Source organism: Brevundimonas sp. (assembly GCF_965227765.1).
Taxonomy (GTDB): domain Bacteria; phylum Pseudomonadota; class Alphaproteobacteria; order Caulobacterales; family Caulobacteraceae; genus Brevundimonas.
This window is the reverse complement of the sequence record NZ_OZ245778.1, coordinates 395,105-450,175: the sequence shown is the minus strand read 5'-3', so window position 1 is coordinate 450,175 and position 55,071 is coordinate 395,105. Positions and strand designations below refer to the sequence as shown.

At 66.9% G+C, this 55,071-nt stretch carries 55 protein-coding genes, 2 tRNA genes and 1 pseudogene (2 of these 58 only partly in view); 20 read left to right on the top strand and 38 right to left on the bottom strand.

Annotation, left to right across the window (positions count from 1 at the left end):
* The 3 genes from hisC to ACO05L_RS02175 form a co-directional block, all read left to right on the top strand.
* Nucleotides 1-562 carry the 3' portion of a histidinol-phosphate transaminase gene (gene hisC, locus ACO05L_RS02185; RefSeq protein ID WP_421730546.1) on the top strand. 530 nt of this gene lie to the left of the window's left edge, so only the last 562 of its 1,092 coding nucleotides appear in the window; its start codon lies beyond the left edge, outside the window; it ends in the stop codon at nt 560-562.
* A gap of 145 nt (nt 563-707) precedes the next feature.
* Nucleotides 708-1,955 carry a multidrug effflux MFS transporter gene (locus tag ACO05L_RS02180; protein WP_421730545.1) on the top strand — a complete coding sequence of 416 codons (1,248 nt, stop codon included), beginning with the start codon at nt 708-710 and terminating at the stop codon, nt 1,953-1,955.
* 83 nt (nt 1,956-2,038) lie between these two features.
* A complete protein-coding gene (locus tag ACO05L_RS02175) occupies nt 2,039-4,024 on the top strand; it encodes a M1 family metallopeptidase (protein ID WP_421730544.1) in 1,986 nt (661 codons plus the stop codon).
* Here the strand turns inward: ACO05L_RS02175 and ACO05L_RS02170 are convergent.
* Entirely contained in the window at nt 4,021-4,569 is a 549-nt protein-coding gene (locus tag ACO05L_RS02170) for a DUF488 family protein (protein WP_421730543.1), read from the bottom strand. The genes ACO05L_RS02175 and ACO05L_RS02170 overlap by 4 nt on opposite strands.
* On the opposite strand from ACO05L_RS02170, the gene ACO05L_RS02165 reads away from it, so the two are divergent.
* A complete protein-coding gene (locus tag ACO05L_RS02165; protein ID WP_421730542.1) occupies nt 4,568-6,238 on the top strand; it encodes an amidohydrolase in 1,671 nt (556 codons plus the stop codon). The genes ACO05L_RS02170 and ACO05L_RS02165 overlap by 2 nt on opposite strands.
* Before the next feature lie 4 nt (nt 6,239-6,242).
* On the opposite strand, the gene ACO05L_RS02160 is transcribed toward ACO05L_RS02165, so the two are convergent.
* Entirely contained in the window at nt 6,243-6,812 is a 570-nt protein-coding gene (locus ACO05L_RS02160; protein ID WP_421730541.1) for a YqgE/AlgH family protein, read from the bottom strand.
* 138 nt (nt 6,813-6,950) lie between these two features.
* Here ACO05L_RS02160 and ACO05L_RS02155 point away from each other — a divergent pair, with 138 nt between their 5' ends.
* Both ACO05L_RS02155 and ACO05L_RS02150 read left to right on the top strand, forming a co-directional pair.
* Entirely contained in the window at nt 6,951-7,433 is a 483-nt protein-coding gene (locus tag ACO05L_RS02155) for a peroxiredoxin (protein WP_421730540.1), read from the top strand.
* A gap of 93 nt (nt 7,434-7,526) precedes the next feature.
* On the top strand, nt 7,527-8,036 hold the full coding sequence (locus tag ACO05L_RS02150) for a very short patch repair endonuclease (protein ID WP_421730539.1): 510 nt from the start codon (nt 7,527-7,529) through the stop codon (nt 8,034-8,036).
* Here the strand turns inward: ACO05L_RS02150 and ACO05L_RS02145 are convergent.
* The 5 genes from ACO05L_RS02145 to ACO05L_RS02125 all read right to left on the bottom strand — a co-directional run bounded on the left by ACO05L_RS02145 (nt 7,931) and on the right by ACO05L_RS02125 (nt 12,590).
* On the bottom strand, nt 7,931-9,856 hold the full coding sequence (locus ACO05L_RS02145) for an ATP-binding protein (protein WP_421730538.1): 1,926 nt from the start codon (nt 9,854-9,856) through the stop codon (nt 7,931-7,933). The two genes, ACO05L_RS02150 and ACO05L_RS02145, sit on opposite strands and share 106 nt — an antisense overlap.
* A gap of 62 nt (nt 9,857-9,918) precedes the next feature.
* Nucleotides 9,919-10,953, bottom strand: a complete 1,035-nt coding sequence (locus ACO05L_RS02140; RefSeq protein ID WP_421730537.1) for a quinone-dependent dihydroorotate dehydrogenase — start codon at nt 10,951-10,953, stop codon at nt 9,919-9,921.
* A 2-nt stretch (nt 10,954-10,955) separates the two neighbouring features.
* A complete protein-coding gene (locus ACO05L_RS02135; RefSeq protein ID WP_421730536.1) occupies nt 10,956-11,291 on the bottom strand; it encodes a DUF952 domain-containing protein in 336 nt (111 codons plus the stop codon).
* A complete protein-coding gene (locus ACO05L_RS02130; RefSeq protein WP_421730535.1) occupies nt 11,288-11,800 on the bottom strand; it encodes a SixA phosphatase family protein in 513 nt (170 codons plus the stop codon). Before ACO05L_RS02130 ends, ACO05L_RS02135 begins: the two co-directional genes overlap by 4 nt.
* A gap of 10 nt (nt 11,801-11,810) precedes the next feature.
* A complete protein-coding gene (locus tag ACO05L_RS02125; protein ID WP_421730534.1) occupies nt 11,811-12,590 on the bottom strand; it encodes a methyltransferase domain-containing protein in 780 nt (259 codons plus the stop codon).
* Nucleotides 12,591-12,657: 67 nt separating this feature from the next.
* Between ACO05L_RS02125 and gloB the strand changes: the two genes are divergently transcribed.
* Nucleotides 12,658-13,386 carry a hydroxyacylglutathione hydrolase gene (gene gloB, locus ACO05L_RS02120; protein WP_421730533.1) on the top strand — a complete coding sequence of 243 codons (729 nt, stop codon included), beginning with the start codon at nt 12,658-12,660 and terminating at the stop codon, nt 13,384-13,386.
* Between the two features lie 7 nt (nt 13,387-13,393).
* On the opposite strand, the gene ACO05L_RS02115 is transcribed toward gloB, so the two are convergent.
* The 19 genes and pseudogenes from ACO05L_RS02115 to coxB form a co-directional block, all read right to left on the bottom strand.
* A complete protein-coding gene (locus ACO05L_RS02115) occupies nt 13,394-14,218 on the bottom strand; it encodes a DUF4908 domain-containing protein (protein ID WP_421730532.1) in 825 nt (274 codons plus the stop codon).
* Between the two features lie 49 nt (nt 14,219-14,267).
* The gene (gene phbB / locus ACO05L_RS02110; RefSeq protein WP_421730531.1) at nt 14,268-14,993 is read right to left on the bottom strand and encodes an acetoacetyl-CoA reductase; all 726 of its coding nucleotides are present in this window, start codon (nt 14,991-14,993) and stop codon (nt 14,268-14,270) included.
* Between the two features lie 112 nt (nt 14,994-15,105).
* Nucleotides 15,106-16,176, bottom strand: a complete 1,071-nt coding sequence (locus ACO05L_RS02105) for an NAD(P)-dependent alcohol dehydrogenase (RefSeq protein ID WP_421730530.1) — start codon at nt 16,174-16,176, stop codon at nt 15,106-15,108.
* Between the two features lie 121 nt (nt 16,177-16,297).
* On the bottom strand, nt 16,298-17,050 hold the full coding sequence (locus tag ACO05L_RS02100) for a DUF72 domain-containing protein (protein ID WP_421730529.1): 753 nt from the start codon (nt 17,048-17,050) through the stop codon (nt 16,298-16,300).
* The gene (locus tag ACO05L_RS02095) at nt 16,980-17,609 is read right to left on the bottom strand and encodes an Imm26 family immunity protein (RefSeq protein ID WP_421730528.1); all 630 of its coding nucleotides are present in this window, start codon (nt 17,607-17,609) and stop codon (nt 16,980-16,982) included. The genes ACO05L_RS02100 and ACO05L_RS02095 overlap by 71 nt, the downstream gene beginning before the upstream one ends.
* A gap of 52 nt (nt 17,610-17,661) precedes the next feature.
* Nucleotides 17,662-17,790 (bottom strand): annotated as a pseudogene (locus ACO05L_RS02090) (DUF72 domain-containing protein); the annotation flags it as partial.
* Nucleotides 17,787-18,107 carry a type II toxin-antitoxin system RelE/ParE family toxin gene (locus ACO05L_RS02085; RefSeq protein WP_421730527.1) on the bottom strand — a complete coding sequence of 107 codons (321 nt, stop codon included), beginning with the start codon at nt 18,105-18,107 and terminating at the stop codon, nt 17,787-17,789. The gene ACO05L_RS02085 and the pseudogene ACO05L_RS02090, both read right to left, overlap by 4 nt.
* Nucleotides 18,104-18,358, bottom strand: a complete 255-nt coding sequence (locus tag ACO05L_RS02080) for a type II toxin-antitoxin system ParD family antitoxin (RefSeq protein ID WP_421730526.1) — start codon at nt 18,356-18,358, stop codon at nt 18,104-18,106. The genes ACO05L_RS02085 and ACO05L_RS02080 overlap by 4 nt, the downstream gene beginning before the upstream one ends.
* A gap of 44 nt (nt 18,359-18,402) precedes the next feature.
* Nucleotides 18,403-20,073, bottom strand: a complete 1,671-nt coding sequence (locus ACO05L_RS02075; RefSeq protein WP_421730525.1) for a putative bifunctional diguanylate cyclase/phosphodiesterase — start codon at nt 20,071-20,073, stop codon at nt 18,403-18,405.
* Nucleotides 20,074-20,091: 18 nt separating this feature from the next.
* On the bottom strand, nt 20,092-20,703 hold the full coding sequence (locus tag ACO05L_RS02070; protein WP_421730524.1) for a GNAT family N-acetyltransferase: 612 nt from the start codon (nt 20,701-20,703) through the stop codon (nt 20,092-20,094).
* 70 nt (nt 20,704-20,773) lie between these two features.
* Nucleotides 20,774-21,985: a M16 family metallopeptidase gene (locus tag ACO05L_RS02065; protein WP_421730523.1), complete on the bottom strand. Its 1,212-nt coding sequence runs from the start codon at nt 21,983-21,985 to the stop codon at nt 20,774-20,776.
* A 47-nt stretch (nt 21,986-22,032) separates the two neighbouring features.
* Entirely contained in the window at nt 22,033-22,755 is a 723-nt protein-coding gene (locus ACO05L_RS02060) for an SURF1 family protein (protein WP_421730522.1), read from the bottom strand.
* Entirely contained in the window at nt 22,752-23,066 is a 315-nt protein-coding gene (locus tag ACO05L_RS02055; protein WP_421730521.1) for a DUF983 domain-containing protein, read from the bottom strand. Before ACO05L_RS02055 ends, ACO05L_RS02060 begins: the two co-directional genes overlap by 4 nt.
* Before the next feature lie 128 nt (nt 23,067-23,194).
* Nucleotides 23,195-24,073 (bottom strand): cytochrome c oxidase subunit 3, encoded by an 879-nt coding sequence (locus ACO05L_RS02050; RefSeq protein WP_421730520.1) that lies wholly within the window; start codon nt 24,071-24,073, stop codon nt 23,195-23,197.
* Between the two features lie 52 nt (nt 24,074-24,125).
* A complete protein-coding gene (locus tag ACO05L_RS02045) occupies nt 24,126-24,677 on the bottom strand; it encodes a cytochrome c oxidase assembly protein (protein WP_421730519.1) in 552 nt (183 codons plus the stop codon).
* Nucleotides 24,674-24,916, bottom strand: coding sequence for a hypothetical protein (locus ACO05L_RS02040; RefSeq protein WP_421730518.1), 243 nt, complete (start codon nt 24,914-24,916; stop codon nt 24,674-24,676). The genes ACO05L_RS02045 and ACO05L_RS02040 overlap by 4 nt, the downstream gene beginning before the upstream one ends.
* Nucleotides 24,917-24,921: 5 nt before the next feature.
* Nucleotides 24,922-25,899, bottom strand: a complete 978-nt coding sequence (gene cyoE, locus ACO05L_RS02035) for a heme o synthase (protein ID WP_421730517.1) — start codon at nt 25,897-25,899, stop codon at nt 24,922-24,924.
* 185 nt (nt 25,900-26,084) lie between these two features.
* Complete coding sequence (gene ctaD, locus ACO05L_RS02030; protein WP_421730516.1) at nt 26,085-27,746, bottom strand: cytochrome c oxidase subunit I; 1,662 nt, start codon at nt 27,744-27,746, stop codon at nt 26,085-26,087.
* Nucleotides 27,747-27,769: 23 nt separating this feature from the next.
* Nucleotides 27,770-28,786, bottom strand: a complete 1,017-nt coding sequence (gene coxB / locus ACO05L_RS02025; RefSeq protein ID WP_421730515.1) for a cytochrome c oxidase subunit II — start codon at nt 28,784-28,786, stop codon at nt 27,770-27,772.
* A 249-nt stretch (nt 28,787-29,035) separates the two neighbouring features.
* On the opposite strand from coxB, the gene ACO05L_RS02020 reads away from it, so the two are divergent.
* The 5 genes from ACO05L_RS02020 to ACO05L_RS02000 all read left to right on the top strand — a co-directional run bounded on the left by ACO05L_RS02020 (nt 29,036) and on the right by ACO05L_RS02000 (nt 34,533).
* Nucleotides 29,036-29,413 carry a PadR family transcriptional regulator gene (locus ACO05L_RS02020; protein ID WP_421730514.1) on the top strand — a complete coding sequence of 126 codons (378 nt, stop codon included), beginning with the start codon at nt 29,036-29,038 and terminating at the stop codon, nt 29,411-29,413.
* Nucleotides 29,410-30,003 carry a DUF1700 domain-containing protein gene (locus ACO05L_RS02015; protein WP_421730513.1) on the top strand — a complete coding sequence of 198 codons (594 nt, stop codon included), beginning with the start codon at nt 29,410-29,412 and terminating at the stop codon, nt 30,001-30,003. Before ACO05L_RS02020 ends, ACO05L_RS02015 begins: the two co-directional genes overlap by 4 nt.
* On the top strand, nt 30,000-30,782 hold the full coding sequence (locus tag ACO05L_RS02010) for a GIN domain-containing protein (protein ID WP_421730512.1): 783 nt from the start codon (nt 30,000-30,002) through the stop codon (nt 30,780-30,782). The genes ACO05L_RS02015 and ACO05L_RS02010 overlap by 4 nt, the downstream gene beginning before the upstream one ends.
* Before the next feature lie 94 nt (nt 30,783-30,876).
* Nucleotides 30,877-32,307: a metalloprotease TldD gene (gene tldD, locus ACO05L_RS02005; RefSeq protein WP_421730511.1), complete on the top strand. Its 1,431-nt coding sequence runs from the start codon at nt 30,877-30,879 to the stop codon at nt 32,305-32,307.
* Nucleotides 32,308-32,463: 156 nt separating this feature from the next.
* Nucleotides 32,464-34,533 carry a TonB-dependent receptor plug domain-containing protein gene (locus ACO05L_RS02000; protein ID WP_421730510.1) on the top strand — a complete coding sequence of 690 codons (2,070 nt, stop codon included), beginning with the start codon at nt 32,464-32,466 and terminating at the stop codon, nt 34,531-34,533.
* An 87-nt stretch (nt 34,534-34,620) separates the two neighbouring features.
* Here ACO05L_RS02000 and ACO05L_RS01995 read toward each other — a convergent pair whose 3' ends face one another.
* The 4 genes from ACO05L_RS01995 to ACO05L_RS01980 all read right to left on the bottom strand — a co-directional run bounded on the left by ACO05L_RS01995 (nt 34,621) and on the right by ACO05L_RS01980 (nt 42,385).
* Entirely contained in the window at nt 34,621-36,561 is a 1,941-nt protein-coding gene (locus ACO05L_RS01995; RefSeq protein ID WP_421730509.1) for a peptide MFS transporter, read from the bottom strand.
* Between the two features lie 196 nt (nt 36,562-36,757).
* Nucleotides 36,758-40,090, bottom strand: coding sequence for an error-prone DNA polymerase (locus ACO05L_RS01990; protein WP_421730508.1), 3,333 nt, complete (start codon nt 40,088-40,090; stop codon nt 36,758-36,760).
* Complete coding sequence (locus ACO05L_RS01985; RefSeq protein WP_421730507.1) at nt 40,087-41,799, bottom strand: Y-family DNA polymerase; 1,713 nt, start codon at nt 41,797-41,799, stop codon at nt 40,087-40,089. The genes ACO05L_RS01990 and ACO05L_RS01985 overlap by 4 nt, the downstream gene beginning before the upstream one ends.
* Nucleotides 41,714-42,385, bottom strand: coding sequence for an ImuA family protein (locus ACO05L_RS01980; RefSeq protein WP_421730506.1), 672 nt, complete (start codon nt 42,383-42,385; stop codon nt 41,714-41,716). The genes ACO05L_RS01985 and ACO05L_RS01980 overlap by 86 nt, the downstream gene beginning before the upstream one ends.
* A 184-nt stretch (nt 42,386-42,569) precedes the next feature.
* Between ACO05L_RS01980 and ACO05L_RS01975 the strand changes: the two genes are divergently transcribed.
* On the top strand, nt 42,570-43,712 hold the full coding sequence (locus ACO05L_RS01975; protein WP_421730505.1) for an N-acetyltransferase: 1,143 nt from the start codon (nt 42,570-42,572) through the stop codon (nt 43,710-43,712).
* A 3-nt stretch (nt 43,713-43,715) separates the two neighbouring features.
* Here the strand turns inward: ACO05L_RS01975 and mscL are convergent, their stop codons facing one another.
* From mscL to aroA, 5 genes are all read right to left on the bottom strand, one after another.
* Nucleotides 43,716-44,135 (bottom strand): large-conductance mechanosensitive channel protein MscL, encoded by a 420-nt coding sequence (gene mscL / locus ACO05L_RS01970; protein ID WP_421730504.1) that lies wholly within the window; start codon nt 44,133-44,135, stop codon nt 43,716-43,718.
* A gap of 58 nt (nt 44,136-44,193) precedes the next feature.
* On the bottom strand, nt 44,194-44,484 hold the full coding sequence (locus ACO05L_RS01965) for an integration host factor subunit beta (RefSeq protein WP_421730503.1): 291 nt from the start codon (nt 44,482-44,484) through the stop codon (nt 44,194-44,196).
* Nucleotides 44,485-44,736: 252 nt separating this feature from the next.
* Complete coding sequence (rpsA, locus tag ACO05L_RS01960) at nt 44,737-46,440, bottom strand: 30S ribosomal protein S1 (RefSeq protein ID WP_421730502.1); 1,704 nt, start codon at nt 46,438-46,440, stop codon at nt 44,737-44,739.
* A 157-nt stretch (nt 46,441-46,597) separates the two neighbouring features.
* A complete protein-coding gene (cmk, locus tag ACO05L_RS01955) occupies nt 46,598-47,254 on the bottom strand; it encodes a (d)CMP kinase (RefSeq protein WP_421730501.1) in 657 nt (218 codons plus the stop codon).
* Nucleotides 47,255-47,573: 319 nt separating this feature from the next.
* Nucleotides 47,574-48,809 (bottom strand): 3-phosphoshikimate 1-carboxyvinyltransferase, encoded by a 1,236-nt coding sequence (aroA, locus tag ACO05L_RS01950; protein ID WP_421731719.1) that lies wholly within the window; start codon nt 48,807-48,809, stop codon nt 47,574-47,576.
* A gap of 210 nt (nt 48,810-49,019) precedes the next feature.
* Here aroA and ACO05L_RS01945 point away from each other — a divergent pair, with 210 nt between their 5' ends.
* Both ACO05L_RS01945 and ACO05L_RS01940 read left to right on the top strand, forming a co-directional pair.
* Entirely contained in the window at nt 49,020-49,484 is a 465-nt protein-coding gene (locus ACO05L_RS01945; RefSeq protein WP_421730500.1) for a TIGR02300 family protein, read from the top strand.
* Between the two features lie 202 nt (nt 49,485-49,686).
* Nucleotides 49,687-49,762 (top strand) — tRNA-Ala (locus ACO05L_RS01940).
* A gap of 159 nt (nt 49,763-49,921) precedes the next feature.
* On the opposite strand, the gene ACO05L_RS01935 is transcribed toward ACO05L_RS01940, so the two are convergent.
* A tRNA-Arg gene (locus tag ACO05L_RS01935) sits at nt 49,922-49,998 on the bottom strand.
* A 160-nt stretch (nt 49,999-50,158) separates the two neighbouring features.
* Between ACO05L_RS01935 and ACO05L_RS01930 the strand changes: the two genes are divergently transcribed.
* The 4 genes from ACO05L_RS01930 (at nt 50,159) to ACO05L_RS01915 (ending at nt 53,283) form a co-directional block, all read left to right on the top strand.
* Nucleotides 50,159-51,490 carry a hypothetical protein gene (locus tag ACO05L_RS01930; RefSeq protein ID WP_421730499.1) on the top strand — a complete coding sequence of 444 codons (1,332 nt, stop codon included), beginning with the start codon at nt 50,159-50,161 and terminating at the stop codon, nt 51,488-51,490.
* Between the two features lie 53 nt (nt 51,491-51,543).
* The gene (gene lspA, locus ACO05L_RS01925; protein WP_421730498.1) at nt 51,544-52,071 is read left to right on the top strand and encodes a signal peptidase II; all 528 of its coding nucleotides are present in this window, start codon (nt 51,544-51,546) and stop codon (nt 52,069-52,071) included.
* Nucleotides 52,072-52,144: 73 nt separating this feature from the next.
* Entirely contained in the window at nt 52,145-52,711 is a 567-nt protein-coding gene (locus tag ACO05L_RS01920) for a DUF3035 domain-containing protein (RefSeq protein WP_421730497.1), read from the top strand.
* Between the two features lie 110 nt (nt 52,712-52,821).
* Nucleotides 52,822-53,283, top strand: a complete 462-nt coding sequence (locus ACO05L_RS01915) for a PaaI family thioesterase (RefSeq protein WP_421730496.1) — start codon at nt 52,822-52,824, stop codon at nt 53,281-53,283.
* A gap of 109 nt (nt 53,284-53,392) precedes the next feature.
* Here ACO05L_RS01915 and ACO05L_RS01910 read toward each other — a convergent pair whose 3' ends face one another.
* Together ACO05L_RS01910 and ACO05L_RS01905 are read right to left on the bottom strand one after the other, a co-directional pair.
* Nucleotides 53,393-54,175, bottom strand: a complete 783-nt coding sequence (locus tag ACO05L_RS01910; protein WP_421730495.1) for an SDR family oxidoreductase — start codon at nt 54,173-54,175, stop codon at nt 53,393-53,395.
* Nucleotides 54,175-54,477 carry a 4a-hydroxytetrahydrobiopterin dehydratase gene (locus ACO05L_RS01905; protein WP_421730494.1) on the bottom strand — a complete coding sequence of 101 codons (303 nt, stop codon included), beginning with the start codon at nt 54,475-54,477 and terminating at the stop codon, nt 54,175-54,177. The genes ACO05L_RS01910 and ACO05L_RS01905 overlap by 1 nt, the downstream gene beginning before the upstream one ends.
* Before the next feature lie 145 nt (nt 54,478-54,622).
* Between ACO05L_RS01905 and ACO05L_RS01900 the strand changes: the two genes are divergently transcribed.
* Nucleotides 54,623-55,071: the 5' portion of a Crp/Fnr family transcriptional regulator gene (locus ACO05L_RS01900; RefSeq protein WP_421730493.1), read on the top strand. The gene runs 259 nt beyond the window's last position; the window shows 449 of its 708 coding nt (coding positions 1-449); the start codon lies at nt 54,623-54,625; its stop codon lies beyond the right edge, outside the window.

Below are 55,071 nucleotides of genomic sequence, written 5' to 3'. Positions count from 1 at the left end.
GGGACTTCCCGCCAACGTCATCCTGGTCATCGACGAGGCCTATGCCGAGTTCGTCACCGAGACCGACTGGGAGACCGCCTTCCCGCTGGCCCGCGACGCGTCGAACATCGTCGTCACCCGCACCTTTTCCAAGATCCACGGCCTGGGCGGCCTGCGCATCGGCTTTGGCTATGCGCCGCTGGCCATCTGCGAGGCCATCGACCGCATCCGACTGCCGTTCAACGTCTCGGTCGCAGGCCTGGACACCGCCGTCGCCGCCCTGGCCGACGAGGCGCACCAGACGGCGTCTCGCGATCTGGTGCTGCAATGGCGTCCGCGCCTGACTCAGGCCATCCGGGGCTTTGGCTTCGAGGTCCTGCCCAGCGTCGGCAATTTCGTGCTGGTCCTGTTCCCCGAGACCGGCCGCACCGCCAGCGCCGCCAACGACTATCTGAACGCCAAGGGCATCATCGTTCGCCAGGTCGGCGGTTATGGCCTGCCCCAAGGTCTGCGCATCACCATCGGTACGGAAGACCAAAACCGCGCCGTCATCGACGCCCTGAGCGAATTCGCGGCCAGCTAGACCGGCTCGCTCGGCAGGCTCCGCATCCCTCGGCCTTGCGCCGGGATGCGGGCCGACCTGTCCAGGCCACGAAATCCTTGGGGCAAGCCGTCATTCCCGAGCGTGAACCCGTTGCGCCAAGGCGATACCGGGTCCATCTGGAGCGATGACCTCGACCACACTACCGCCGGCCAAGGGGCCGGGCTTTGCAGAGTTCGTCTGTCTCATCGCCCTGCTCATGGCGCTGAACGCCCTGGCCATCGACGCCATGCTGCCCGCCCTGCCCGCCATAGGCGATGATCTAGGCGTGGCGTCGCAGAACAGCCGCCAATGGATCATCACCGCCTATCTGCTTGGCTTCGGCGGAGCTCAGATCATCTATGGCCCGCTGGCCGACCGCTTCGGGCGCAAGCCGATCCTGCTGATCGGGATCGGCGTCTATATCGTCTTCAGCCTGACCGCCGCCCTGGCGCCTTCGTTCGAGACCCTCATCATGGCCCGTGTCGGACAGGGGCTGGGGTCCGCTGCGACGCGGGTCCTGGCCGTGTCCATCGTGCGCGATCGCTACAGCGGCCGGACCATGGCGCGGGTCATGTCTCTGAGCTTTCTTGTCTTCCTCGGCGTGCCGATCATCGCCCCGACCGTGGGCCAGTTGATCCTGCTGGCCGGACCGTGGCGGATGATCTTCGACGTTCTGGGCCTGATCGGGGTCGGCATGATGCTGTGGGTCGTGGTGCGCCTGCCCGAGACCCTGCACCCGGAGGACCGGCTGCCGATCCAGGCCGGCCGCATCGCCCGCGCTTTCTGGGAGGCGGTCACCCACCGCCAGTCCATCGGCTATACCCTGGCCATGACGGCCATCACCGGCGCCCTGTTCGGCTTCATCAACTCGTCGCAGCAGATCTTCTATGACGTGTTCCAAGAGCCCGTGCTGTTTCCCGCGGTCTTCGCCGCCATCGCCGGCGGCATCGCCATCGCCTCGATTCTGAATGCTCGCCTGGTTGTGAAGCTGGGCTCGCGTCTGATCAGCCACTGGGCGTTGATCGGCTTCATCGCCATGAGCGTCATCCATCTGATGGTGGCGCTCAGCGGGCACGAGACCATCTGGACCTTTGCCGTGCTCCAGGCCCTGACCATGTTCTGCTTTGGTCTGATCGCGGGCAATTTCGGCTCGATGGCCATGGAGCCCATGGGCCATATCGCCGGCACGGCCTCCTCGGCTCAGGGCTTCATCTCGACCATCTTCGGCTCCCTGGCCGGCTTCGGCATCGGTCAGATGTTCAACGGCTCCACCGTGCCGATGACAATCGGTTTTGTTGTCTGCGGCGGGCTGGCTCTGGTCGCGGTGCTGCTCGCCGAAAGGGGCCGCCTGTTCGTGTCACGCAACGCGCCTGTCGTTCAACCGGCGGGCTGAAGGCGCGCTCCGAGGGGGCCGCCCCTTGATCTTTGCGCCCTGACGGGTCTGTGTCGCGACCGTAATCACAAACGGAGCGTTCGATGACCCGCAGACCTTCCCGAGCCGACCTTTGCCGGATGGCCTCGGCGCTGGCCCTGGCTGCCGCACTGGGATCGACAGCCGCCTGTGGCGTGACCGCACAGACCGGCTCAGTCGGCGGCGTCTCTGATATGCCGCCCCTGCCCGCCTCGGCGACCGCGCCGGTCGTCTATCCGCACGACGTTCACTCCTACGCCGCGCCTCAGGTGGCCCGCGTCAAGCACGTCGACCTGAACCTGGACGCCGACTTCGCGGCCAAGACCCTGAGCGGCGTCGCCACCCTGGACGTGACCGGCGAGGTCGGCGCCACGACCCTGATCCTCGATGTGCGCGACATGGATATTCGCGGCGTTCGCAACGCCTCCGGCCCCCTGGCCTTCGTGCTGGGCGCCTCGGACCCGATCATGGGCCAATCCCTGACCATCACGACCCCCGCCTTCGTCGCCGGCCAGACCCAGAAGATCATGGTCGATTATGCGACACGGCCCGAGGCCGCCGCCCTGCAATGGCTTACCCCGGCCCAGACCTCCGGCGGCAAACAGCCCTTCCTGTTCAGCCAGGGCCAGGCCATCCTGACCCGCACCTGGGCGCCGACCCAGGACAGCCCCGGCATCCGCCAGACCTATTCCGCCACCATCACCGTGCCGAACACGCTCAAGGCCCTGATGAGCGCCGAGAGCCTGACGCCCGAAGGCCTTCCGGCGGGCGAGGGTCGCCACAGCTACAGCTTCCGCATGACCAACCCGGTGCCCCCCTATCTGATCGCCCTGGCGGTCGGGGACCTGGCGTTCGAGGCCGAGGACGGACGCACCGGCGTCTGGACCGAGCCCGACCGGCTGGACGCCGCCCACACCGAGTTCTCCGAGGTCGGCAAGATGGTCGATGCGGCCGAGGGCCTGTACGGCCCCTATGCCTGGGGCCGCTACGACCTCTTGATCCTGCCGCCCTCCTTCCCGTTCGGCGGGATGGAGAACCCGCGCCTGACCTTCGCCACCCCGACCGTGGTCGCGGGCGACAAGTCGCTGGTGTCCCTGGTCGCGCACGAACTGGCGCACTCTTGGTCGGGCAATCTGGTGACCAACGCCGTCTGGGCCGACTTCTGGCTCAACGAGGGCTTCACCACCTATTTCCAGAACCGCATCATGGAGGCGGTCTATGGCAATGACCGCGCCCAGCTGGAGCGGGTCCTGGGCTGGGATTCGCTGCAGGCCCAACTGCGCGACCTGCCCGCCGACGACACCAAGCTGCACCTGAACCTGGACGGTCGCGACCCCGACGACGGCATGACCGACATCGCCTACGAGAAGGGCGCCAACTTCCTGGAGACCATCGAGCGCATCGTCGGGCGCGAAAAGTTCGATGTGTGGCTGAAGGGCTATTTCGAACGGAACGCCTTTAGGCCCATGACGTCGGAGCTGTTCCTGGAAGACATCCGCGCCCATCTGGTCACCACCGCCGCGCTGGAATCAGAGCTGCAGATGGATCAGTGGATCTATCAGCCCGGTCTGCCGTCCAATGCGGTGGCGCCGACATCTGACGCCTTCATCCCCGTGGATGCGGCGGCCCAGGCCTTCTTCGTCGCCCACGGCCCGGCCTCGGCCATTCCGTGGAGCGGCTGGAACACCCAGCAGCGCCAGCGTTTCCTGCAATGGCGGCCCGCCAACCCGACCACGGACTGGCTGACGCCGGCCCAGCTGGCCGAGCTGAGCCAGACCCTGAACCTGGCGACCGAAGGCAATGCCGAGATCGCCTTCGCCTGGTTGCAGATCGCGGTGGCCCATCGCTACGAGCCGGCCGTGCCTCAGTTGCAGACCTTCCTGACCTCGATCGGGCGGCGCAAATTCGTCATGCCCCTGTTCACCAGCCTGTGGGCCGAGGGCGACTGGGGTCGGCCGATCGCCACGCGCATCTACGCCCTGGCGCGACCCGGCTATCACCCGGTGACGGTCTCTTCGGTGGACGCCCTGGTCGGCCGTCCCGCCGCCTAGAGGTTCACGACCGCAAATCCGTCCTCGTCGGCCAGTTGCTCGGCGAGGACGGCGCGGTGACAGCCCGCGTGGTCTGCCTCGAAGCACAGCATGGCGACCCGCTTGCGGCCCGCCAGTTCCTTGAGCTCGGCCCGCTGAAGCTGCGATGCCGGTTCCTCCAGATGGTCGGCGAAGATGGCGCGCATCTCGCCGACGCGACCCTTGCGCGCCGCTTCCCGCCCGGCCTTGGGCGTGCCAAGGGCGCGCAGGTGGACATAGTCGATGCCCTCCGCCCGCAGGCTTTGCGACAGCAGGGTCTTGGAAAAGCCGGCCCGGCGCGAGGCCGCGATGGCCCGCACGTCGACCAGTGTCTCGACGCCCGCCGCCTTCAGCCGGCCGATGACATCCGCCTGGGTCGCGCCCTCATAGCCGATGGTGAACAGGGTCTTGGTCGAGGTCTGCATGACCGGGATATGGGAAGGCCCGGCGCTTGACGCCACGTCCTGGGCGGTCTCACCTGCCCCACCTCGCAACACCCCCACACGCCACGACAAGAGACCCGCCATGACGCCGACCCGACTTCTGCTGGCGACCACCGCCCTCAGCCTGATGGCATCGGCCAGCACGGCTATGGCCCAGGATCTCTATATCCACGGCGGGACCATCTACACCGGCGACGCGGCTGCTCCCACGGCCCAGGCGGTCGTGGTGCGGAACGGGCGGATCGAACACGTCGGGGCGGCGATGGCCGATATCGGCGACATGCCGCAGATCGACCTGGCGGGGGCGACCCTGTTTCCCGGCTTCACCGACGGCCATGCCCATCTGGACGGCATCGGCTGGCGCGAGCTGACGCTGAACCTGGAAGGCTCGGCCTCGGTCGTGGACGCCATGTCCAAGCTGACGGCGTGGGCCCAAGCGCATCCCCAGGGCGTCATCGTCGGCCGGGGCTGGATCGAGACCCGCTGGCCGGAATCGGCGAACGGCGCCCGCTTCCTGACCGCCGCCGACCTCGACGCCGCCGCGCCCGGACGCCTGGTGATCCTGGAGCGAGCCGACGGCCACGCCCTGACCGCCTCCACCCCCGCCCTAGCCGCCGCCGGGATCGACGCCACCACCCAGGCGCCGTCGGGCGGAGAGATCGCCCTGGGCGCGGACGGCCAGCCGACCGGCTTCATCGTCGACGCCGCCATGGCCCTGGTCGCGCCCCTGATGCCGACCAGCGATCCCGCCGCCACCCGAGCCGCCTATCAGGCCGGTTTCCGTGTCGAGGCCGCCTATGGCTGGACCGGCGTGCATTTCATGAGCGCGCCCTTTGCCGACATCCCCCTGCTGGAGCAGATGGCCGAAGCGGGCGAGGCGCCCTTGCGGGTCTATAACGCCATCACCCCGGACGGCGCAGAAGCTCTGTTCGCCTCCGGCCCCCGCAGCGTCGCCGACGGGCGGGTCATCACCCGGGCGGTGAAACTCTATGCCGACGGGGCGCTGGGGTCGCGCGGCGCCGCTCTGTTCGAACCCTATTCCGACGCACCCCACACGCGCGGGCTGATGCAGACCACCGAGGCCGAGATCGAGCCCATCTACGAACAGGCTCTGCGATCCGGCATCCAGGTCGCCACCCACGCCATCGGCGACCGGGGCAATTCGGAGGTGCTGCACTGGTACGAAAAGGCCATGGCCGACGTGCCCGCCGCGGACCGCAAGATCGCCCAACCGCGCTGGCGCATCGAACACGCCCAGATCCTGCGGCCTGCCGAGGAGCCCCTGTTCAGAGGCATGGGCGTCATCGCCTCGATGCAGCCCAGCCACGCCATCGGCGACCTGCATTTCGCACCCGCGCGCCTGGGCGACGCCCGGCTGGACGGCGCCTATGCCTGGGAAAGCCTGGTCGATCTGGGCGTGGTCGTGGTCGGCGGATCGGATGCGCCGGTCGAGCGGGGCGATCCGCTGATCGAATTCTACGCCGCCGTGGCCCGTCGCGACCTCGATGGATTCCAGGGGCCCGACTGGCGCCCCAACGAGGCCGTGTCGCGTGAGACGGCGCTGAAGATGTTCACCTCGGCCCCGGCCTACGCCTCGTTCCGCGAGGACGAACTGGGCACGATCGCGGTCGGAAAGCGGGCCGACTTCACCGCTTTCGACATCGACCTGATGACCGTGCCCGAGGCCGAGATTCCCAAGGGCCACGCCGTCCTGACCATCGTCGACGGCCAGGTGGTCTATCGGCGGGAATAGCCCTCTAGGCGCGACCGGCCTGGCCCGACAGCATGGCGCCGTCGATGCCCAAACCCTTCAGCGCCCGGCTCCATTTGGTCGCATGGTCGGCGTCGAAAATGACTTCCAGGTCTGCGTCGGCGACCAGCCAGACGTTCTCGCCCAGTTCGTCCTCCAACTGACCCTCGTCCCAGCCGGCATAACCCAGCAGCAGCCTGGACCGGCGCGGCCCCGCCGTTGGATCTGTCATGGCGGCCAGGGCCTCGCGCGTGGCCGTCATGGCCAGTCCATCGTGAAAGGACAGGCTGGCGTCCGGGGACATCCAATCGTCGGTGTGCAGTACAAAGCCGCGCTCCTTTTCCACCGGCCCGCCGATCAGGACGGGGGCGCCGATGGTGCTGTCGGGCGCGACCATATCCAGCTTCGACAGGACGGATTGCAGATCGATCATGGGCGCGGGCCGGTCGAGCCGCAGACCCATGGCGTGCCCCGGCTCGTGGACGCAGACCAGGATCACGGCCTGCTCGAAGCGCGGGTCGCCGATGCCCGGCATCGCCACCAGAAGTCGTCCCGTCAGGGATTCGAAGTCAGCCATGTTCTGATGATCGGCGCCCGACGATGATTGCGCAAGGCTTGGGCGCTTGGCGCGCGGCCATGACGCGCCTATCTGGACAGGCGGGGTCGATGATCGCCCCCTCGCATCACAATCAGAACAGCCACGGCGGAGACCCCCATGACCATCCAGATCGGCGACAAGATCCCCGCCGCCACCCTGACGACCCCGACCGGCGACGGCCCCAAGCCGATCACCACCGACGACATCTTCAAGGGCAAGACGGTCGCCATCTTCGCCGTGCCGGGCGCCTTTACTCCCACCTGCTCGGCCCGCCACCTGCCGGGCTTCATCGACAACGGCGCGGACTTCAAGGCCAAGGGCGTGGACACCATCGCCTGCATCTCGGTCAATGACGCCTTCGTCATGGGCGCCTGGGCCCAGGCCACCAGCGGCGCCGAGGACATCCTGTTCCTGGCCGACGGTTCGGGCGACTTCACGCGCGACCTGGGCCTGGTGCTGGACGCCCGCGGCTTTGGCATGGGCGAGCGCTCGCAGCGCTATTCCATGCTGGTCAAGGACGGCGTCGTCGCCGAGCTGAACATCGAAAGCGGCGGCGAGTTCAAGGTGTCCTCGGCTGAGCACCTGCTGGCGCAGCTCTGATCTAGGGCGCTATCGGTCGGCGCGCGGCGCCTGCCTGCTTGAGCGCGATCATTGCGCTCAAGCAGGGGCCGAATGCGCCAAGGCTAAGGCCCCGTGACAGACGTCTTCACCCCTGAGAAACGCAGCGCCGTGATGCGGCAGGTCAAGGGTCGCGACACGGCGCCCGAGCTGGCCGTGCGGCGCATCCTGCGTCAGGCGGGCATAGGCTATCGGTTGGGCGGTTGCGGCCTGGCCGGACGTCCCGACGTGGTGATGAAGGGGCGGCGTGTCGCCCTGTTCGTGCACGGCTGTTTCTGGCACGGCCACGACTGCGCCCGCGGCGCACGTCAGCCCAAGTCCAACGCCGACTACTGGATCGCCAAGATCGGCCGCAATCGGGCGCGCGACGCCCGAAACCTGGAAATCTTGAGCGCCCAGGGCTGGACCCCGGTCACGGTCTGGGAATGCGAGATGAAATCGCCGGGGTTCGCCAGCGATCTGGTCGCCCGCATCCGGGATCAGGCGGCGGCGATCTCGGCCGGTTCTCCGGTCGCCTCGCCCGCAAGCACCGCGTTCAGCGCCCCCAGGAGGGCGGCGGGCGTCAGGGGCTTGGAGACGAAATAGTTCATCCCGGCCGCATGACAGGCCGCGACATCGTCCGGTCCCGTATCGGCGGTGACGGCGATGACGGGCGCATCGGCGTTATAGCCGCCGCCCGCGCGCAGCCGACGGGTGGTCTCGCGGCCGTCCAGCTCGGGCATCCGCACATCCATGAAGATAACGTCGAAGGCCTTGAACTCGCACAGTCGCAGGGCCGCCAGTCCGTCGGCGGCCGTGGCGATCTCGCAGCCCAGGGGCGCCAGGATCAGTTCGATGGCGCGGCGATTGATCTCGTGGTCGTCGACGACGAGGACCCTCAGGGGCCGGGAATCCTCGTCCTGCGGCTCTTCGGCGGACACCTCGATCTGAGGCTCGGGATCGGGCTCGAGTTCATCCACCACCGGAGGCAGGACTGACGAAGCCACGGGTATGGCGATGTGAACGCCCGTCTGAACGCCCAGGGCGCGGACAATGTCGCCGCGACCCTCGCCGACGATGGGCTGAAGCGGCGCCTTGGCGTAGAGCGCCTCGGCCAGATCGAGGGAGACGGTGAAGATGGCGCCCTCGCCGGGCTGGCTGCGCGCCGTCAGCCGGCCGCCCATCAGTTCGACCAGGTCACGGCTGATCGCCAGGCCCAGTCCGGTGCCGCCATGACGGGCGCTGATGCCGTCCGCCGTCTGATCAAAGGGGGTGAACAGGCGCACGATCTGTTCGCGGCTCATGCCCGGCCCGGTGTCGGACACCTCGATCAGCAGGGCATGGCCCGCCGGTTCCTGCGGCCAGCTTTTGACGGTGATGGTGATGCCGCCGGCCTGAGTGAATTTCACAGCGTTGGAGATCAGGTTGTTCAGCACCTGGCGCAGCCGCATCGCGTCGCCGCGGACCATCGCCGGGGCCTGGTTCGCGCCCTGGAACCGCAGGGTCAGCCCCTTGGCCCGCACCGGGGCGCGCCACAGATAGACGGTCTGGGCCAGGAGGGCGCGCAGGTTCAGGTCGGTCTCGTCCACCGTCATCCGGCCGGCGCCGAGCTTGGTGTGATCCAGCAGGTCGTCGAGCATGGCCTTCATCATCAGACCGGCGTCGGTGATCAGGGTGGCATGGGCGCGCGACGGCGAGCGATCCGACAGACGCTCCAGCTCCGACGCGCCTGTCAGGATGGCGCTGATGGGCGTGCGCAGGTCGTGGGCGACCGCCGCCAGAAAGGCCGAGCGATCCGCCATCCCGCGTTCCGCGTCGATCCGGGCGTTTTCGGCCGTGATGCGAGCGGTGAACTCCGTCTGCGACACCTTGGCCATCCGCTGCCAGGCGACCAGCGTGTAGCCGCCGAAAATGACAAGGGCGGCGCCGACAGTGCTGGCATAGCCCGTCGGCGCGCCAGCCTGCACCATCATGGCCGGCGTCAGGCTGAGATAGAGGAAATGCGGCGCGATCGTCGCCCCCAGCACCCGCACCGATGAAGGGGCGTTGATCATGGAATAGAGGACCGCCGCCGACAGCATGATGACGGCGCACAACCCCCCCATCGCTCCGCCCTGCTGCCACAACCACACGCTGGGAAGGCCATAGATGAGGGTGTTCAAGGTCAGAGAGGCGCAGCCGGCGACGGTGCGGGCAAGCCCCATCCGTTCGGTTCGCCCGGTGTTGATGGGGCGGAAAGCCAGAAGTTCCAGCGCCTGAGCGAGGACATAGGCCGCCAGCCACGGCCCACACAGGCTCCAGCCGAGCACGGGGCTGAGGACCATGCCGGTGGCCAGGCCGACGCACAGACGCTGGGTGAACGCCGAACGCCGCTGGCGGATCGCCACGGCCCAACCGTTGATCTTGATGGCAGGCGCCTGAGCCATGCGTCTCCTGGACGGACCCGTGTCCGAGCCGGCACCCTAGGCCACGCGCCCCTAACGCTCCGTCAACGCAGAGTTCGCGACGCCTCGAAAACACTGGAAAACCCGTCGGCCTTCAACCGGTCGGCCAGATCGCGCTTGATCCGCCCGATCAGGCCCGGCCCCTCATAGATCAGGGCGGAATAGATCTGGATGGCGCAGGCCCCGGCCCGTATGCGCACATAGGCGTCCTCTCCCGAGGCGATGCCCCCCACGCCGATCAAGGGCAGACGGCCCTGAGACGCCGAAGCCGCATCCCGAAGCACCGCCAGCGCCCGCTCGCGCAAGGGCGCGCCCGACAGACCCCCGGCCTCGCCCGCATACTGGGATTTCAGCGACGCGGGACGGTCCAGGGTGGTGTTGGACACGATCAGGGCGTCGATGCGGTGGGCCAGGGCCGCCTCGACGATCATCTCGACCTCGGCCCCCGTCAGGTCGGGCGCGACCTTCAGGAAGACGGGAGCAGGCCCCGATCGCGCTTCGGCCACACGCCCCAGCAGGTCGTCCAGGGCGTCGCGGCCCTGCAAGGCGCGCAGGCCCGGCGTATTGGGCGAGGAGATATTGACGGTGAAATAGTCGGCCAGCCCGGCCAGCCGCCTCAGGCCGGTGACATAGTCGGCGGCGCGGTCCTCGGTGTCCTTGTTAGCCCCCAGGTTGGCGCCGATGGCCACCGACGACGGGCGCGTCTTCAGCCGGGCGGCGAAGGGCTCCAACCCCTCATTGTTGAACCCCATCCGGTTGATGATGGCCCGGTCCTCGGTCAGGCGGAACAGCCGGGGCTTGGGGTTGCCGGGCTGAGGACGTGGGGTGACGGAGCCGCATTCGACGAAGCCGAAGCCTAGCCGCGACAGGCCGGAAAGCGCCTCGCCATTCTTGTCCAGCCCGGCGGCCAGCCCCACGGGATTGCTCAGGGCCAGCGACCCGATCCGGGTCGCCAAAACAGGGTCGTCGCTGCCCGAAGACGGCAGGGGCGACCATTGCAGGGCGCGGATGGCCAGGCCGTGGGCGACCTCGGGGTCCAGGTTCCTGAGAATGGCGGCGCCGAGATCGGGAAAGGGCATGATCAGGCCTCGGAAGCGACTTTGGGAGCATCGAACGGTGCGGCCTGGATCACCGCACTGACGGGCAGGCCGGCATAGAGATGCGGAAACATCGCCCCGCCGCGCGAGGGCTCCCAGACCAGGTCCGCGCCGAGCCTGCCCAGATCGACGGTCAGCAGGACCAGGCCGGCGCGCCCGGCGTAGTGTTTCGTCGCCGTCTCGCTCAACTGGTCAGCGGTCGACATATGGATATAGCCGTCCGCCAGATCGACGGCGGATCCGGCATAGGCGCCGGCGGCCTGGGCCGCACCCCACTCGGTGGCGTCGATGATCTTGTAGGCGAAGGTCGGCGTGGTCATTCGTCCGCGCCGCCGCCAAAGGCCTTGGGCGTCAGGAAGCCGTCGTAGGCGCAGCGACCGGCGACATCGACTTCGAACACCGCGACCGCCGCCGTCGGGAAACCTCCCGCCATCCGATCGAGAATGCTGGGCGAGGCGGCGCTTTCGATCAGATACTCATGAGCCAGGATATGGACGCCCGGATTGTGGGCCAGAACCAGCAGGCAACCGGCCTCTTCCTCGGCCGCCTCGACGTGGCGGCGCAGGACGTCGGCGCTGGCGTTATAGAGCGCCGGCTCCATCCGCACCTCGGCGTCGCCCAGGCCTTCCTGAACCCATTCCCAGGTCTGGCTGGTACGCGCGGCGGTAGAAACCAGGGCGATGTCGGGCCGCAAACCCTTCTCCTTGAGGATACGGCCCATCAGGATGGCGTCCTCTCGCCCGCGCGGCGTCAGGGATCGGTCGCGGTCGCGGCCGGACGGAGCGGCGCGTTCGGCCTCGGCGTGTCGCATCAGGATAAGACGGTGCATAGGCTGGCCTTTAGGGCGCTTCGCCCGATCCATCCAGACCGGCCATGGGATTGCTGTCGACCAGAGGACCGCGATTTGCGGGTCTGGGCGCCAGTTCCGGGGCGGCGACACGGATGCGAGAGACCGCGCCGCCCGGCCGAACCCGGGCATAGGCCTGGCGCGACGCTTCCAGCAGGATGACGCCGGCCGCGCCTGGCAGCAGGGTCTTGCCGAACTGCTCGATCCCGTCGGCCATGCCCAGCAGGGGTTTCCACGGCGGGGTATAAAGGGTCTGGGACCGGGCGGTGGGCTCCAGCCCCGCCTCGCGGACCAGGCGTTCCAGTTGGCCTCGCGTGAACGGACGTCCGTGGCCAAAGGGGGTCGATTCCGCCTGGGCCCAGAGGCCGCCACGCGCCGCCGCCGCCAGGATGATCCGCCCGGCCGGAGCCATGGCCCGGACCGCCTCGGCCAACAGAGCGGCCGGATCGTCGGCCTCCTCCAGCGCATGGATCAGCAAGACCCGGTCAAACGATCCGGCGGCGAAAGGCAGGCTGCGGTCGTCCACCAGAAGCGTGCGGTTGCGCCCGACCTGCGGCCAGGCCTCGACACCCTGCCCCGAAGGCATGGCCGCGACAACGCGCCGCGCGCCGACGAAGGCGTCGAGCCAGGGCGTGGCATAGCCGATACCGAGCACATCGCAGTTCGCCGCCTCGCCCCAGGCGTCGTCCAGACGGCGCGCCACCAGACGGCGCACCAGGGCCCCGGTCGGCTCGCCATAGAAGGCGCGGAGATCGTCGATGCTGCGGCGCATGGGGATCACTATATGATCTTCGACAGCGCCCGTCGCTCGCGAACAGCCTTAATGCCGGAACCCGATCATGTCCCTGACCGTCCATCTGTTCGCCTGCCTCAGCGACAACTACGGATTTCTGGTCCGCGACGACGCGAGCGGGGCTGTGGCCTGTATCGACACGCCGGACGGGGACGCCATCTTGAAGGCTCTGGACGATCTGGGCTGGGGGCGGATCGACCTGATCCTGAACACCCACTGGCACCCGGATCACACCCAGGGCAACGCTGTGGTCCAGGCCGCGACCGGATGCGAGATCGTCGGCCCGGAAGAGGTCCGCCGCGCCGCGCCCCTGGACCGGGTCGTCGCGGGCGGAGACGTCGTCATGCTGGGCCAGACCCGGTTCGAGGTCACCGACACGCCAGGCCACACCCTGGGTCACGTCGTGTTCCGCGCCAGTGACGAGGCCATCGCCTTCGTCGGTGACACCCTGTTCCCCCTGGGCTGCGGACGGCTGTTCGAGGGCACGCCGGAACAGATGTGGGACAGTCTTCAAGCCATCGCCGCCTGGCCCGACGAGACGGTGCTTTACGGCGCCCACGAATATACGGCGGCCAACGCCCGGTTCGCCCTGACCTTGGATGACCGGCCCGAGATGGCCGAGCACGCCCGGTCCATCTTCGCCAAGCGCGAGCGGGATGAGCCGACCGAGCCCACGACACTGGCCATCGAAAAGACCTTCAATCCCTTCCTGCGCGCTGCGGACGCCGGCGAATTCGCCGCCCGGCGCGCCGCCAAGGACGGGTTCAAGGGCTAGGCGGCCGCTAGGGTCTGGCGATGGTGCGGATAATGCGCGCCGAGGACGGACGCCCTTCGGCTCCGTCTGCCGGGTTGGTCACCACGGTCAGGACGCCATTGGCGTAGGTCGCGCCTGGACGCGTGCCTTCGACCACATTGATGCGCCGGATCCCGGCGGCGTGGCTGCGGGTGGTGGACGACCGGGCCAGACGCAGCACGGCCTCGCAGATCACCGACACGGTTTCGGCGACCGCCGCCTCATGGCCCGGACGTTCCAGATCGAGGGTGACATAGACCAGATGGCCGACCGCCTCGCTCATCCGGTCGCTCTGCTGGATCGAGAAACGGAACAGCTGGGCCGGCGTGACAGCAGGCGGGGCGAGGCCAGGCGCAGGACCCGTCATCGAGGCCGGCGTGCCATTGGGCGCTCGCACCGTATAGAGGGTGACCCCCCCGTCCGGCGTGACCCGCAAAATCTGATCCCCTGCGTCGTTGCGATAGATGATGTCACCGCGCGGGGCAGGGCTGGCGCGCAGCACCCAGGTCTCGTTGCGGCTTTCGAACCGGAACAGCGGCCGGGCCCCGGAGCGATCGAACACGAACCGTTCGCCGTTCTCAGAGACATATCGCCCGGTGGACGGCAGGGTGCGACCGGGGCGCGGGGGCGGACGGGTGGCCCGTTCCTGCTGGGCCTGGGCGTTGGCCTGGACCTGAGCCGCAGATGCCGGCAGGGCGGCGAGGGTCAGGCTTGCAAAGGTGAGGGAGCCGACAACGAGTCGAACGACACTGGCGACCGCCATTGTCGCCAGGACAGGCTTCTGCGCCGTCGTGACCCGGTTGCTCCAACTCATGCCGTCAGACGTGCATCCCCACCCCGGCGGATTTTGGGCAGATCGGTGTTCAGCCGACGAGATACTGTCCGCCGTTCAGCGACAGGGTACATCCTGTGACATATCCAGCACGCTCGCCGCTCAGCCAGGACACCATGTCGGCGATCTCCTCGCCCTTGCCCAGACGGCCGACCGGGATCTGGGCGATGATGGAATCCAGCACCTTCTGATCCATGGCGCCGACCATTTCGGTGTCGATATAGCCGGGCGCGATACAGTTGACCGTCACGCCTTTGCGAGCGTTTTCAAGCGCCAGCGCCTTGGTGAAGCCGATCATCCCGGCCTTGGCGGCGGAATAGTTGGTCTGGCCGACCTGGCCCTTCTGGCCATTGATCGAGGAGATGTTGACGATGCGGCCGAAGTTGCGGTCTCGCATCCCGGTGATCACCTGCCGTGTCATGTTGAACACGGAGTCCATATTCACCCGGATGACGTCGGACCATTGTTCCGAGCTCATCTTGTGAAAGAAGCCGTCGCGGGTGATGCCGGCGTTGTTGACCAGAATGTCGATCGGACCCAGCTCGGCCTCCACGTCGGCGACGGCGCGGGCGCAGTCCTCGAACGAGCCGACATTGCCCTTCACCACCATGACGCCCAGCTCGCGCGCTGTGGCCTCGGCCGCCGCGTCATTGCCCGAATAGCCAGCGGCGACGGCGATGCCGTCCTCCTTCAGCCTCTGAACGATCGCCTTGCCGATGCCCCGGGTCCCGCCCGTGACCAAAGCCACTCTCGTCATGCTCGCATTCCTGGTCCGTTCGGCTGCGTCTGGTGCGCAGCCTTGTCAGGAAAAACCTTAGCGTGGCGCGCGTTAGGCGCAAGACGGCATTCACGCCGTCGAGGCGCTGTAGCTAGGCCGCCTGGTCCAGCTTCGAGATGTCGATGACGAACCGATAACGGACGTCGGATTTCTCGAGCCGCGCATAGGCTTCGTTGATCTGCGACGGGGCGATGACCTCGATGTCCGAGGCCAGACCATGCTCTGCACAGAAATCGAGCATCTCCTGGGTCTCGCGGATGCCGCCGATTAGCGAGCCGGCGACCGAACGACGGCGCCACAGAAGCGGCACGGCGAACACCGGCAGGGCTTCCGTCGTCAGGCCCAACATGACCATGGTCCCGTCGTGGGCCAGCAGCTGCAGGTGGCTGGCGATCTCGTGCGTCGCCGAGACCGTGTTGATGATCAGGTCGAACTTCTCGGCGGCGGCCTTCATCGCATCCTTGTCGGAGTTGATGAGGAAGTGCTTGGAGCACATCCGCTCGGCGTCGGCCTTCTTGCGGTCCGAGGTCGACAGGACGGTGACCTCCGCCCCCATGGCCACGGCCTGCTTGACGGCCATATGACCCAGGCCGCCCAGACCCACGACCGCCACCTTCGAGCCCGGCTTGATGTTCCAGTGCTTCAGCGGCGAATAGGTGGTGATCCCCGCGCAGAGCAGAGGCGCCGCAGCGTCCAGCGGAATGGAATCGGGGATGTTCAGGACATAGGCCTGGTCCACCACGATCACATCGGCATAGCCGCCCTGGGTGATGGCTTCGCCGGACTGGGCGCTGTGCTTGTCGGCATTGCCGTAGGTGCCGGTGAAACCGGGCACGCAGTACTGTTCCTCGCCGGCCTTGCAGGGCGCGCAGACCCGGCAGCTATCGACCATGCAACCCACGCCGACGCGGTCGCCGATCTTGAATTTCGTCACATCCGCGCCGACCGCGGTCACCAGACCTGCGATCTCGTGTCCCGGCACCAGCGGATAGCGTGCATTGCCCATGTCGTTGTTTACGGCGTGGAGATCTGAGTGACATATCCCGGCGAACTTGATGTCGATGACCACATCGTCGCGTCCCGGATCGCGCCGCGTAAAGCTGTAGGGCTCGAGCGGCGCTTTGGCGCTGGTCGCAGCGAAGGCGCGGGTGGCGATGGGCATGACGATGTCCTTGGAAGGGCGCGAAGCCTGGAAAGCGGCCAGGCCTGATTGTCTTTTAATAGAATGTGGTCTCGACCATCTGACCGCAAGGCGGCCACGCGCGTCATCGTGGCGGGCGGACCTACGATTTCAGCCGCGCGATCAACGCCTGCGCCGCCGCCGGGTTTCGGACCTTCGCCCCGGCGATGAAATAGGCGAAGACATCGCCGCGTTCGGCCCAGGCCCGTGTCTGATCCGCGATCCCGGCCAACTCATCGCCCGTCATGCCCGTGGGCTCGTCCTCGCGGCTCGACATCAGCCGCGCATAGGTAAAGTCCGCCGTCTGCTGGTCGATCCGGGGCCAGGTCGGAGATTCGTCGTCGACGGCATAGACGATGGCGGCCTCATACTTCCGGGCCAGATCATAGAATTGTTCGGTCTCGAAGGTCGGGCTGCGCACCTCCAAGGCGTGACGCAGGCGCACGCCGTCCTTTTCCTTGGGCAGCAGTTTCAGGAAGCCCTCGAAATCGACGGGATCGAACTTCTTGGTCGCCATGAACTGCCAGTTGATCGGCCCCAGCTTGTCGCCCAGCGCCGTCAGCCCCTGATCCAGGAAGCGACCAACGCTCTCGGCCGCGTCCGCCAGCACCTTGCGATTGGTGCAGAACCGGCTGGCCTTGACCGAAAAGACGAAGTCATCGGGCGTCTCGTTCAGCCACTTCATCCAGGTGTCGATCTTGAACCCGGAATAATAGGTGCCGTTGATCTCGATGCTGCTGAGTTTCGAGCTGGCGTACTCCAGCTCGCGCTTCTGGCTTAGCTTTTCAGGATAGAAGACGCCGCGCCAGGGTTCGAAGGTCCAGCCGCCGATGCCCACTCTGATAGTTCCGGTCATCGACCTTCTCCTGTCTTGTCTCGTCCGAACGCCGGGTCATCCGCGCCCGCGCATATTCGGGTAGCAGCTTATCGAAATGGCTTTTCCACTCACCAATCCCGTTCAAAGCCATCAAAGCGTCCTGATAGATCGACGGAGAGCTGCTGAACTGATTGTCGAGCAGGGCAATCTCGTCAGGTCGACTCGGTCCTATGACCTTGCCTTGAAAATCGGTGGTCTGAAGGACGCCCGCCACATTGACCCTGAAGTTGGGGAACGGAACATCCCGTGGTGGGCCGTTGTCGGTCCCAATGATCGTCCAGCGACCGTGGTAGATCAGTGAATCCATTGTCCATCCGACAAGGGCGATCTCATCGGAGTCTAAATCGGGAAGAGGAGGTCGTTTCTCGTGGAGGGTCTTGAGGATGACAACATAGGGAACGCCGCCGCCAACAATGATAATCCCGTAGCCCCGTCGGCCGTCTGGAACGGGCATTTCAAAAACGGCGCCTGCTTTAACGGCGATCCGCTTTCCTTTGAGCTTGGGGTCACGCGGTGTTTTCGGCTCCGAGCTACCCATAAGCGACGTCCGAGGTCGGCGATTGGGAAAGTGTAGGGCCGTATAGTAGAGTTTCGATCGAGGTCAGGGCCCGCGACGCATATTCCAGCTCGCGTTTCTGCGTCAGATCGGACGGATAGAAGACCCCGCGCCAAGGCTCGTAGGTCCAGCCGCCGATGCCTGTGTAGATTCTTCCTGTCATGAGTGGTCCTCTGCCGCGCTCCGGTTGTCCAGGTCGCCCTGCCAATCGTCGTGCCCGTGGCGCACGCGCACAATGACTATCCCGTTCGGCTCCTCATCATAAAGGATGACGTGACTGCCGTATGCAAATACGCGGATCGGCGGATGAAACTCCATCCTCAGCCGAACCCGTTGCGGATGCTCGGCCAAGCCTTGAAACGTGGCTTCAAGGCCATCCTGATAGCGATCCGCCTGGCTTTTTCCGAACCGATCATGACCTCGGATATAGGCGGCGATCAGGTCCTCATCCGCCTCATTGGTCGTGCGAAAGCGGCTCAAGCCGCGGCTTCGCGCGATGCGATACGCGCCAGGGCCTCGTCCCGGATGTCGGCCATGCTGCGGGTGCTGATCCCCGACGCCCGCCCCTCATCAATCAGCCTCTGCATACTGGCGATCTTGTCCGCCTTCATCTGCTCGCGGCGGATCAGATCGCGGACATAGTCGCTGGAGTTCGAGTAACGGCCATCCGCCGTCTGAGCCTCGACCCAGGCCTTCATCTGATCGGGCAGAGAGATGTTCATCGTCGCCATGGGGACAGGGTCCGCCCGATGGCAATCTTTGTCAAATTGAGCGTTCAGGCCGACCGCTGCTTGATCGGCGCGGCGCCGTCGGACAGGCTTTCGTTCAGATAGACCTCGGTCTCCTGGGCCGGCAGGGCGGGCGCATAGCCGAAACCCTGGCCATAGTGGCACTGGGCGTCGAGCAGCAGCTTGGCCAGAGTGGCGTTCTCGACCCCCTCGGCGACGACTTCGAGGGACAGGTCGCGACCCAGGTTGACGACCGATTTGACGATCTTGGCCGAGCCCTCGTCCGTATCCATGGTCAGCACGAAATAACGGTCGATCTTCAGCGTATCGAACGGCAGGCGCGCCAGATAGGACAGGGACGAGAAGCCGGTGCCGAAGTCGTCCAGCGCCAGCGAGGCGCCGACATCCTTGAGCCGTTGCAGGATCACCGCGGCCTTGGCCGTGTCGCGCATGATGTCGCCCTCGGTCACCTCCAGCTTCAGGGCGCCCTTGGGCAGGCCCGTCTCCTTGATGATGCGCTCGACGTCCTCGACCAGGTTGGCGCGCTCGATCTCGCCGACCGACAGATTGACGCTGCAGAACAGCTTGCCGGCGCGGGGGTGGCGTCGCAGCCAGTCGGCCAGTTGCCGCGCCGACTGGGTCATCATCATCAGGCCCAGGTCGTTCATCAGGCCCATCTCGTCCGTCAGGCCCAGGAATTCGTCGGGCGGCACCAGACCGCGCTTGGGGTGACGCCAGCGGGCCAGGGCCTCGAACCCGGCGACGGCGCCGGTGTTGAGGTTGACGATGGGCTGATAGAAGGGCTCGATCTCGCCGCGCACGAAGGCGTTCCTGAGGTCGGCCTCCAGCGCCAGGCGGCTGAGGCTGTCGCTCTCCAGCGATCGGCCATAGGCGGCGGCGCCTGAGCGACCGGCGCCCTTGGCCTGACCCACGGCCAGTTCGACCCGGCGCAGCAGTTCGGCGGCGTCCGGCGCATCGGGTCCGCCCTCGCAGGTGACCGAACCGATCGAGACGGTGGGATAGATGTCGAATCCCGCGACCCGCAGCGGCTGCTCCATGGCCTCGCGCACCCGCTCCGCGATGTTCGAGCCGGTGCGGGAAGCCAGGATGGCGAACTCGTCTTCGCCGATCCGGGCCGGGGACGCGTCGGCCGAGAAGGCGGCGGCCAGGCGCGAGCCCAGCGACGACAGCACCAGATCCGTGCGCTCGTGGCCCAACGCCTCGTTCAGGCGGCGCAGGCGGTCGACGTCGGCGACGACCAGATCGTATTCGCCCGGCCGGGTCAGGGTGTCGGCGGCGCGCGACAGGAAGGCCCGGCGGTCCAGCAGGCCCGTCAGAGCATCCTTGCCCGCCCCGGCGAACTTTGTTTCCAGCGCCACCACGCCCGCCGCGCGCAGGCCGTCCTCCAGCCAGACCCCGCGCCACAGGCAGGTCTCGGAGCCGCGCATTCGCAGGCGCACGGCGATCTCGGAACCCTCCTCGCGCGGCTTCAGCAGGCTTTCGGCCAGGGAGCGATCCTGCGGCAGGGCCACGGCGATGAAGGCGGCGCCGGTGCAATCGGGCGCCAGCGGACCCAGACCCAGGGGGCGGGTAGCGCCGGTAAAGCGAATCTGATCCTCGGCAGGCGTCCATATCCACAGCGCCGTGTCGGCCGCGGCCAGGGCCTCGATCGCCGTCGTCGCGTCCCACGCCAGGGATCTGGATCGCGTCGTGGTCACGGGGAGGACAGTACCCTTCTACGGCTTGCCAGTCTCGACGTCCGCAGGGTTGCGAACCTCGCCTGCCAGGAGGCCGAACAGCAGATGATCTGCCCATACGCCGTTAATTTTAAGATAAGCCCGAGCCTCGCCTTCCAGCCGGAAGCCGGTTTTTTCCAGAACCCGACGCGAGCCGTGGTTGGTCGGCAGGCAGGACGCCTCAAGCCGATGCAGTTTGACCTTGTGAAAGGCGTGATTGGCCATGGCCGTCACGGCCGCCGTCCCGTGGCCTTCTCCGGCATAGGGCTGGCCGATCCAGTAGCCCAGGGTCCCCGTCTCGGCGACGCCACGGCGGATGTTGGACAGGGTGATGGCGCCCATCAGGGTCCGGCCGCTCTGGTCGAAGATGAAGAAGGGCCAGGCGTTGCCCAGGTCCATTTCACGCGCATAGACAGACAGGCGTCGGCGATATGCGGCCCGGCTCAGGTCGTCTTCCGGCCAGGCCGGCTCCCACGGCTGAAGATAGTCCCGCGACGCCTCGCGCAGATCGGCCCAGTCGGCATAGTCGGATGCGCGCGGCGGCCTGAGGCGCACGCCGCGACCCTCGACCGTCAACCCGGTCGCATCCGCCATCCAGTCGAGAAGGGCCATGGCTGGGAAGTCTAGCGCGCTGAACGGGCCGTTGGCGAGATCGGAAATCAGACCTCAAGTCCTGACCGATCTAGGCATACAGCCGGGCTGTGAAGGCCGCCCCGGCCCCGTGGGCCGCCCTGGGCCCCAGAACCGCCGTCGCCGCCAGGCCGGGCGCCAGGACGCGCTGGCCCACGGCGCGCAGGTCTTCGGCGGTGACCGCTTCCAGCCGGGCCACGCTGACATCGGACGCCACGGGAGCGCCGTGGATCAGGGTCTGGGCGGCGTTGCGGCCCGCACGGCTGGCGGGGCTTTCGTCCGACATCCAGACGCTGCCCCTCAGCACCGCCTTCGCGCGCGACAGCTCGGCCGGCGTGGGGCCATCCTGGGCCAGGGCGCGAATCTCGGCGGCGCAGACCTGAGCCAGTTCCACCGCCCGGTCGGCTGCCGCCCCAGCGTAGACGCCCAGAAAGCCCGTATCCTCATAGGCTTCGTCGTAGGAATCGATGGCATAGGCCAGGCCGCGCTGCTCGCGCGCGCTCTGGAACAGGCGCGAGGCCATCCCGCCGCCCAGTATCTCGGAGAACAGCCGCATGGCCGGAGCCATGGGGTCCGTGGCGCTGAGCGAGGGCAGCTGAAACACGACATTGGCCTGTTCGATCTTGCGCGACAGGGTGGCGGCGCCGCCCACGAACCGGGCCTGTTGCGGCGCCTCGACCGGCTGGGCCTTCGCCTGGCCGAACCAGCGCTGGGCCAGGGCCAGCAGTTCGGCCTCGTTCACGGCGCCCGAAACCGAGACCACCATCCGGTCGGGGGAATAGAGTCTGGCGCGCCAGTCCGAAATGGTCTCGCGCGTGACCGGCTTGAGGCTGTCGATCGATCCCAGGATAGGCCGGCCCATCGACTGTCCGGCGAAGGCGCGGGTCTGGGCCATCTCGAAGACATGGTCGTCAGGCGTGTCGAAGGCCTCTGCGATCTCCTGGCCGACGACGTCCTTCTCGCGCTCGATCTCTGCGGGGTCGAGCGTGGGGCGGAACACCAGATCCGAGACCACCTGCATGGCGAGTGGAAGAGAACCGTCCAGGGCCCGGACCTCGAAACTGGTGCGCTCATAGCCCGTGGCGGCGTTGATGGACCCGCCTTCGGCCTCGATCCGCTCGACGATGTCGCGTGCGCCCATGTCACCCGCGCCCTTGAACACCAGATGCTCAAGCAAATGCGACCAGCCGGACTGGGCCTCGCTTTCCCAACGCGCGCCGCCGCGAACGGCCACGGTCAGGGCCAGGGTGCGCAGGCCGGGCATGGGGTCGCAGACGACGCGGACTCCGTTGGACAGGGTGTGCAGAGTGGTCAGGATGGATCTTTCGAAGACATTTGGTCTTTCGCGGTCATCTGGCGCCGCGCCAGGGCCAGGTAGAAGCCGACCAGGGCGATGGCCAGCCCGAACCAGGTCAGGGCATAGCCGAAATGGTTGTTGGCGAAGGCTGCGGGCGGCGCCGAAGCAGTCAGGGCGCCGAACTCAGGGTTGGTCGAGGCCAGGGCGAACAGGGTGAACTCCGACACCCGCTCGGCGCCCAGGGCGCGGCCGATGGCGACGCTGTCGCGGGCGTAGAAACGATTGGCGCTGGCCGCCGGGGTCATGCCGCCCCCGGCCTTGGGCGTGCGCCTCAGTTCGACCAGCAGCGACAGCGGCAAGGTCGAGGCGGCCGTGCGAGGTCGCGCAGACACCGTGTCGGCGACGAAGCCCCTGTCGATCAGGAAGGGGGTGTCCACGCCAGGCGCGCGACACAGGGAGATCAGGCGCGAGCCGGCCTGGCCGTCATGGATAGACTGCAACTCCACGAAGGCCGCCGTGGGCAGACCAGGACAGACGATCAACGCCTTGCGGAACTCCGGATCTGTCTCGGCCAGCACCGACTGGATAGGCGCAGGCGGCGCCGTCGCGGCCAGCTCAGCCTGGTCGATCAGGCCTTCCTTCCAGTGCATCCTCTGCACCTGCCAGACGCCCAGACCGATCAGGAAGGCCAGGGCCGGGACCGTGAACAAGGTCAGCAGCCAAGGAAAGCGTTTCATCGGGAGCCCTCGACCGAACGGTACTGAAGCGCCGTCATCAGCCCCTTACCCGGCCGCATCAAGCCCAGCGACAGGCCGAGCACCAGCGGCAGGGTGACCACCAGCAGAAGCCAGATCGGGGGACGATAGGCGATGTAGACATAGAGGGCGCTGAACACGACGATGCCGCCGGCGATCTGCATGATGAAGGTGGCCGGGCCGTCGCCGGTCTCGATCCGGCCCAGGTCATAGCCACAGACCTGGCAGGTCGGGCATACCTTGAGGAAGCCGCTGAACAGCCGGCCCTGACCGCAATGGGGACAGCGGCCCATAAGGCCAGCCCTGACCGGATGGATCCGAACGGCGCTCGCCCCCTCCCCCTTCAAAGCAGAAGAGGCCCGGGAGGAAACCTCCCGGGCCGTTTCAGACGTATTCGAAGGTTGGTCTTGGTCCAATGGCCTCAGCCGAAGGCCACATAGACGAAGGCGAACAGGAACAGCCAGACCACGTCGACGAAGTGCCAGTACCAGGCAGCGGCCTCGAAGCCGAAATGCTGCTTGGGCGTGAAGGCGCCGTTCAGCAGGCGGATCAGGCAGACGGCGAGGAAGATGGTGCCGATCAGGACGTGGAAGCCGTGGAAACCCGTGGCCATGAAGAAGATCGACCCATAGAGGCCCGAGTTCACCGCTTCCTCGCTGAAGAAGAGGTTCTCGTGCAGGATCTCGAAATATTCGTAGGCCTGGATGGCGGTGAAGAAGATGCCCAGGGCGATGGTGATGAACAGGGCGATCTTGGCGCCCTTGCGATCGCCGACCTGCAGCGCGTGGTGCGCCCAGGTGACGGTGCAGCCGGACAGCAGCAGGGTCACGGTGTTCAGCAGCGGCAGGTGCCAGGCGCTCAGCACCTCGACGCCCTTGGGCGGCCAGGTCGACCAGGCCTTGGCGGTATCGGCCCAGGTGGCGACTTCAGGGATATGGGCGCGGGCCTCGTTGAAGATGGCCATCTCGAAGAACATCCAGAAGAAGGCCGCGAAGAACATGATCTCGGATGCAATGAACAGCACCATGCCGTAACGCAGGCCGATGGCCACGACCGGGGTGTGGTCGCCGGCGTTGGCCTCCTTGACCACATCGGCCCACCACAGACCCATGCCCAGCAGGGTGCCGGTCAGGCCCGTGAAGAAGAGCCAGTGGGTGCCTTCCGGCAGGCCGAAGACGCCCTTCATCCACGCCACGGCGCCCACCATCATGACCACGCAGGTCGCCGAGCAGAACAGCGGCCAGGGGCTGGGGTCTACCAGGTGATAATCGTGTTGCGGAGCAGCGTGGTGGTCGGCCATCGGGGTCGGTCTCTGTGCGGCGTCGAGAAGTCGGTGTTGGCTATAGCGTCGGCTAGGTCGCTGCGCCAGAGGCCGAAGCGGCGTCTTTCGCGGGATAGAAGGTGTAGCTGAGCGTGATTTCGGTCGCGCCCTTGGCTTCCCGGTCGGTGGCAAGCTCCGGAGCGACGAAATACTGGACCGGGAACTTCATGGTCTCGCCGGCCGGGATGGTCTGTTCGTCGAAGCAGAAGCACTGCAGCTTCTGGAAATACGGCCCTGTATATTCCGGCACCACATTGTACGAGGCCACGGCCTTGAGCGGCTTGTCCGAGGTGTTGGTGACGTCGAAATAGGCGATGCCGGTCTCGCCGATCCGGACCCGCTGGGTCGTCTGCTCGGCGCGGAAAGTCAAAGGCAGGTCGCGGACATTGGTGTCGAAGCGGATGGTCACCATCCGGTCCAGCACCTGGTCGGCCGAAGGGGCGACCTCGGCCTTGCGGACCGTGCCGTCGAAACCCGTGACCTGACAGAACATCCGATACAGAGGCACGGCGGCGAAGGCGGCGCCCGTCATGGCCATGACGCCCAGGGCGCAGATCAGGGCGATCAGGTTGGAGCGGCTCATGGCGCGACCTCCAGAGCCGGGGCCTGGGTCGGCGCCGGTGCGGGAACCTGGGGGGCCACGGCGACAATGGCGGCATTAGCCTCGCGCGCGGCCTTCTGGTTCTGCATCATCCGCAGGAACGTCGTGGTGAACAGCAGGACCATAAAGGCCACCAGGCCCAGGGCGATCCACAGGTTGCGCCGCTTGCGCGTCGCCAGCTCGGTAGGGGTCAGGCGGTGGAAATCAGGTGTCTGGGTCATGAGGGTCAGAAACTCGCGGTGATCGGAGCCACGCCCGACAGGGTCTCGACCAGGAGGGCCGAGAACAGGGCCATCAGATAAAGGATCGAGAACATGAACAGGTTGCGGGCCGGTTTGGCCTGCGCCTTCACGTCATACAATGCGGCCTCTCGCCCCACGGTGTCCTTGTCGCTCTCGTCGCCGGCGCGCGAGCGCCACAGACGGAAGGCCAGGCCCAGGAAGCCCAGACCGCCCACGCCCGCGACCGCCAGATAGATCCAGCCCGCCATGCCGATCAGGGCCGGGGCGACGGCCACGGGCACGAAGATCAGGGAATAGATCAGGATCTGCAGCCGGGTGGATTTCGCGCCTCGGGCCACGGGCATCATCGGGATGCCCGCCTTGGCGTAGTCGCCGGCCGAATACAGGGCCAAGGCCCAGGAGTGGGGCGGGGTCCACAGGAAGATGATGAGAAACAGCACCCAGGCCTGCCAGGGCGCAGAGCCGGTCGCCGCCGCCCAGCCGATCACGGGCGGCAGGGCGCCCGCCGCCCCGCCGATGACGATATTCTGTGGCGTCCGGCGCTTCAGCATCAGGGTGTAGAAGCCGGCGTAATAGACAATGGTCAGGGCCAGCAGACCGGCCGCGAACCAGCTCGTGTTCATGCCCAGCAGCATCACCGAGAACAGCGACAGCACGATGCCGAAGGCCATGGCGTCGTTCTTCTTGACCCGGCCGGCGGCGACGGGGCGCCCGCGGGTGCGCCGCATCAGGGCGTCGGTCTCGCCCTCCAGCGCCATGTTCAGCGCGCCCGCAGCGCCAGCGCCGACGGCGATGCACAGGATGGCGATGGCGGCGACGAAGGGATTGATCGATCCCGGCGCCACGACCAGGCCGGTCGCGCCGGTGAACACCACAAGCGACATGACGCGCGGCTTCAGCAGCTGGAAATAGTCTTCCGGCTGGGCGGTGGTCAGGAGGGTGTCGGCAGTGGTCTTTGTCATCTCGATTTCGGACGAGCCGTTAGCACATTGCACCGGGCTCAAGTAGCGGGCGACCGCGTCGCAAGCGGTAGCGCGGGAGATTGCCTCAAGTCGCGGGCGACCGCGCCGGAAGCGTTAACCCCAAAGACCAGAGGCCGCCCCTTCGATGTCGAAAGAGCGGCCCCCGTTTGGTGTCGTTAGTCGGACTAGTGTTCGTCGCCCTTGACCACCGGCAGCTCGTTGAACTGGTGGTGCGGCGGCGGCGAGGACAGGGTCCACTCCAGGGTCGTGGCGCCTTCGCCCCACGGGTTGGCTTCACCCGGGCGACGACGGATGGCCGCCTCGATCAGCATGATGAGGAAGACCAGGACGCCGATGATGGTGATCACATAGCCGATCGACGAGACGTGGTTCCAGAAGGTGAAGGCGTCCGGATAGTCGATGTAGCGACGCGGCATGCCCTGCAGACCCAGGAAGTGCTGCGGGAAGAAGATGATGTTCACGCCGATGAACATGATCCAGAAGTGCGCCGCACCCAGGAACTCGTTGTACTTCACGCCGAACATCTTCTCGAACCAGTAGTAGAAGCCGGCGAAGATCGCGAACACGGCGCCCAGCGACAGGACGTAGTGGAAGTGGGCCACGACGTAATAGGTGTCGTGCAGGCTGTAATCGATGCCCGCGTTGGACAGGACCACGCCGGTCACGCCGCCGACCGTGAACAGGAAGATGAAGCCGATGGCCCAGAGCATGGGCGTCTTGAAGGTGATCGAACCGCCCCACATGGTGGCGATCCAGCTGAAGATCTTCACCCCCGTCGGCACCGCGATGATCATGGTCGCGGCGATGAAGTAGGCGCGCAGGTTCACGCTCATGCCGACCGTGTACATGTGGTGCGCCCACACGATGAAGCCGACGAAGCCGATCGCGACCATGGCGTAGGCCATCGCCAGGTAACCGAAGATGGGCTTGCGCGAGAAGGTCGAGACGATGTGCGAGATGATGCCGAAGCCTGGCAGGATCAGGATGTAGACCTCGGGGTGACCGAAGAACCAGAACAGGTGCTGGAACATGACGGGATCGCCGCCGCCGGCCGGGTCGAAGAAGGAGGTGCCGAAGTTGCGGTCGGCCAGCAGCATGGTGATGGCGCCGGCCAGGACGGGCAGGCTCAGCAGCAGCAGGAAGGCGGTGATCAGAACCGACCAGGCGAACAGCGGCATGCGGTGCAGGGTCATGCCCGGCGCGCGCATGTTGAAGATAGTGGTGATGAAGTTGACCGCGCCCAGGATCGAGGAGGCGCCGGCGATGTGCAGCGAGAAGATCGCCAGGTCCATGGCCGGTCCCGTGTGGCCCTTGGTCGAGAGCGGCGGATAGATGGTCCAGCCGCCGCCGAAGCCTTTGCCCGGTCCGCCGTCGACGAACAGCGACATGATCAGCAGCACCCAGGCCGCGACCAGCAGCCAGAACGACACGTTGTTCATGCGCGGGAAGGCCATGTCGGGCGCGCCGATCATGATGGGCACGAACCAGTTGCCGAAGCCGCCGATCATGGCCGGCATGACCATGAAGAAGATCATGACCAGGGCGTGACCCGTGACGACCACGTTATAGCCGTGCTTGGACTGCTCAACGAGGCCGAGCAGATAGACGCCCGAACCTTCCTTGAAGATCTGGATGCCCGGCTCGGCCAGTTCCCAGCGGATCAGGCCGGACATGGCGCCGCCAACGATGCCCGCCATGATGGCGAACAGCAGGTACAGGGTGCCGATGTCCTTGTGATTGGTGGACAGGAACCAGCGGGTGAAGAAACCCGGCTTGTGGTCATGATCCGCGTGAGCGGCGTGATCTGCGGTGATGTCGGTGGCCATGTCTGAGCGCGCTCTTCGTAGCTTTACTGTGCTGCCGGGGCGGCGGCGGGAGCCGTCGTCGGCGCAGATGTCGGGGTCGTCGCCGTCTGGGCGGTCGGGATGGCGCCGGGCGCAGCGGCTGCAGCGGCGTCAACGGCCGTCGCGGCGCCGTCGGTTCCGGCTGCGACCTGGGCCGCCGTTCCACCCGGAGCCTGTTCAGGCGACTTCGGCGTCATGGTCCCGCCCTTGGAGGCGACCCAGGTTGCGAACTGGGCCTCGGTCACGACGTGGATCTCGATGGGCATGAAGGCGTGGTCGACGCCGCACAGCTCGGAGCACTGGCCGTAGAAGACGCCCGTGCGGTCGGCGCGGAACCAGGTCTCGTTGACCCGGCCGGGGACGGCGTCGGTCTTCAGACCAAAGGCCGGCAGGGCGAAGGCGTGGATGACGTCGGAGGCGGTGACCAGAACGCGGACGGTCTTGCCGACCGGCACGACGATCGGCTCGTCGGCGGCCAGGCGATACGGCACGTTACGGGCCTTGGCCTCGTCCTCGGGCAGCATGTTGGAGATGTATTCGCTGATACCCTGGTCCGGGTATTCGTAGCCCCAGTTCCACTGGTTGCCCGTGGCCTTAACCGTCAGGTCCGGCGTCGGCATGTCGTGATAAGCGAACAGCAGGCGGAACGAGAACAGCGAGATGCCGACCAGGATCAGCACCGGCATCACGGTCCAGATCACCTCGATCAGGGTGTTGTGGCTCCAGCGGGCCGGCGTCGGGTTGGACTTCTTGTTGTAGCGGATGACGATCCAGCCCAGCAGGCCGAGCACCAGAAGGCTGATGCCGATGCACATGGGCAGCAGGATCACGTTGTGGAACCAGATCGCCTCGTACTTGAGCGGCGATGCTGCGGGCTGCAGATCGATGCCGCCCGGAGTCGGCTGGCCCATCAGGTCCTGAGCCCAGGACGGAGTCGCGGCGAACACGCCCAGCGACACAGCGAGAACGGACGAGGCGGCTGCGCCTCTGGCGGTCCTCAGGGCATTGGAGCCCAGTTCCATGCGGAAAATCCTCTTAAACCCATCTGCAACAGGCATTTGCGAGCGAGTCGCAAGCCCCGCCGACATCTCTCGACGTGGCGTTTCTGGGGCGGTCCATATCGGCTCGATAGCCACTTGCCAAGCGATCAAGGACGCCAAGAAGCCGCACGGGCGTCAGGGACATCGATTAAATCGCTGTCATGTTTCGACAGCTACCTTGCACCAACCAGTACCTTGCGATACCGATCCGATATCACAGGAGACGCAATCGTGCCCGAAACCATCGAGATACAGCTGAAGAAAGGCGTGCTGGGACTGTGTGTTCTGGCGCTGCTGGCGAGAGCCGACAGCTACGCCTACGAGATCGCCAGCCGCCTGTCGGACGCGATCGACATGGGCGAAGGCACCATCTACCCGCTGATGCGGCGGATGCAGTCCGACGGCCTGGTCGAGACCTATCTGGTCGAATCGACCGCCGGCCCCTCGCGTAAATATTATCGCCTGACCGACGACGGCCGAACCGCACTGGCGGTCCAGACCGCCGACTGGGCGCATTTCACCCAGGCCGTGGACGCCATTCTGGATGCCCCCGCGCCCCTGGCCGCCCCAGACGTCACGCCCACCCTGCAAACCGGAGACGCCCAATGACGCGCGCCGATTTCCTCGCCCGGCTCAAGAAGGGGCTGGTCGGCATGCCGGTCGCCTCGGCCGCCGAGATCGTCAACGACTATGAAGCCCACTTCGACGACGGCGTCGCCGCCGGCCGGTCCGAATCGGATGTCGCCCAGGCCCTGGGCGATCCCGAGCGCCTGGCCCGCGAGCTGAAGGCGGAGGCCGGCGTCAAACGCTGGCGCCAGGAACAGACGCCTTCGGCCGCAGCGGGCGCCGTCTTTGCGGTGCTGGGGCTGGGCGCGATCGACCTGATCATCCTGCTGCCCATCCTGATGGGGGTGATCGGCACCCTGTTCGGCTTCCTCATCGCCGTGATCGCCCTGTTCGTCTCGGGCGGCGCAGTCATGGTGGCCGGGCCCTTCTCGGGCTTCCCAGGCGGCGGCTTCGCGGCCTTCCTGGGCGGCCTGGGCCTGATGGCGCTGAGCGTGGCCTTTGCGGCCCTGCTGGCGGTCGTCACCAAGCTCTTGATCGACGCCCTGATCTGGTTCGCCCGGCTCCACTACCGGCTGCTGAAGCCGGCCCTCGACCCTCAACCCGCCAACTCGACTTCGGGAGACCCGGCATGATCCGCACGCTTCTCATCATCACCGGGGCCGCCCTGGTCCTGGCCGTCGTCACCCTGGGCGGGGCTGCGGCCCTGGGCGGGCGCGACATGGCCCGCCACGGCTGGGCCTGGACCTTCAAGGACGACGACGGGTCGTCCGTCTCGATCCACCGCGCCGACGACCGCCGCATCGAGGAAACCACCAAGACCCTGGCCTGGACCGGCGGCGACAGCCTGATCGTCGAGATGTCCGCCGACGTCGAATACGTCCAGGGTGCAACCCCGGGCGTGGTCATCACGGGCGCCGCCGACCTGGTCAACCGCATCCGGCTGGACGGCAATCGCCTGACCATGCTGAACGCGGAAGGCCCTAACAACGAGCGGATCGTCTTTGGACGCAACGCCGACGGGCGCGGCGTCTGGGTGGACAGCGAACAGGTGCGCGTGGTCGTCACCGCCCCGACCATCCACACCTTCGACCTGCGCGGATCCTCGGACCTGACCCTGCGCGACTATGACCAGGACAGCCTGACCATCGACCAGTCCGGATCGGGCGACGTCGAGGGCGCGGGCCGGGTCCGGGCGCTGAAGCTCAGCATCACGGGCTCCGGCGACGCCGATCTCGACGACCTGGCGGCGGTCGACGCCGATGTCACCCTGTCGGGCAGCGGCGACGCCCGGATCGCCCCGACCGGCTCGGCCAAGGTCTCGATCTCCGGCTCGGGCGATGTCGAACTGGCGACCCGCCCCGCCACGCTGAGCCAGAGCCTGACCGGCTCGGGCGGGGTTCGCCAGAACTGAGGATAGCCGCGCCCCGCACACGAACCCCTCTCCCCCGCCACATCGGCGGGGGAGAGATCGTGACGAACGGCGATCAAGTCCCTATCTAACGGTCATGACCGTTCACACCGCCACCCCGCCCATCCTGCAGACCGCAGGAGTCGATCCTTCTGAGGCCCTGACCATCCTCCAGACCGCGCTCGTCGGGGCGGATGACGGCGAACTCTTCCTGGAGCGCTCGGAATCCGAGGCCCTGGTGTTCGACGACGGTCGGTTGAAGTCCGCCGCCTATGACGCCTCCGAAGGCTTCGGCCTGCGGGTCGTCGCCGGTGAGACCGCCGGATACGCCCACGCCAACGAGATTTCCGCCGCCGCGATCCGCCGCGCCGCCGACAGCGCCGCCCTGGCCAAGCGCGGCCATGCGGGCGTGACGGCAGAAGGGCCGCGCGCCACAAACCAGAAGCTCTATGACGCCGTCGATCCCCTGGCGGCGCCCGCCTTCTCGGACAAGATCGCCCTGCTGAGCGAGATCGACGCCTGGGCCCGCGCCCGCGACCCGCGCGTCGTTCAGGTCTCGGCCTCCATCGTCGGCGAGCGCCGCCAGATCGAGATCCTGCGCGCCGACGGCCTTAGCGTGAACGACATCCGGCCCCTGGTGCGGCTGAACGTCTCCATCACCGTCGAGCAGAACGGCCGTCGCGAAAGCGCCTCGACCGGCGCCGGCGGCCGGGCGTCGTTCGACACCTGGATCCAGCCCGAGCGCTGGCAGGCCCAGGTGGACGAGGCCCTGCGCACCGCCCTGGTCAATCTGGACGCCGTCGACTGTCCCGCAGGCGAGATGGACGTGGTCCTGGGCGCCGGCTGGCCCGGCGTGCTGCTGCACGAGGCCATCGGCCACGGCTTCGAGGGCGACTTCCACCGAAAGGGCTCGTCGGTCTTCACCGGCATGATGGGCAAGCGGGTCGCCGCTCCCGGCGTCACCGTCGTGGACGACGGCTCCATCGCCGGGCGTCGCGGCTCCCTGACCGTCGATGACGAGGGCACGCCCACCTCGCGCAACGTCCTGATCGAGGACGGGATCATGGTCGGGCTGATGCACGACCGGCTCAGCGCCCGTCAGATGGGCCAGCGCGCGGGCGGCAACGGCCGACGCGAATCCTTCGCCCATATGCCGATGCCGCGCATGACCAACACCTTCATGGAAGGCGGCAAGGACTCGAAGGCCGACATGATCGCCAATACCAAGCGCGGTCTCTATGCCGCCAACTTCGGCGGCGGCCAGGTGGACATCACCAACGGCAAGTTCGTCTTCCAGTGCACCGAGGCCTATCTGATCGAGGACGGCAAGATCACCGCGCCGGTGCGGGGCGCCACCCTGATCGGCGACGGCGCCACGGCCCTGACCCATATCCAGATGATCGGCGACGACTTCGCCTTCGATCCCGGCGTGGGCGTGTGCGGCAAGGCCGGACAGGGCGTCCCCGTCGGCATCGGCCAGCCCTCGCTCAAGATGGGCGGCCTGACCGTGGGCGGCACCGCCGTATAAACAGCGGGACTTCAAGTATAGAGGTTAACATTACAGATTCGTCATCTGTAAATCCGTCGTTCCTGTCATCGATTTAATCCACCTGTCCGGATTGTAACTGGAAGAGGGCCGCATCGCTGGGCCATTCATCCGGCAACGAGAACAGGACGAGCGGCGATGACCAAGACCCTACTGCTGGCCACAACGGCGATGATGCTGGCCTCGACCAGCGCCTTCGCCGACGAACCCCAGGTCGCCCAGGCGCCCGTCCCGACCGGCCCCGAGGCCCAGGCGCCCTTGAGCGACGCCAGCCAGCGCGGCGTCCTGGTCTTCACCCCGGACTTCTTCGCCGCGCAACGCCCCAACACCGCCCAGGACATGGTCAACCGGGTGCCGGGCTTCTCGCTGAACGACGGGTCGGGATCGCGCGGCTTCGAAGGCGCGGTCGGCAACGCCCTGATCAACAACGCCCGCCCGGCGTCCAAGAGCGATACGGTCTCCAACGTCCTGGGCCGCACCCCGGCCGATCAGGTCGAGCGCATCGAGCTGATCCGCGGCGGCGCCCCGGGCATCGACATGCAGGGCTATGCGGTCATCGTGAACGTGATCCTGAAAACCCAGGACAGCCGCCAGTCGATCCTGACCTGGAACGGCGTCTTCTTCGACGGCGGCCAGGACGTGTTCGGCGGCTCCTATCAGTACACCCGCACCCAGGGGGACCGCACCTGGAGCGTCTCGCTCAGCGACGGCATCGGCACCAGCGATTCCAACGGCGAGGGCCGGGTGATCCGCCGCAACGCCGCCGGCGACATCATCCGCGACGAGACCCACTACAACGACGGCTACGGCGGCGGCAGCAACATCCGCGCTGCCTGGGCCGGCCCGTTCGCGGGCGGCAAGATCGACCTGACCGGACGCCTTGGCGGCAATGACTGGAACAGCATCCAGACCCAGACCTCGCCAACCGTGCTGCGCGAAAGCACCTACGCGGAAGACGCGACGAATGGCGAACTGGGCGTGGTCTATACCCGGCCGCTGTCCGCCCGCTGGAAGCTGGAAACCCGGCTGATCCATTCGTTCGAGGATTTCGACAACAACTCGACCAACAACATCCGCGTTGGCGGCGTCGCCGATCCGGAACAGGTCTTCAGCGCTGACGGCAAGTCGTCGGAGACCATCCTGAGGGGCCTGCTGCGCCACGAACGCTCGGCCAACCTGACGCTCGAAACCGGAGCCGAGGTCGCCTACAACATGCTGGAGGTCGCCCAGGCCTACAGCGTCGGCGGAGCCGACGTTCCCCTGCCCTCGGCCTCGGTGAAGGTCGAGGAGGTGCGCGGCGAGGTCTTCTCCAAGGCCACCTGGCGGCTGAGCCCGCGCCTGACGGTCGAAGGCGGCCTGCGGGTCGAGGCCTCCACCATCACCCAGTCGGGCGACGCCGATCAGGAAAAGAATTTCGTCTTCGCCAAGCCGCGCTTCCTGGCCACCTGGACCCCGGTCGCCAACAACCAGCTGCAGTTCCGCTTCGAGCGTGAGTTGGGCCAGCTCGATTTCGGCGACTTCGCCGCCTCGGCTGACCTTGAGGACGAGAACGTGTTCGGCGGCAACGTCGACCTGGAGCCCGAGCAGCGCTGGATCAGCGAACTGATTTACGAGGGCCGGTTCTGGGGCGACGGCGCGCTGAAGATCGGCCTGCGCCACGACGAGATCATCGATGTGATCGACCAGCTGCCGCTGGAAAACGACCTGTCGGCGACGGGCAATATCGGCGACGGCACGTTAGACCAGCTATCGGTCACCCTGACCGTGCCGACGCAGAAGCTGGGCATTTCGGGCGGACGCTTCAGCTTCCGTAACGACTGGAACAAGACCGAGGTCACCGACCCCACCACGGGTCGCAGCCGCCCCATTTCCGGCATTCGTCCGACCCAGGCCAACCTCGGCTTCGAACAGGACATCGTGTCGTGGAAACTGCAGTGGGGCGCCAACTGGATCCCGCGCCTGGGTCAGGCCAGCTACTATCCCGACGAGACCAACGGCTGGAAGGGCAAGGACTATTACGAGTTCTTCGCCGAGTACAAACCCACGCCGACCCTGGCGATCCGCGCCCAGCTGAACATCTGGGACACCTTCGACGTCCAGCGCACGGCCTATGCCGACCGGACGCCGGAACGGCCCATCGCCTTCGTCGAGAACCGCTACATCGACCCGCGGACCTTCTTCCAGGTCCGCCTGCGCAAGACCTTCTGATCCAACAGGCAGGCCTCACGAACGGACAAAAAAAGGGGCGGAGCCAGACTGGCTCCGCCCCTTCTCCTTGTTCAGGCGACCGGGCGGTCAGCCCAGGGTCGTCGCTCCCGGCCGGGCGACATTGCCGTCTTCACGCCCTGCGTCAGCCAGGGTCGGCCCCGGATGGTTGTCCGGGTCGTTCACGCCGTTGGACCATTTGGAAATGAAGAAGCTGACCAGGATGAAGGCCACCCCGATGCCGATGCCGATCCAGCCGATGGCGTTGAAGCTCTCCAGCGAGGCGGTCAGGGCCGCCTGAGGATTGGTCACCTCGCCGCCCACGGTCTCGGTGCTGGCCAGGCCGGCGATGATGCCGCCGACGAAGTGGGCGATGGCCGAGGCCATGAACCACACCGCCATCATGAAGCTGACGATCGAGGGCACCGAAAGCTTGGTGATCTCCGACAGGCCGACCGGCGACAGGAACAGCTCGCCCACCGTGTGCAGCAGATACAGGATGGCCAGAAGCACCAGCGGGGTGCGGAAGGCGTCGTCGATCATGCCGGAGTTGGCGCCCCAGACCACGACCAGGAAGCCCAGTCCGACCTGCATGATGCCGAGGCCGAACTTGACCACCGGGTTCGGGTCCATCTTGCGCTTGGCCAGGAAGACCCAGAGGGCGGCGAAGACCGGCGCGAAGATCAGGATGAAGCCGGCGTTGAACGACTGGGTCTGCGACGCCGTCAGGGAGGTGTCGATCCAGCTCCACCAGTTGGCGGGGACGATGCCCGCCGCCGCCAGCTGGTCGGGCGAACCATAGGGAATGCCCAGGAAGGTGCCGGCCGTGGCGGTGACCGCCAGGTCGACGTTACGCTCGGCGAACAGGTTCAGCGACGAACCCGCCTGTTCGAACAGGGTGAAGAAGACGGCCGATCCGAACACCAGCACCATGGCCAGCATCATCCGCTCGCGCGCGACCTTGTCGCACTTCACCACCATGAACCAGGTGACATAGCCCAGGGCCGCAAGCGTACAGGCGACCAGCCCATAGCCGACGAAGGTGTGGCTGCGGGCGATGAACATCATCGGGATGATGGCCAGGAAACCCAGGATGTAGATCAGCCACTCGCGGTTGATCGGGCCGACGACGGGTTTCTTGATCAGTTCGGGGAAGGGGCTCTCGCCCTTGCCCTCCAGCAGGTTCTTGCCCAGCACGAAGACCACAAGACCGGCCAGCATCCCCAGGCCAGCGAGGCCAAAGCCCCAGCCCCAGCCGAAGGTCTGGCCCAGATAGCCGCACAGCACCGCCGCCCAGAACGAGCCCAGGTTGATGCCGTAGTAGTAGAGGGTGAAACCCGAATCCCGCCGCGCGTCGCCCTGCGGATACAACTGACCGACCAGGGTGGAGATGTTGGGCTTCAGGAAGCCCACCCCCATGATGATCAGCGACAGGGACAGGTAGAAGACGTTGACGCCCACGGGATCGCGCTCGACCTCCATGGCGTACTGGCCGGTCGGCACCGTGGCCGGAACCGCCGAGGTCGCGGGCAGGCCGGCGATGGCCAGGCCGGCGTCGCCCTCGGTATAGGCATAGGTGCCGCCGTCGATGAGGATTTCGGTGACGCGCTCGGCGCCGCGGCCCTCGACCTGGACGGCGTAGTTCTGGCCGCCGATGGCCAGGGTCTGGCGCGCCGGGCTGCCTTCATAGGCCATCAGCCCGTGGCCCATGACCAGCAGGACCGCGCCGAAGATGATCGCCTTGCGCGTGCCGATATAGCGGTCGGCCACCAGCCCGCCCAGCAGGGGCAGCAGATAGACCAGCGAGCCATAGGTGCCGTACTGGCCGGTGGCGAACTTGTCGTCGAACAGGAAATGCTGCGTCAGATAGAAGATCAGCAGGCCGCGCATGCCGTAGAAGCTGAACCGCTCCCACATCTCGGCGAAGAAGCAGGTGATGAGCCCCTTTGGGTGGTTTTTCAGGATCTGAAGAAGCACGGGAATGCCCGTGACGAGGGTGATCACCACCCCCAGAAGAATGACGAGATTCATGCCTGCCCTTTTGCATTTCAGGCGCCCGCGGCGCCCGACTGTGGCGTGGAGGGGCGTGCGACGGCGTCGCCCAGTCCAGCCCACCTGATGGCGAATAGGACCACCGGCGGTGCGGCTTTACAAGTCGTAACCCCTTGTGACCATCCGCCGCGAACCCTTGACCCTTCAAGGACATGGCCCGGGGCGGGTGCGGACTTCAGTGAAAATCCCGCGATCCGGGCAGGACCCGGACGTCGCGCGGATGCCTGCGCCGGTTCGGCTCCGAGGGCGAATGGCCCGATCCGGGCGTCGCCGACAGCGTCAGTTGGCCCGCCCCGTCATCACTCAGATGACCCAGCATCGGCGTCCAGTCGATCAGGTCCTCGACCACCAGATGGCTGACCCCCTCGGCCCGCTGCACCCGTCCGCGCGCCAAGACCATCCGAGCCCCCATGGCGACAGGTCTCAAGCGTTCGAAGACGTCTGGCCACAGCACCAGGTTGGCGACCCCCGTCTCGTCCTCGAGGGTCAGGAAGACCACCCCCTTGGCCGATCCCGGCCTTTGGCGCACCAGCACCACCCCGCCGACCGCGACGCGCCGGTTCTCCCTGGCCGCCTGATAATCCAGCGCGGTCATCGCCCCCGCCTTGGCCAGTCGCTCGCGCAGGAAGCTGACCGGATGCCCCTTCAGCGACAGGCGGATGGTCTGATAATCGCCGACCACCTCCTCGGCGGGCGTAAGGCTGGGCAGGGCCTGGGGCGGACGACCGTCCGACTCGTCCAGCCCCATGGCCTCGAACAGGGGCGCGCTGGAAGCGGGCGGCGCCCCTCTGGCGGCCCAAGCCCCCTGTCGCCGGCTCAGTTTCAGCGACCCGAACGCATCCGCCTCGGCCAGCCGATCCAGCGCCGACGGCGGCAGTTTGGCCCGTAGTCGCAGATCTTCCAGATCGGCGAAGGGCGCCAGGGCGCGGGCGTCGACGATCTGATCGGCCCAGACCGACTTGAACCCGTCGATGGCCCGAAGCCCCAGACGCAGGGCGCGGCGTTCCAGCGTGCGACCCTCCTCAAGAGTGGCATCCCAGCCGCTCGCGTTCACATCCGGGTGCCGCACCTCGACGCCGTGATCGCGCGCATCGCGAACAATCTGGGCCGGGGCATAGAAGCCCATCGGCTGACTGTTCAGGAGACAGGCCGCAAAAGCGTCCGGGTAAAGGCATTTCACCCAGGCCGAGACATAGACCAGAAAGGCGAAGGAACAGGCGTGGCTTTCCGGGAAGCCGTATTCGCCGAACCCCTTGATCTGGTCGAAGCATTTCTGGGCGAAGACGGGGTCGTAACCGCGCGCGATCAACCGCTCGACGAAAATCTTCTCGTACTCGCCGATGGTGCCCATGTGCCGAAAGGTGGCCATGGCGCGGCGCAGACCGTTGGCCTCCTTCGACGTGAACTTGGCGGCGTCCATGGCGATCTTCATCGCCTGTTCCTGAAACAGGGGTACGCCCAGGGTCTTGTCGAGGACCAGCTTCAGTTCGTCCGCCGGACCGTGGTCGGGCGAGGGCTTTGGATAGTCGATGACGAAGGGGACGCCCGCCGCCTGGGCGGCCCGGCGTTCGGCGCGTCGCTTCAGATAGGGATGGACCATGTCGCCCTGGATCGGGCCGGGCCGCACGATCGCCACCTCCACCACCAGGTCGTAGAAGACGCGGGGTCTCAGGCGCGGCAGCATGGCCATCTGGGCCCGGCTCTCGACCTGAAACACCCCCAGAGAATCGCCCGTACACAGCATGTCATAGACGGCCTTCTGCTCACGCGGGACGGTGTGAAGCTCGAACCGCCGGCCGTAGTTTTCGGCGATCAGGTCGAAGGCCCGCCGCATGGCCGTCAGCATTCCCAGGGCCAGGACATCGACCTTCATCAGCTTCAGATAGTCGATGTCGTCCTTGTCCCACTCTATGAAGGTGCGGTCGGCCATGGCCGCATTGCCGATGGGCACGATCTCGATCAGGGGCGTCTGGCTCAGCACATAGCCGCCGACATGCTGGGACAGGTGGCGCGGAAAGGTGATGAGTTCGGCGGTCAGGTCGAGCGCCAACTTGAACCGGGGGTCGGCGCGCTTCAGACCCGTGCGATCGACATGGCCGTCCTTCACCTCCGAGCCATAGGAGCCCCAGACCGTGTCGGCCAGCCGCGCCGTCACATCCTCGGTCAGGCCCAGCGCCTTGCCCACGTCGCGGATCGCCGAACGCGGCCGATAATGGATGATGGTCGCCACGATCCCCGCCCGGTCGCGGCCATAGCGGCGATAGACATACTGCATCACCTCCTCGCGCCGCTCATGCTCGAAATCGACGTCGATGTCGGGCGGTTCGGACCGGTCGGCCGAGATGAACCGCTCGATCAGAACGTCCTGCTCGGCCGGATTGACGTTGGTGATGTTCAGACAGAAGCAGACGACCGAGTTGGCCGCCGATCCCCGCCCCTGGCACAGGATTTTCTGGCTCCGGGCATACTGGACGATGTCGTGCACGGTCAGGAAATAGTTCGGGTATTTGAGCTGCTTGATCAGTTTCAGCTCGTGGACGATCGACTTCAGGACCTTTGCGGGCACGCCCTGCGGCCAGTGCAGCCGCGCCCCCGCAAAGGTCAGGCGGATCAGCCGGCGCTGCGCGGTCCAGCCGAGCGGCACGGGCTCGTCCGGGTACTGATAGGCCAGTTGGTGCAGAGAGAACGAACACCCGCGCACCACCTCCATCGTCCGCGCCAGAGCCGCCTCGTGACCCTTGAACAGGCGGGCCATCTGGGCGGGCGGTTTCAGGCCGCGTTCGGCGTTGGACTGAAGGCGCAGACCGGCCGCATCGATGGTCGTTCCCTCGCGGATACAGGTCAGGGCGTCCTGCAGCGGGCGCCGGTCGGGATGGGCGTACAGGGCCGCATTGGTGGCGATCATCGGCGCGCCCGTCCGGTCCGCCATGGCCGCCAGCCGGTTCAGCCGCGCCCGATCCGCGCCGCGATACAGGGGCGCCACGGCAAGATACAGCTTATCCGGCCAGGCGCGGCGCCAGGCCCCCAGTCTCGCCTCGAACGCCGTGTCGGGAGCCTCGGGCGCGACGGCCAGGGCGATCATGCCGTCTGCGTACTGCACCGCTTGTTCGAAGGTCAGGCGGGTTTCGCCCTTGGTGATGCGGTCGCCGCCTTCTTGGCCATCCGACAGGACCTCGCTCTTGCCCAAGATCTCGCTCTTGCCCTGGGTCAAGAGGCGGCAGAGCCGGCCATAGGCGGCGCGGTCGCGGGGAAAGACGATCAGTTCGGTCCCGTCGAGAAAGGCCAGCTTGCAGCCCACGACCAGCCGGATGTCGTTGTCCTCGGCCCCCATCAGGGCGCGCACCATGCCCGCCAGGGTGTTGCGGTCGGCGACGCCCACGGCGGCCAGGCCCAGGGCCTTGGCCTGCATCATCATCTCGCCCGGATGCGACGCGCCTTCCAGAAAGCTGAAATTGGTGATGGCTCCAAGCTCGGCGTACTCGCCGCTCCATGCAAAAGCGGCGGTCACGGGAACATCCCGTGCATCCACCACGACGGGGCGCGCTCGTCGACGCCGCCGGCGTACTCGGCGCCATACAGCCCCTCGCGGAACAGCCAGTAACGCAGGCCCTGATCATCCTCGACGCGGTAATAGTCGCGGGTGCGGGGCTGGCGGCCCAGGGGTCCGCGCCCCTCGCTGGGCGGACGCCACCATTCGGGCGACAGCCGTTCGGGACCGTCGGCGCGGGCGACCTTGCGCGACACCCTGCGCCAGGTGAAGCGGGCCGGGGCGCCGTCGGGCAGTTCGGCGATGGCGTCGATGGGCTCAGGCGGGTCCAGCATCAGGATGGGGCGGCTGCGTGGGGTCTGGTGCGCCTGGGCCGATACAGGCCTGGCCCCCAGCGCCGGACGCCAGCGCTCGGATCGCTCGGGCAGCCATGATCCTTGCGGTTCGGCCACCTGCACCGCCTGTTCCCCCAGTCGCGCCGACAGCCGGTCGATCAGGCCCGCCAGGCTTTCGGCGTGGCGGGTGGCGGTCTCCGTCTCGATCGAGACCTGATGGGCGGCGATGGGCTCGGCCAGGTCGCAGGTCAGCATCAGGGCGTCGACGCCGAAACCGAGGTCCAGACGCTCGATCCCCTTCTCGCGGAACAGCCGCATCCAGATGGCCGCATCCCGCCCCGGCAGGCCCAGCCGGATCGACAGGGCGGTCGTCGCTCCATCGGTGCGAAACCCCGTCAGCGTCAGAGCGCGCGCGCCCTGCCCGTCCCGCTCCAGCGCCGCCGACAGATCCTCGGCCAGACCGGGCAGCCGCCCCTCCACCCCGGCCGTGTCGCCCACGGGTTCGGCATAGGCCTGCCAGGTCCGGTAGCGGGGCGGCGGGCGGGTCGGCGTCAGGGCTTCGGCCGTCGCGCCAAGGGCCTGGTCCAGCCGTCGGACCAGACCGGCTCCGTCCGTCGCCTGGAACCGCCGCGCCAGTCCTGCGCGGGGCATGGGATAGAGGTCGCCGATCCGCTTCAACCCAAACCGATGCGCCTGTTTCAGCGTCGCCGCATCCAGCCGCAGGGCCTCGACAGGCAGGCCCGCCAGCCGCTCTCGCACCTGACCGGGCGCGATGATCTGCGGATGGCCGCCCATTTCACGTTGGCCCGTCTCACTTCGGCCCGTCCCACTTCGGCTTGGCCCCCATCGACACAGGGCCCAGGCCGCGCCCGGGGTTTCGGCGATCGCCGCGCGCGACCGGGCGCCCGCCTGGGCCAGGCGGTGTTCGATCCGCTCCAGCAGGGTCGCCTCTCCGCCGAAAAGATGGGTCGCGCCGGTCAGGTCGAAAAACAGACCCTCCAGTCCGTGCGGCGACCCGGCCGCACCCGCCTCGCCCCCCGCCTCGCCCGGCGCATCCACGCTGACCGCCGGGGACCAGCGCTCGGCCCAGACCGCCAGGGCCTGAAGCGCACGCCGATCCGCAGCCAGATCGGCGGGCCGGCAAATCAGGCCGGGCAGCATGGCCAGGGCGTCGGCCTGGGTCTGGCCGCGCGACAGACCGGCGGCGCGCGCCGAGGCGTTCAGGGCATGCAGGATCGCGCCCCGCGCCGTGCGTGCGACCAGGGCGAACGGCGCCCCTCCGTGCGAGCCCTCACGATCCCGACCAGCCTCAGGCGGCGAGGCCCGTCCGGCCGCGTTCGCCCAGACCGTCACCGGCCAGTCGATCAGCCAGACGGAGACGATGCGTTTCATCATCCTGCTCCAGCCTGAAGACGCCGGGACGTTCGCTCCGGCTGCGTGTCAGTTCCGCTTCGAGACGAAACCGTCCCGGCGCGCGCGGGTCGTGTCGATCCGGAACACTATTCAAGGTTGTAATTCGCCAGCGCCGCCGCGCCGCATTCAGCCCGGCCGCGGTTCGCCGCAGCAGCACGCCCGATGCCCGCCCCTCGTCAGCGGCGAAGGCCAGCCGCCGGGTCTGGGCCAGGGTGGCGGTCTCGACCGCGCCCACCACGGCGCAGACGGCGCCCGATCGCAAGGCCTGCTCCATGACCCACAGAATATCCGCCTCACCCCGACCCGAGACCAGCACCAGTCCGGCTCGGCGGAACCCCAGCCCTGCCGACGAAAAGCCCGAACCATGGGGCCGCCCCTGTTCGTGCAGCCAGTCATGACTGGCCGCCGCCAGCACCGGCCGGGCGTCGGCCTGCGGCAGACGACCCAGGGCGAAGACAAGGGCCGCCGCCATGTCACGCGGACCATTGGCGCACACCTCCTCCAGACCGGCGCAAAGGGCGGGCCAGGCGGAGGCGCGACTGGGAACAGGAGAGGTGGAGAGATCCATGGTCTTTTCTGAAACTTCGTGTTCATCTTTTGTTCCATTGTCGGCCAGAGTCAAATCCTGAATCTGTTCGTCAACAGAGAAACGGGCTTAAGCAACCTTAGATTGTTTCGTGATCTGGTCCGAAATCTGCACGTCTTCGGCACACGAACCCCGCGTGTCTCAGGACGGGAAAGGACCAAAGACCGTGACCACCCGCGCTTTCCAGCCCTCGGACCGTGACGCCGTCAACGCCCTGCACCGTTCGGTGTGGTGGCCCGAGCGATCCGACGCCGGCTGGGCCTGGCTGGACGCCAACCCCGCCCGAATCGAGACGGGCGCCGAGGCCGGCTGGGTGGTCGAGGACTCCAAAGGCCCCAATCCAGGCCAGGCCGGCGCCTTTGTCGGAAACTTCGTCCAGCGGTTCTGGCTCGGCGATCGACGGTTCTACGGCGCGACCGGCTTTTCCACCATCGTGCCGCCGAAGATGCGGGGCGCGAGCCGAAGCCTGTTCCGCACCCTGCTGAACCAGCCCGGGATGTTCGCTTGCTATACCTTCAACGCCAACGGCCGTTCGGCGCCCTTGTATGCGCGTCACGGCATGATCGCCTGGCCGCCACGGACCCATGACCTGAAGCTGTCGTGGATCCTGCATCCCGCCACCTGCCTGCACAGCCGGGTGCTGCGCGCAGTGGTCAAGCGAGCGCCGCGCCTGACCGATCCCTATCGCGAGCGGTTCATGAACCCTCGCCTGAGGGACAATCGCATCACCGGCCTGCCTGCCGGGGTCACGCCCTTGACCGATCTGCACGACCAGTCCCGCTATGGCGATTTCTGGACCGCCCTGCGCCACGAGGGCCGCCTGGTCGCCGACCGCAGCCCCGAGATGCTGCGCTGGCGTCTGGCCGATCCCGACCGGACCCTCGCCCCCGTGTTGCTGGCCCATGAGCGGGACGGCGCGATCACGGGCTACGCCATGGCGGTGCTGGCCAAGGCCACGCCGATCGAACCGGCGGTGCTGGAGATCATCGACCTGATCGCCCTGCAGGACGAACCCCACGCCATCCCCGCCCTGATGCAGGCCCTGCTGGCCGAAGCCGAAAGTCACGGCGCGGCCAAGGCGAGACTGCAGGTGGTGGACGAGGAAATGCTGCGTCGCCTGGACTCCTATGCCGCCAGCGCCCGTCGAGAAGGCGGCTGGGGGCATTGCCACGTGGCCTTCGCGCCCGACGGTCCGCCACGCGGCGCCTGGTCGCCGACGCCGTTCGATGGAGATCACGGCATCTGCCAGCGCCCGGTCCCGATCGAGACTGGAGCCCTGACGGACCGGGACGGCGTCAGGGCGGCCTAGACCTCAGACCTTGGGCTGGGTCTTCAGCGCGTCGCGGATTTCGATCAGCAGAGCCTCGGTCGGGGTCGGCGCAGCCGGCGCGGCGTCGGGCTCGGCCGCCTTTTCGCGACGCAGCTTGTTCACGCCCTTGACCAGCAGGAAGATCACGAAGGCCACGATCAGGAACTGGATCAGCACGTTGATGAAGGCGCCGTATTCGATGAAGGCGGGTTCGCCGTTCGGGTTGGCCGGGTTGACGGGCAGGGCCAGTTTCAGGTCGGCGAAGTCGATGCCGCCGATCAGCCAGCCGATGGGCGGCATGATGATCTGATCGACCAGGCTGGTGACGATCTTGGAGAAGGCCGCGCCGATGATGACGCCGACCGCCAGATCGACGACGTTGCCGCGCGAGATGAATTCCTTGAATTCGGTGACTAGGCCCATCGGGGATCCATCCTTGAATATGCGGCGTCGAACGACGGCCGCGTCGCCGTAGAAAGGTTCAGGCGTCGCCGGAGGCGTTCAGGCGCTCGCGAAGTTCCTTGCCGCTCTTGAAGAAGGGCACGGCCTTGGCGGGCACGTCCACGGCCTCGCCGGTGCGGGGATTGCGGCCCGAACGCGCCGGACGCGAGCGCACCGAAAAGGCGCCGAAGCCGCGCAGTTCGACCCGTCCGCCCTCGGCCATGGCCTCGGTCATCTTGCCCAGCACGACATTGACCACGCGCTCGACCTCGGACTGGGTCATGTGCGTGTTCTCGGCCGCCAGCTTTTCGATAAGCTCAGACTTGATCATATCAAGGCCCCCGCCCTGTACGGGAGCAGCCGGGAAGGTAGCTGCACCTTACCCTAACCTTCGCCAGCCGGGCGAAAAAGCCCCGAACGTGAATTCAGCGACTTAAAGATCATTAATTGTACGATAGCCGACATAGCGACGCCTTCTGGCGGGCATGAAAAAGGCGGCCGGATCGCTCCGGCCGCCTTCGTCAATCTCTACGCGGGCCTCAAGCAGCGAGACGCCGCGCGTCGAGCGTTAGGCCCAACAGGATTAGTCCTGCTTGGCCTTCTCGCGCAGCGCGGCGCCGAGGATGTCGCCCAGCGAGGCGCCCGAATCCGAGGACCCGAACTGCTCGATGGCTTCCTTCTCGTCGGCCATTTCCAGCGCCTTGATCGACACGGAAATGCGGCGCGTAGCCTTGTCGATCGAGGTGATCTGAGCGTCGACGCGGTCACCCACGGCGAACTTCTCGGGACGTTGCTCGTTGCGGTCGCGGCTGATGTCCGACTTGCGCACGAAGCTGGTGACCGGCGCGTCGTCTTCGCCGAACTTCACTTCGATGCCGCCCGACTCGATGGACGTGACGGTCACGGTGACGGTCTGGCCCTTCTTGTAGGTGTCGCCGTCGCCGACGGGATCGCCGCCCAGTTGCTTGATGCCGAGCGAGACGCGTTCCTTCTCGACGTCGACGTCCAGAACCTTGGCCTTGACCATTTCGCCCTTGCGGTAACGCTGGATGGCTTCTTCACCCGAGACGTTCCAGTCCAGGTCGGACAGGTGGACCATGCCGTCGATGTCGTTGTCCAGGCCGATGAACAGGCCGAACTCGGTGGCGTTCTTGACTTCGCCTTCGACGGTCGAGCCGATCGGGTTGTTGGCGACGAAGGCGTCCCACGGGTTGTCCTGAGCCTGCTTGAGGCCCAGCGAGATGCGGCGCTTGGAGGCGTCGACATCCAGAACCACGACGTCGACTTCCTGCGAGGTCGAGACGATCTTGCCGGGGTGGACGTTCTTCTTGGTCCAGGACATTTCCGAGACGTGCACCAGGCCTTCAACGCCGGCTTCCAGCTCAACGAATGCGCCGTAGTCGGTGATGTTGGTGATGCGGCCCGTGTACTTGGCGCCAACCGGGTATTTGGCTTCAACGCCGTCCCACGGATCGGACTGCAGCTGCTTCATGCCGAGGCTGATGCGCTGGGTGTCCGGGTTGATCTTGACGATCTGGACCTTGACGGTGTCGCCGACGGCCAGGACCTGCGAGGGGTGCGAGACGCGCTTCCACGACATGTCGGTGACGTGCAGCAGGCCGTCGATGCCGCCCAGGTCCACGAACGCGCCGTAGTCGGTGATGTTCTTGACGACGCCGTCGCGGACTTCACCCTCTTGCAGCTGACCCACCAGCTCGGTGCGCTGTTCGGCGCGGGCTTCTTCCAGGATCGCACGACGCGAGACGACGATGTTGCCGCGCGGGCGGTCCATCTTCAGGATCTGGAACGGCTGCTCCTTGCCCATCAGCGGGCCGACGTCGCGCACGGGGCGGATGTCGACTTGCGAACCGGGCAGGAAGGCCGAGGCGCCGCCCAGGTCGACGGTGAAGCCGCCCTTGACGCGTCCGACGATGGCGCCGTTGACGGGCTGGCCGTCGGCGAAGACGACTTCCAGACGGGTCCAAGCTTCTTCGCGGCGAGCCTTGTCGCGGCTGATGACGGCTTCACCCAGGGCGTTCTCGACGCGCTCGAGGTAGACTTCGACATTGTCGCCGACCTTGGGGATCACGGCGCCTTCGCCGATGCCGAATTCGCGGGCCGGGATACGACCTTCGGTCTTCAGACCGACGTCGATGATGATGATGTCTTTTTCGATGCCGACGACGCGGCCGTGAACGACCTGGCCTTCGCCGAGGTCGCGGCCTTGCAGCTGCTCGTCGAGCAGGGCGGAGAAATCGTCGCGGGTGGGGTTGAGAGTATCAGACATGAAGCTCTGGTGTTTCCGATAGGGCTATGGCGCGCGACCGAATGGCCCCGCGCGAGGTGGACGAAAATAGTGGGCAGATCATTGCGATGAGAAGGATCGGCTGATCCCAGAACGCCCGCGGAAGCCGAGAAAAGCGCGTTGGATTTGCGTTGACGGCCTAAAGACCGTGGTTCGCGCGCGCCGCCTCGACGATACGGCGGGCCGCATCGAAGGCCGCCTCTATATCCAGATCGGTCGTATCCAGCAAGACCGCGTCCTCGGCCTGGACCATCGGAGCCGCGCCCCGGCCCGCATCCCGCTCGTCGCGGCGGACGATATCGGCCAGCATGTCCTCATAGGCGATGGCGTCGCCGCGCGCGGTCAGTTGCTTCCAGCGGCGGGTCGCGCGGGTCTCAGGCGTCGCGGTGACGAACAGCTTGGCGACGGCGTCCGGCGCGATCACCGTGCCGATGTCGCGTCCGTCCAGCACGGCGCCGCCCGCCTGACCGGCGAAATCCTGTTGCAGCTTCAGCAGGGCCGCGCGCACGCCGGGATAGCCGGCGATCCGGCTGGCGGCCTCGCCCGCCTCGCCCGTCGTCAGCCGCGTCTCGTCCGACAGCAGCGAGACGTCCAGACTACGCGCCACGGCCTCAGCCGCCGCCGCATCGTCCAGATCGCCACCGGCGTCCAGCACGCCCAGACCGACGGCCCGATAAAGCAGGCCGGTATCCAGGTGCGGCAGCCCATAGGTCCGCGCCAGCCGTGCGGCGATGGTGCCCTTGCCAGAGGCGGCCGGGCCGTCAACGGCGATGATCAGCGCCCGAGAAGTGGTCATCTGGGGCCTCGTATGGGCAATGGCAGGTTTTTCCAAATTGCTTGTGATCCACTGGTCGATACGCCGGGTCTCGGATCCTCGTGTCAGAAGTATCCAGGCGCTGAGCAATGCCAAGGGCAGAATTGTGATCCCGGCGGCGCTCAGCCAACTTTCACTGACGGACAAGCCCAAGTCCTCCCCCCTAAGCGGAATTCGGCGCTCATGGAGTATGGAGAACATGAACCAGCTGTAGGTCACCAGCCCCGGCAAGGCGGCCAGCCACAGGGCACGCCTTCCCCGCTTGTCATCCCGATCGCTGGGGCGACGCCACCATCTCATTCTAGACGATGGTCCCGCCCAGCCCGTTCATCAGTTCGACGAAGCCGGGGAAGCTGGTGGCGATCATTTCCGGATCCAGCACCGAGACCGGCTGCTCGGCGGCCAGGCCCAGGACCAGGTGGCTCATGGCGATGCGGTGATCGTGCGATGTCGAGACCGTGGCGCCGCCCTGCACGGGTCCGCCCGTGACGATGAAGCCCTCGGCCTCTTCCTCGACCGCCACGCCACAGGCGCGCAGGCCGTTGACCATCAGGCTGATGCGGTCGCTCTCCTTGACCCGCATCTCGCCGACGCCGCGCATCACCGTGTCACCTGCCGCAAAGGCGGCGGTGGCGGCCAGGATGGGATATTCGTCGATCATCGAGGCGGCGCGCTCGACCGGCACGACCACGCCCTTCAGCTGAGAATACCGAGCCGTGATGTCGCCGACATCCTCGCCGCCGCTCTGACGGCGGTTTGTGATGGTCAGGTCGGCGCCCATCTCGATCCAGGTGTCGAACAGGCCGGTGCGCAGGCTGTTGAGCATGACGCCCTCGACGGTCACCTCGGACCCCGGGACGATCAGCCCCGCCGCCAGGGGAAACGCGGCCGACGACGGATCGCCGGGCACCGAGACCACGGCTCCGGTCAGGGACTGGCCGCCCCGCAGGCGAATGATCCAGCCCTCGCCATCCTCTTCGACATCGACGGTCGCGCCAAAGGCCCGCAGCATCCGTTCGGTGTGGTCGCGGCTCTTCTCCGGCTCGGTCACCGAGGTGACGCCTTGCGCGTTCAGGCCCGCCAGCAGGATGGCCGACTTGACCTGGGCCGAGGCCACGGTCTGCACATGGTCGATGGCCTTCAGGGTTCCGCCGGTCAGGGTGGCGGGCAAGAGGCCCGGCTTGCCGCTCCAGTCGAAGCTGGCCCCCATGCGCACCAGGTGATCGGTGACCCGCCCCATGGGTCTCGAACGCAGGCTGGCGTCGCCGTCGAAGGTCACGGAAATCGGATAGCCAGCAGCCGCCCCCATCAGCAGCCGCACGCCCGTGCCGGCGTTGCCGCAGTCGATGACGGCGGCTGGCGTCTGATAGCCGCCGCGGCCGGTCACCCGCCAGCGTCCTTCTCCCAGCCGCTCGACCGTGGCCCCGAAGGCCTCGGCCGCACGGGCGGTGGCGATGACGTCGTCACCCTCCAGCAGGCCGTCGACTTCCGTGACCCCCGTCGCCATGGCGCCCAGGATCATGGCGCGGTGCGACATCGACTTGTCGCCGGGCGCACGCACAAGCCCCTTCAGGGCGGTCGCCCTGTGGGCCGTCAGATGAGAGACCGACGTCACCGTTGGCGCTCCGAATGCAAGGAAAAACAGCGCCGCAGAAGCCTGCGACCGAATGCGGCTTTTGACAGCGACGTCCCATGGTGGCAAGGGACGCGACCGAAATCCCCCCACACCTTCCAAAGGCTCCCCACCGTGGCCGATCCCCAACTGGGTACGAAGCAGGTCTGCCCCAACTGTCAGGCCAAATTCTACGACCTGACCCGCCGTCCTGCTCACTGCCCCAAATGCGACACCGAATTCGATCCTGAAGAAGCGATCAAGCTGCGCAGCCGTCGCGGTCGTCCCGGCGGCTATCCCGCCGACGACGCCGAAGATCAGGTTGTCGAGAAGAAGGCGACCGACGACGAGGACGAGGAAGACGATACCCCCGCGACCCCGGAAATCGACCAGGAAGGCCACGAGCCCATCCTGACGCCCGACGACGATGACGACACCGCCGCCGACGCCGGCGACGAAGCCGGCATGAACACCACCGACGGCGACGACGACGAAGTTCTGGCTGACGACGACGACGACGATTCTCTGCCCTTCATCGAGGACGAGGATGACGACGCCTTTGACGGCGATGTCGTCAAGAAGCCCAAGGACGACGAATAGTCGAACCTTTTCCGCATCCTGACCCTCGGGCCGGGATGCGGAAAGCCGCCTCGCCGGTTCTTTTTTCGGCGATGCAAAATAAAAGCGAAACCGGGCTTGATCGCAAAATCGGCCTGACATAGGTTCCGCCGCCTCGCCGAGGGCCACCAGAAATGGGGCAACACCTCGGAGATACCGACCAAAGGCACAGCGCCTGAGGTTCGGGGCTTTAGCTCAGCTGGTAGAGCGCTTGCATGGCATGCAAGAGGTCAGCGGTTCGACTCCGCTAAGCTCCACCAAATTCCGAGAGGCCGGCGACCTGTGTCGCCGGCCTCTTTTGGTTTCCGGGGCGCACTTTCCCCCGACGTCCAGCGCGCCCCACGCGACGACACATGGGGCCTCAGGCTCTGGTCCTGGCTCTGGGCCAGCCCTGGCGGATCTCGATTGTCTGGAAAAAATGGCGCACCCGACAGGATTCGAACCTGTGACCCCTGCCTTCGGAGGGCAGTACTCTATCCAGCTGAGCTACGGGTGCATCGTGGCGCGAACGCCGGAGGTGGGCCTTACAGCAGCCCGGCGCGCGTCTCAATCCCAAAGCGACGCGCACGGCCCTGCCCGCTGGCGACACCCATACCGGCTTGGCCTCGCGTGAGGTCGGGACTAGCCTGAGGCTCCTGAAGTTTCGGAGATCGCCCATGCGTCGCGCCGCCACCCGCCTTTCGCTGATGTCGGCTCTGCTGCTGGCCGCCTGCGCGACGAACGCTCAGCCTGGGGTGCAGGCCGCCGCGCCGGCCGCGGCGTCTCCGGCGCGCGCGGACGCCAGCCTCGACCTCATCGCGCAGAACTATGTGAAGCTGATCCTGGGTATCGGCGAGATCGAGCCCGGCTATGTCGACGCCTATTATGGGCCGGCGGACTGGGCCGCACAGGCCAAGGCCACCCCCCCGACGCGCGACCAACTGATGGCGGATGGCGCGACCCTGGCGCTGTGGCTGGATGGAGTGTCGGTCGCAGCCCTTGCGCCCGAGGAGGCGCAGCGCCTGGCCTATCTGAAGGCCCATGTCGCGGCGGCGCGCGCACGGCTGCGCATGCTGGCGGGCGAGACGATGAGTTTCGCCGACGAGGCCGAGGCCCTGTTCGGCATCCGGCCCGAAATCCGGCCCCTCACCGAGTTCGACCCCGTCCTGGCCCAGATGGACGCCCTGGTCCCCGGACCCGGCCCCCTGGTCGACCGGATCACCGCCTTCAAGGCCGCCTTCGTCATCCCGAAAGACCGGATCGAGACGGTCATGCAGGCCGCCATCGCCGAGTGCCGCGCCCGCACCGTGCGCCATATCACCCTGCCGGCCGACGAAAGCTTCACCCTGACCCTGGTCAACGACAAGCCCTGGTCCGGCTATAATTATTACGAGGGCGGGGCGGTCAGTCGGATCGAGATCAACACCGACTTCCCCATCTATACCGAGCGGGCCATCGACCTGGGGTGTCACGAGGGATACCCCGGCCACCACGTCTATAACGCCCTGCTGGAACAGACCTTCGTGCGCGGTCGCGGCTGGGTCGAGATGAGCGTCTATCCGCTGTTCTCGCCCATGTCCTTCGTCGCCGAAGGCAGCGCCAACTACGGCATCGACCTGGCCTTCCCAGGCGACGAGGCCGAGGCGTTCGAGCGCGACGTGCTGATGCCGCTGGCCGGGCTTGCCCCCGCCGACACCGCCAAGAAGAACCAGATCCTGCGCCTGACCCAGCAGCTGGCGCGGGCCGAGTACGCCATCGCCGACGATTACCTGGCCGGACGGATCGACCGGGACCAGGCCGCGGCCCTGATCTCGAAATATCTGGTGACCCAGCCCGACAAGGCGGCCCAGCGGGTGCGCTTCATCGACACCTATCGCAGCTACATCATCAACTACGGCCTGGGACGCGACACGGTGCAGGCCTGGGTCGAGGCGCAGGGGCCGGATCACTGGGCCGCGATGGAGCGCCTGCTGTCCAGCCAGATCCTGCCCGTCGACATCATCGACTGAGGCTCACCAGATCGGGTGACGCGCCCGCCTTGGCCTGCTAACCACCGGACCGCATGACCCTTCACGACCGCTTCTCCGTCCCGCGCATCGCCTGGACCGCCTATGGTTTCGCCATCGCCATCATCGTCCTGGACCAGCTGACCAAGGCCTGGGTGCTGGACGACCTGTCCCTGCGCGAGGTCGGGCGGGTTTTCGTGGCCCATCCGATCTTCAACCTGTCCTATGTCGAGAACAGCGGCTTCAGCTTCGGCCTGGCCGGCGGCGGCGCGGCGCGCTGGCCGCTCAGCATCTTCTCCATCGTGGTGGCCGCAGGCCTGGCCTGGTGGGCGACCCAGGCCGACCGGCGGCTGCTGATCTCGGCCATCGGCCTGGTCATCGGCGGCGCCATCGGAAATGTGATCGACCGTATCCGCTTCGGCTATGTCGTCGACTTCATGGATTTTTCGGGCACAGGCCTGTTTCCCTGGGTGTTCAACGTCGCTGATTGCGCCATCACCGTGGGCGTGGTCCTGCTGGTGCTCGACACCGTCCTGTCGGAACGCAAGTCTGTTCCCGTTGGCGCTGCCCCCGAAAAGTCGTAAAGACCCGCTCTTGACTATCGCCTAGTTGACGAAAAAGGCGCGTACGCCGCGCCGCCGGAACCGAGCCCAAATCATGCGCAGCCGCCGCCTCGCCGTTCTCAGTGTCCTCGCCGTGTCCACGCTCGCCCTGTCCGCCTGTGGCAGCGTGCGCCAGGGGATGGGCCTGACCAAGGTCGTGCCGGACGAATTCGTCACCGTGTCCACCGCCCCCCTGACCGTGCCGCCCGAGTATGGCCTGCGTCCGCCCGCGCCCGGCCAGCCCCGCCCGCAGGAGCTGGCGCCCGAAAGCGCAGCGCGTCAGATTCTGCTGGGTCAGCGTCAGGCCATCACCCGCACCGCCGGTGAACAGGCCCTGATCAGCGCCGCCGGCGCCGACCGCGCCGATCCCCTGGCCCGCTACGTCATCGACGACGAGTTCGGCGACCTGACGCACAAGGAAGAAAGCTTCGCCAACCGCGTCATGTTCTGGCGCCGCGACGACGCCGCGACCCAGACCCCGACCGTCAGCCAGACCGAACAGGGCGCCGTCACCATCGACGCCGCGACCGAGGCCGCCCGGCTTCAGACCCTGACCGGCGGCCAGACCGCGATCACCATCCAGCCTCGCCGCAGCAGCGGCTTCAAGCTGCCCGGCCTCTAGGCCGACATTTCGGCAGGCGAAACCCGCAGAGGGCTTCGCCTGCCGACTTGCCAGCCCGACGTGCGTCCTTATTGTAGACGGACTTTCCGCTTTCCTTCCCGGAACCGTCCATGACCGACGCCGCAGTTCTCGACCCCACCGATCTCGCCAACCTGCCCGGGCTGGATCAACTGCAGGCCATGATGGACGGGCGGTTTGCCCCGGCCCCCATCGCCAGCAGCGTCGGCTTCGGCCTGACCGAAGTCGAAACAGGCCGCGTGGTGTTCGAGGGGACGCCCTCACTGGCCATGTACAATCCGATCGGCACGGTCCACGGCGGCTGGATCGCCACCCTGCTGGACTCGGCCTGCGGCTGCGCCGTCCATTCCATGCTGAAACCGGGCCAGGCCTATACGACGCTTGAGCTGAAGACCGTCTTCCACCGCGCCCTGACGGCCGGGATTACAGTGCGCGCCGAGGGGCGCATCATCCAGATGGGGCGCCGCGCCGCCTTCAGCGAAGCCACGCTCAAGGGCCTGGACGGTAAACTCTACGCCACCGCGACCTCCACCCTGCTGGTGATGGAGCGCTAAGGACCACCGGCAGCGCACCCAGCTTCCGCGGCCTCGCCACCCTTGCTCGGCCTCAAGCAGCCCGAAGGGCGGTAGGCCCAAAAAAACCAGCAATAGGCGCCCTTGGCGCCTATTGCGCCAGCATGCCGCCGTCGATCTTGAACTCTGTCCCGGTGACGAACTTGGACTCGTCCGATGCCAGGTAGAGGACCGCATAGGCCACGTCGTCGGGCTCGCCGATCCGCTTCAGGGGGATGCCGCGGGCCAGCCGCTCGTGCGCCTTGGCCTCGTCGCCGTGGGCCATGGCGACGAAGGGATCCAGGATCGGGGTCTTGATGAAGACCGGGTGGACCGAGTTGACCCGCACGTTCCAGTCCATCTTGGCCGCCTCCAGCGCGACGGTCTTGGAATACATCCAGACCCCGGCCTTGGTGGCGTTATAGGCGCCCATGCCCGGCGCCCCGGCCAGGCCCGCGATCGACGAGATATTGATGATGGACGCGGGCGCACTGGCCCTCAGATGCGGCATGGCGTGTTTGCAGCCGAACATCACCGAGCGCAGGTTGATCTCGTACTGGCGCTGCCAGTTCTCGGCCGTGTCCTGCTCGGCGAACAGCAGGACGTCGCCGACGCCGGCGTTGTTGATCAGCACCGACAACCCGCCCATGTCGGCGGCGGCGGCGGCCACGACCGAGACCCACTGATCCTCGCGGGTCACGTCATGGGCATAGGCGAAGGCCGCGCCCGCGATCTCGGCGTTGATCGCCTCGGCCAGGGCCTGGGCGCGGTCGCCGGCGATGTCGGTCAGGGCGACCTTGGCCCCCTCGCGCGCCAGCATCCAGGCCATGGCCTCTCCCAGACCCCCGGCCGCGCCGGTGATCAGGGCCGCCTTGCCCGAGACCCGCCCCGACATCAGTCGGCGCCCATGGATTGGGCCGCCTCGTCGATGAAGCCCGCCATCTTTACGTCCAGGGCGGTGACGCCACCCGCATCATGGGTCGTCAGCAGCACCTCGACCCTGTTGTAGACGTTCGACCATTCGGGATGGTGGTCCATCTTGTCGGCCATCAGGGCGACGCGGGTCATGAAGCCGAACGCCGCGTTGAAATCCTTGAACTTAAGGGTCCGCTCGATGGCCGGCCGATCCCCGTTCGAGGCCCGCCACAGAGGCAGGGATTTCAGGGTTTCCCCAAGGTCAACAGATGTTTGCGTCATGTCATGGTCCTCAGCTGCACCCGGCGTAGCGCGGCGACGGGGAGCCCACAAGCCATGGTTCCATTGTGGAACCCGCAGCGGGAACACCCCTCAAGCTTTGGCGTTATCAAGCGTCGCCATTGATCAGAAAGCGCTGGAGCCGACCATGAACAACCTGTGGATCGCCGCCCTGGAGCCGTCGGACCGCAAGCGGATCGAACCGCACCTGACCGAGTCCGCCTTCGAACAGGGCCAGATGCTGTACGACGCCGGCCAGGCCGTCGAGGACGTGTGGTTTCCCCTGACCGGCGTCGTGTCGCTGATGACCGTTCTGGACGACGACAAGATGATCGAGACGGCGGCCATCGGGCGCGAGGGCCTGGTTGGGGTGACCTGCGGTCCGATGAACGCGCGCGCCTCCAGCCGCGCCATCTCCCAGACCGCCGGCCTCGCCGCCCGCCTGCCCAACGATGTCTTCTCCGACGCCCTGTCCCGGAGCGAGGCCATGCGGATGTCGTTGGCCAAATTCACCGAAAGCCTGTTCGCCCAGGTTCAGCAGACCGCCGCCTGCAACGCCCAGCACCAGCTGGACGAGCGGTTGGCCCGCTGGCTGCT

What these genes read in the sequence shown, in the direction of transcription:
- ACO05L_RS02180 (WP_421730545.1), top strand. Translation starts at nt 708, where the DNA reads ATGACCTCGACCACACTACCGCCGGCCAAGGGGCCGGGCTTTGCAGAG.
- ACO05L_RS02175 (WP_421730544.1), top strand. Translation starts at nt 2,039, where the DNA reads ATGACCCGCAGACCTTCCCGAGCCGACCTTTGCCGGATGGCCTCGGCG.
- ACO05L_RS02165 (WP_421730542.1), top strand. Translation starts at nt 4,568, where the DNA reads ATGACGCCGACCCGACTTCTGCTGGCGACCACCGCCCTCAGCCTGATG.
- ACO05L_RS02170 (WP_421730543.1), bottom strand. Translation starts at nt 4,569, where the DNA reads ATGGCGGGTCTCTTGTCGTGGCGTGTGGGGGTGTTGCGAGGTGGGGCA.
- ACO05L_RS02160 (WP_421730541.1), bottom strand. Translation starts at nt 6,812, where the DNA reads ATGGCTGACTTCGAATCCCTGACGGGACGACTTCTGGTGGCGATGCCG.
- ACO05L_RS02155 (WP_421730540.1), top strand. Translation starts at nt 6,951, where the DNA reads ATGACCATCCAGATCGGCGACAAGATCCCCGCCGCCACCCTGACGACC.
- ACO05L_RS02145 (WP_421730538.1), bottom strand. Translation starts at nt 9,856, where the DNA reads ATGGCTCAGGCGCCTGCCATCAAGATCAACGGTTGGGCCGTGGCGATC.
- ACO05L_RS02140 (WP_421730537.1), bottom strand. Translation starts at nt 10,953, where the DNA reads ATGCCCTTTCCCGATCTCGGCGCCGCCATTCTCAGGAACCTGGACCCC.
- ACO05L_RS02135 (WP_421730536.1), bottom strand. Translation starts at nt 11,291, where the DNA reads ATGACCACGCCGACCTTCGCCTACAAGATCATCGACGCCACCGAGTGG.
- ACO05L_RS02130 (WP_421730535.1), bottom strand. Translation starts at nt 11,800, where the DNA reads ATGCACCGTCTTATCCTGATGCGACACGCCGAGGCCGAACGCGCCGCT.
- ACO05L_RS02125 (WP_421730534.1), bottom strand. Translation starts at nt 12,590, where the DNA reads ATGCGCCGCAGCATCGACGATCTCCGCGCCTTCTATGGCGAGCCGACC.
- gloB (WP_421730533.1), top strand. Translation starts at nt 12,658, where the DNA reads ATGTCCCTGACCGTCCATCTGTTCGCCTGCCTCAGCGACAACTACGGA.
- ACO05L_RS02115 (WP_421730532.1), bottom strand. Translation starts at nt 14,218, where the DNA reads ATGAGTTGGAGCAACCGGGTCACGACGGCGCAGAAGCCTGTCCTGGCG.
- phbB (WP_421730531.1), bottom strand. Translation starts at nt 14,993, where the DNA reads ATGACGAGAGTGGCTTTGGTCACGGGCGGGACCCGGGGCATCGGCAAG.
- ACO05L_RS02105 (WP_421730530.1), bottom strand. Translation starts at nt 16,176, where the DNA reads ATGCCCATCGCCACCCGCGCCTTCGCTGCGACCAGCGCCAAAGCGCCG.
- ACO05L_RS02100 (WP_421730529.1), bottom strand. Translation starts at nt 17,050, where the DNA reads ATGACCGGAACTATCAGAGTGGGCATCGGCGGCTGGACCTTCGAACCC.
- ACO05L_RS02095 (WP_421730528.1), bottom strand. Translation starts at nt 17,609, where the DNA reads ATGGGTAGCTCGGAGCCGAAAACACCGCGTGACCCCAAGCTCAAAGGA.
- ACO05L_RS02080 (WP_421730526.1), bottom strand. Translation starts at nt 18,358, where the DNA reads ATGGCGACGATGAACATCTCTCTGCCCGATCAGATGAAGGCCTGGGTC.
- ACO05L_RS02070 (WP_421730524.1), bottom strand. Translation starts at nt 20,703, where the DNA reads ATGGCCCTTCTCGACTGGATGGCGGATGCGACCGGGTTGACGGTCGAG.
- ACO05L_RS02065 (WP_421730523.1), bottom strand. Translation starts at nt 21,985, where the DNA reads ATGCCCGGCCTGCGCACCCTGGCCCTGACCGTGGCCGTTCGCGGCGGC.
- ACO05L_RS02060 (WP_421730522.1), bottom strand. Translation starts at nt 22,755, where the DNA reads ATGAAACGCTTTCCTTGGCTGCTGACCTTGTTCACGGTCCCGGCCCTG.
- ACO05L_RS02055 (WP_421730521.1), bottom strand. Translation starts at nt 23,066, where the DNA reads ATGGGCCGCTGTCCCCATTGCGGTCAGGGCCGGCTGTTCAGCGGCTTC.
- ACO05L_RS02050 (WP_421730520.1), bottom strand. Translation starts at nt 24,073, where the DNA reads ATGGCCGACCACCACGCTGCTCCGCAACACGATTATCACCTGGTAGAC.
- ACO05L_RS02045 (WP_421730519.1), bottom strand. Translation starts at nt 24,677, where the DNA reads ATGAGCCGCTCCAACCTGATCGCCCTGATCTGCGCCCTGGGCGTCATG.
- ACO05L_RS02040 (WP_421730518.1), bottom strand. Translation starts at nt 24,916, where the DNA reads ATGACCCAGACACCTGATTTCCACCGCCTGACCCCTACCGAGCTGGCG.
- cyoE (WP_421730517.1), bottom strand. Translation starts at nt 25,899, where the DNA reads ATGACAAAGACCACTGCCGACACCCTCCTGACCACCGCCCAGCCGGAA.
- ctaD (WP_421730516.1), bottom strand. Translation starts at nt 27,746, where the DNA reads ATGGCCACCGACATCACCGCAGATCACGCCGCTCACGCGGATCATGAC.
- coxB (WP_421730515.1), bottom strand. Translation starts at nt 28,786, where the DNA reads ATGGAACTGGGCTCCAATGCCCTGAGGACCGCCAGAGGCGCAGCCGCC.
- ACO05L_RS02015 (WP_421730513.1), top strand. Translation starts at nt 29,410, where the DNA reads ATGACGCGCGCCGATTTCCTCGCCCGGCTCAAGAAGGGGCTGGTCGGC.
- ACO05L_RS02010 (WP_421730512.1), top strand. Translation starts at nt 30,000, where the DNA reads ATGATCCGCACGCTTCTCATCATCACCGGGGCCGCCCTGGTCCTGGCC.
- tldD (WP_421730511.1), top strand. Translation starts at nt 30,877, where the DNA reads ATGACCGTTCACACCGCCACCCCGCCCATCCTGCAGACCGCAGGAGTC.
- ACO05L_RS02000 (WP_421730510.1), top strand. Translation starts at nt 32,464, where the DNA reads ATGACCAAGACCCTACTGCTGGCCACAACGGCGATGATGCTGGCCTCG.
- ACO05L_RS01995 (WP_421730509.1), bottom strand. Translation starts at nt 36,561, where the DNA reads ATGAATCTCGTCATTCTTCTGGGGGTGGTGATCACCCTCGTCACGGGC.
- ACO05L_RS01985 (WP_421730507.1), bottom strand. Translation starts at nt 41,799, where the DNA reads ATGATGAAACGCATCGTCTCCGTCTGGCTGATCGACTGGCCGGTGACG.
- ACO05L_RS01980 (WP_421730506.1), bottom strand. Translation starts at nt 42,385, where the DNA reads ATGGATCTCTCCACCTCTCCTGTTCCCAGTCGCGCCTCCGCCTGGCCC.
- mscL (WP_421730504.1), bottom strand. Translation starts at nt 44,135, where the DNA reads ATGGGCCTAGTCACCGAATTCAAGGAATTCATCTCGCGCGGCAACGTC.
- ACO05L_RS01965 (WP_421730503.1), bottom strand. Translation starts at nt 44,484, where the DNA reads ATGATCAAGTCTGAGCTTATCGAAAAGCTGGCGGCCGAGAACACGCAC.
- rpsA (WP_421730502.1), bottom strand. Translation starts at nt 46,440, where the DNA reads ATGTCTGATACTCTCAACCCCACCCGCGACGATTTCTCCGCCCTGCTC.
- cmk (WP_421730501.1), bottom strand. Translation starts at nt 47,254, where the DNA reads ATGACCACTTCTCGGGCGCTGATCATCGCCGTTGACGGCCCGGCCGCC.
- aroA (WP_421731719.1), bottom strand. Translation starts at nt 48,809, where the DNA reads ATGTCGCACCGCGCCATGATCCTGGGCGCCATGGCGACGGGGGTCACG.
- ACO05L_RS01930 (WP_421730499.1), top strand. Translation starts at nt 50,159, where the DNA reads ATGCGTCGCGCCGCCACCCGCCTTTCGCTGATGTCGGCTCTGCTGCTG.
- lspA (WP_421730498.1), top strand. Translation starts at nt 51,544, where the DNA reads ATGACCCTTCACGACCGCTTCTCCGTCCCGCGCATCGCCTGGACCGCC.
- ACO05L_RS01920 (WP_421730497.1), top strand. Translation starts at nt 52,145, where the DNA reads ATGCGCAGCCGCCGCCTCGCCGTTCTCAGTGTCCTCGCCGTGTCCACG.
- ACO05L_RS01915 (WP_421730496.1), top strand. Translation starts at nt 52,822, where the DNA reads ATGACCGACGCCGCAGTTCTCGACCCCACCGATCTCGCCAACCTGCCC.
- ACO05L_RS01910 (WP_421730495.1), bottom strand. Translation starts at nt 54,175, where the DNA reads ATGTCGGGGCGGGTCTCGGGCAAGGCGGCCCTGATCACCGGCGCGGCC.
- ACO05L_RS01905 (WP_421730494.1), bottom strand. Translation starts at nt 54,477, where the DNA reads ATGACGCAAACATCTGTTGACCTTGGGGAAACCCTGAAATCCCTGCCT.